Origin of the sequence: Thermanaeromonas sp. C210, assembly GCF_013167955.1 — a bacterium.
Classification (GTDB): Bacteria; Bacillota; DSM-521; order Neomoorellales; family Neomoorellaceae; genus UBA12545.
Map to the genome: position 1 here is coordinate 57024 of NZ_BLWF01000001.1, position 57671 is coordinate 114694.

Sequence of the window (57671 nt, forward strand, 5' to 3'; positions counted from 1 at the left end):
CCGGCCCCGGGATATTCCCTGGCCCTCCTGGGGCCCTCACCCAGGGGAGACCTGGGAAGAGAGCCCCTACCTCGTGGCCCTGGCCGGGAGCCTGGACAAGAAATGAGGGGGCAAAGTAGAATAGAGGTAGGAACGGGCTGAGTTATCTCCACTTCTTGGGGTAGAGGCCTGCCTTGGCTTGAAAGCGAGCGAACAAGCCTTCGCGGCTGCCAAACTTCACGAAGTCTAAAGCGGAGGCGGACCCGAGGCCTAAAGAGGCCTGCGGCCGGCAACTGAGCCGTGTGTCGAATTTGCCGGGCAGTCCGCCTTAAGCTCTGAGACTGAGTGATAGTTTGTTCCGCGAGGGAGGCCTTTGCGAGCGCAAGCCAAGCAGACCTAGGTTCGAAAGTGGGGATGCGCCAGAGAAGCGGGCGGTTAACGGGACCGCCGCCCTTCCGGCTGCTGGCCGAGGGGGCCTGCCGGTGGCCGGGTGAACCGGCCCGACGGGAGCGCGGTTCCTTCGCCCTGCCCGGACAGGGAAAAGGCAGGGAGAAGAAAATGACGGCCAAAATTCTGGTAGTGGACGACGAACCGGCCATCCTGGAGCTGGTAACCTACAATCTGGAGCAGGCCGGGTTTACCACCATCACCGCGGCCGACGGGGAGACGGCCCTAAAACTGGTAGAAACGGAAAAGCCCGACCTCGTCATCCTGGACGTCATGCTGCCCCGGATCGACGGCTTCGATGTTTGCCGGATCTTGCGGGCCCGTACGGCCGTTCCCATCCTCATGCTCACCGCCCGGCGGGAAGAGGTGGACCGGGTGCTGGGACTGGAGCTAGGGGCCGATGATTACCTCACCAAGCCCTTCAGCCCCCGGGAGCTGGTGGCCAGGGTGCGGGCCATCCTGCGGCGGGTGGCGGAGAGGACCAGGCAGCCCGGGGGCAGGGTGGTGGTCGGCGACCTGGTCATAAACCCCGACAGCCATGAGGTTAAGGTGAGGGGCAAGCCGGTGGATCTCACCTTGAAGGAATACCAGCTGCTGAAATTCCTCGCGGAAAACCCCGGGCGGGTCTTCACCCGGGAGGCACTGCTGGACCGGCTGTGGGAGGGCGACTACTACGGAGATACCCGCACCATCGATGTGCATATCAGACACCTGCGGGAGAAAATCGAGGAGGACCCCGGTAATCCCCGCTATATTTTGACGGTGCGGGGCGTGGGCTACAAGTTTCGCGAGGCCTAAAGGAAGGAGCCCCAGGGAAGGGCCTGTCGCCTCGCCGCGCAAAGGGTGGAAGGGAGCGCTTTTGATGCCGTCCACGGCCCCCGCCCACCTTCGGGGCTGCGGTTAAAGCCGGCTAAGGGCCTGGTGCTGGTTGCCGGCGCCCGCGGTCGTGCCTTGTAGTTCGGACTGCCCTGTGGAACGATCTACAGATGGCATACGCAGGTGCCCGGCCAAGTAAGCAGCGGGTAAGAAGCAAACCCGCACCCTCTGTCTAGTGGCGCGGGTTTGCCTTTACCTGCATTAAGGCCTCGGTGAGGGCGGCATAAATATCCGCGCGGTACTGGGCCTCCAGCATGCAAAGCTTGGTGTAGACCGCGCCCTCGTCCCTCACCACGTAGCGGGGCGGGAGCCGGTTAAGGGCCAGGGCCGCAATATCGTGGCGGCAGATTTCGCATCTGCAGGCGTCGGGGTCCTTAGCCAGCACCTCGTCCAGGAGTTCCCATACACAATTTTCCATATAGTTTTTGAGGACTATTTGTCGGGCCATGGTTTTCCCCCATTTCTACTGGAGATGATTCGCCTTCGGCGGGTACCTTTCCTGCCGGAAGGCAAAAATAGTAGGGGAGGAAACTCCATGGCCCTTTATATCATCGGCGGCAATGAGGACAAAGAGGGGAGCTGCACGGTCCTGCGCCGCTTTGTCGAAGCGGCGGGTGGCGAGGAGGCCGTCCTGGCCGTCATCCCGGCGGCCTCCGGGGACCCGGCCGGGGCCGGGGAAGAATACCGGCGGGTCTTCACCCGCCTGGGCGCCGCCAGGGTGGAGGTTGTGACCTTCACTTCCCGCCGGGAGGCGGCCGGCGCCGACCTAGTAAATATCCTGGAAAGCAGCACCGGCATCTTTCTAACCGGCGGCGACCAGCTGCGGCTTACGGCCCTCTTAGGGGGGACGGAGCTGGACCGGGCCCTCCACCGGGCCTATCGCCGGGGCGCCGTGGTCGGGGGTACCAGTGCGGGTGCCGCGGCCATGGGCACCACCATGATAGTGGAGGGGCCCGGGGAGGAGGCTCCCCGGGCCGAGGTGGTGCGCATGGCTCCGGGGCTGGGGCTCATCCGGGAAGTCATGGTGGACCAGCATTTTGCCCAGCGGGGCCGCCTGGGACGGCTGCTGGCAGCCGTAGCCCACAACCCCTACATCCTCGGCCTGGGTATAGACGAGGACACGGCGGTGCTGGTGGACGACCGGCAGCGCTTCATGGTCTATGGGTCGGGGGCCGTGACGGTGGTGGACGGCCGCGAGATTGAACACAGCAGCATCTCCGACGCCGGGACCCGCCCCGTTGCCCTGACGGGTTGCCGGCTCCACGTCCTGGCGGCCAGCTACGGTTTCGACCTGGCCCTGCGCCGTCCCCTTCTGCCGGAAGTATAATTTGGTTCCCCATGGTTAAACTAGCAATTGGCAGAAGGGGGAATAAATGGATAGATGGAGATTAAGGGCCTGCGGGCCCTCGAAGGGCCCAATATTTTTTGCCTCCGGCCGGTCCTGGTGGCCAGGGTGGACTTAAAGGACGTGGCAGGAGTGAAGACCAGCAGCCTGCCGGGCTTCGCCGAACGCCTGCTGGCCGCCCTCCCCGGCCTGGGGGAACACTACTGCTCCCGGGGTTATCCCGGCGGCTTCCGCGAACGCCTCTACGAGGGGACGTACCTGGGCCATGTGGTGGAACACGTGGCCTTAGAATTGTTGTGGCTGGCGGGGGAGGATGTTTCCTACGGCAAAACCCGTACCACCTCCCATCCCCGGGAAGTGGAAATTGTTATAGAGTACGAATGCCGGCCGGCGGCCGAAGCAGCCCTGCACCTGGCGGTGGAGCTGGTCTCCGCCTTCCTGGAGGGACGGGACTACGACCTGGACCTCGCCCGAGAAAAACTGGCCGGTATCCTGGACCAATACCGGCTGGGACCCAGCACTGCGGCCATTGTGGCCGCCTGCCGGCGCCGCGGCATTCCGGTCCGGCGCCTCGGAGACGGAAGTCTCCTTCAGCTGGGCTACGGCTGCAAGAGCCGGCGGGTCCAGGCCACCGTAACGGAAAACACCGGCTGCCTGGCGGCCGATATTGCCGGCGATAAAGCCCTGACTAAAGAGCTCCTACAGGAATTCGGGCTGCCGGTGCCCCGGGGCGGCGTGGCGAAAAATGCCCATGAGGCCGCGGCCCTGGCCGAAAAGCTAGGCTTTCCGGTGGTGGTCAAGCCGGTGGCCGGCAACCAGGGGAAGGGGGTCGTCGCCAACCTCCAGAATGGGGAAGAAGTGAGGCGAGCCTATAGAGTGGCCGCTCCCGGCGGGGGGCCGGTCCTGGTGGAGAAGCACCTGGCCGGCCGGCAGTACCGCCTCCTGGTGGTCAACGGCCGCGTGGTGGCGGCGGCCGAGCGTTTGCCTGCCCGGGTGATAGGCGACGGCCGCCATACCGTTGAAGAGCTCGTCCGCCTGGCCAATCAAGACCCCCTGCGGGGCGAGGGACACGGTCGGCCCCTGACCAAACTCCCCTTGGACCCCATCGCCCTCTTCACCATGGAGCGCCAGGGATGGAGTTTAACGGATATTCCCCCTGCCGGGACGGTAGTGCTCCTGCGCGAGAGCGCCAACCTGAGCACCGGCGGGACGGCCGCCGATGTGACCGATCGCGTTCACCCCTACAACGCCTACCTAGCCGTGGAAGCCGCCCGGGTGGTGGGTCTGGACGTAGCCGGGGTGGACGTGATCTGCCCGGACATCGCCCGGCCTATACACCGGGGTCAGGGGGGCATTCTGGAGGTCAACGCGGCACCCGGTATTCGCATGCACCATTTCCCCGCCGCCGGGCGGCCGCGGGACGTGGCGGGGGCCATTGTAGCGGGGTTGTTCCCGCCCGGGGATGACGGCCGCATACCCCTGGTGGCCGTCACGGGAACCAACGGTAAGACAACCACCGCCCGCCTCATAGCTTATATGCTAGGGCTAACCGGCCGCAGGGTTGGCCTCACCACTACGGACGGCATTTACATAGGCGGATGTCTGGTCCAGCCCGGGGATGCCGCGGGTCCGGCCAGCGCGCGGCGGGTATTGGCGGACAAGAGGGTAGAGGCTGCCGTCCTGGAGACGGCCCGGGGTGGTATCCTCCGCTCCGGCCTGGGGTACGACCGGGCCGATGTGGGAGTAGTGCTCAACATAGCCGAAGACCACCTGGGCCAGTACGGCGTGGAAACCCTGGCCGACCTGGCCCATGTGAAGTCCCTGGTAGTGGAGGCCCTTAAGGAAGAAGGCCATGCCGTCCTCAACGCCGACGATCCCCTAACCGTCCGGATGCGGGAGCGGGCTCGGGGGCGCATCATCTTTTTCAGCCTCAAGGCCCGCAACAAAGTGGTGCAAGAGCACCTGGCCGGCGGGGGACAGGCGGTCTTCGTCAAGAAGGGGAACATCTTTATTGCCTCGGGGAGGGATGAGAGGCGCCTCCTGGCGGTCCGGTCCGTGGCCTGTGCCTGGAAGGGCCTGGCCCGGCACAATCTCCAGAATTCCCTGGCTGCCGTGGCGGCGGCTGTGGCCCTGGGCCTGCCGGATGACGTCATCGCCAGAGGTCTCCGGGAATTCGGCCGGGAACCGGCCCACAACCCCGGCCGCCTCATGTACCGGGAGGTGGGCGGAGTTAAAGTCATCATCGACTACGGCCATAATCCCGCCGGCTATGAGAGCGTCCTCAAGCTGGCCTCGCGCCTTTCACCGGAGGTCATAGGGGTCATCGGGGTGCCGGGGGACCGGCCGGATGCCTCCATCTGCAAAAGCGGCCGGGTGGCGGGCCGTTTTTGCCGGAAAGTAATTATCAAGGAGGATGCCGACCGGCGCGGAAGGCAGCCCGGAGAAGTGGCCGGCCTTCTGCGGCAGGGAGTCCTGGAGGCCGGTCTTAAGCCGGACGATGTTTACCTGGAGCTGGACGAGGGCCGGGCGGTGGCTAAGGCCCTAGCTTTGGCCGTCCCCGGGCAGGTAGTGGTGATCTTCTACGAAAACCTGCCGGCGGTCTTAGAAGTGGTGGATAAATCCCTACAGGTCACCGCAGGAGCCGGCTAGCGGCTTTTTTGCTGCGGAAAGAGGATTTCGGTCGAATATGATGTATAATTAAAGGGCGGGAAGAATACCTTCATCCCCGACCCGGGAGCGATTTTCTTTGCAGGGGATCAAGATACGGGCCTATGCCAAGGTCAATTTGACTTTGGAGGTTAAAGGTCGCCGCGCCGACGGTTACCACGAGATAAGCACCATTTTTCAAAGCATTGACCTTCACGATACGGTTTTTTTGACTCCCGGCCGGGGGATAGAGCTGGAGGTTCGGGGCCGGGCGGCGCCGCGGGGTGCGGATAACCTGGCCTACCGGGCGGCTTCTTTGCTTCAAGGGAGGTATCCTTTTCCGGGCGTGAAAATAACCCTGGAAAAGAGGATACCCCTGGCCGCCGGGTTGGCGGGGGGAAGCGCAGACGCGGCGGCGGTCCTGGTGGGTCTCAACTACCTGTGGGATCTGGGCCTGACGGCCGGGGCCTTGGCCGGCATAGGGGCCGAACTGGGGAGTGATGTGCCCTTTTGCGTTTTAGGGGGGACGGCCCTGGGGAGGGGGCGGGGTGAACGGCTGGCCCTTTTACCTCCCCCGCCCCGTCTCTGGCTGGTGCTGGTGAAGCCGCCCTTCGGGGTCAGCACCGCCGCCGTCTACCGGGGATGGGATGCCGGCCTGGCGTCGGGATGGGAGGGCGACCGTCCCCGGGAGGAGGAAGCCGTGGCGGCCCTCTTGGGCGGTAACCGGGAAGGTCTGGTGAGGTCCCTGGGAAACGTCCTGGAGGGAGTAACCTTGCGCCTGTACCCGGAAGTAGCAACTATCAAAGGCAGGCTCATGTCCCTGGGTGCGGAGAAGGCCGTTCTGTGCGGCAGTGGGCCCACCGTTTTTGGGGTGGCTCCCACCAGGGAAGAAGCCGAGAGGATAGCCGCGGCCCTCCGGCGGGAATATCCGGAGACCGTGGTCGCCTGCACCCTCTCCCCTTAAGGCCGGCCCGGCCGCCGGCCTTTTGGCTCCCAGGGGCCCCCTGGCAGGAGGTGATTAGGATGAAAAATCTGCTGGCAGGTAAGCTGGAAAATTATAAGCCATTGCGGGAGATAGTCTTTGAGACTCTGCGGGAGGCAATTTTGAGCGGGCAGCTTAAGGCCGGAGAGCGCCTGATGGAGGTCCAGCTAGCCGAGGAAATGGGCGTGAGCCGCACACCGGTGAGGGAGGCCATTCGCAAGCTGGAACTGGAAGGCCTGGTAGTCATGGTACCCCGCAAGGGTGCTTATGTGGCGGGCATCTCTACCAAGGACATCACCGAAGTCTTTGAAATCCGCTCCGCCCTGGAATCCCTGGCTGCGGCCCTGGCCTGCGAAAGGATCACCGAAGAAGAACTGGAAGAGCTGGAGCGGCTGCTGGTGCAGGTGGCCGAATGCGCCGAAAAGAACGATCTGGAAACCCTCATCCAGGTAGATACCCGCTTCCACAATGTATTGTACCGGGCCAGCCGCAACGAGCGTTTAGCCCAGATCATCAACAACCTGGGCGACCAGATCCAGCGTTTCCGCACCACCTCCCTGGCCACACCGGGGCGCATGAAGGAAGCCCTGGAAGAGCATAAGGCCCTGGTGGAGGCCATTACGGCGCGGGATGTCGAACTGGCCCAGCGCCTGGCCCAGGAGCATATTGAAAATGCCGAAAACCGCTTGATGGAGGCCATGCGGAAGGGAATGAACTCATCCCGGGAAGAGGAAGCCTCCTAAAGTGCGGCAGGAGGGGGCGGACGTCGTGCTGGTAGACGGAGTAGTGCTGGCCGGGGGGAGCGCAGGCAAGGGGGACCGGCTGGGAGCCGGTAACGAGGCCCTGGTGCCCGTCGCCGGACGGCCCATGGTGGCCTGGGTGCTGGAGGCCCTGCGCCGTTCCGGCCGCCTGCGGCGCCTGGTCCTAGTGGGCCCCGAGGAACTGGCCGGGCTGGCCGGGGAAGAGAAGATAACTCTGGTGCCGCCCGGCCGGACGGCGGTGGAGAGCGCCCTTAACGGAGCCGGGGCCCTGCCGGGAGCGGAATGGCTCCTCCTGGTGACCGCCGACATTCCCCTGCTCACGCCGGAAGCGGTCCGGGATTTCCTCGATCGCTGCCGGGAAATTTCGGCCGACCTTTATTACCCCATCGTCACCCGCCGGGAAAGCGAGACGGCTTACCCGGGCGTAAAGAGAACCTACGTATCTCTGAAGGAGGGGACCTTTACGGGGGGGAATATGGCCCTTCTGCGGGCCGACGCCCTTTCGACCTGCGCCCGGCGGGGGCAGAAGCTGGTGGCCCTGCGCAAAAGCCCCCTGGCCCTGGGCTGGCAGATAGGCCCCTTCTTCATCGTGAGATTCCTCCTGCGCCGGCTTTCCCTGGCCGAGGTGGAAAGGCGGTTTTCGGAGCTCTTAGGGGTGCGGGGGAAGGCCGTGATAACACCCTACCCCGAAATCGGGGTGGATGTGGATAAACCCGACGACCTGGAACTAGCCTGCCGGGTATTATCCGCCCAGGCCGCCTCCGATCCCTGGCCGGGCCCCACGGGCTCTCCTTGACGGCTCCGGTAGGGCCCGAATTTTTGGGGGGAGGGTTTCTCCAGTGTCGAAAGTGGTGGCCGTCGTTCTGGCGGCCGGTGAAGGGAAAAGAATGCGTTCCGGCCGGCCCAAGGTACTGCACCGGGTAGCCGGCCGGAGCCTGGTGGAGCACGTTCTGGCCGCGGTGGAGGCGGCCGGGATCACTGAGAGCATTGTGGTAGTAGGCCACGGGGGAGAGGAGGTCCGGAACGAGCTGGGGCCTGGATTCCGGTACGCCTGGCAGGAAAAGCAGCTGGGTACCGGTCATGCCCTGGCCCAGGCGCGGGACCTGGCCCGGGAAGCGGAAACTGTCCTGGTCCTCTGCGGGGACACCCCCCTCCTGCGCGGGGAAACCCTGGCGCGCCTGGTGGCCGAGCACCGGGAGCAAGGAGCGGCCGCTACCCTGCTGGTAGCTGCCGTGGAAGATCCCACCGGCTACGGCCGGGTCATCCGGGATAAAGAAGGCCGGGTGCAAAGGATTGTGGAGGAAGGCGATGCCGATGCCGCCACCCGGGCCGTTAAGGAGATCAACAGCGGCACCTACTGTTTTACGGCTTCGCTCCTGTGGCCGGCCCTGGAAGAACTCCGGCCGGAAAACGCCCAGGGCGAATACTACTTGACCGACGTCATCGAGCTCTTCTGCCGCCGGGGGTACTTGGTCCACGCCCTCCTCTGCCCGGATCCCGAGGAGGTGCTGGGGGTAAACGACCGGGTGCAGCTCGCCAGGGCGGGACGGATCCTGCAGCGCCGCATAAACGAAGAGCTCATGCTGAAAGGAGTAACCCTGGTGGATCCGGACAACACTTATATCCACGCAGGGGTGGAGATAGGCAGGGACACCGTCGTATGGCCCTTTACTTTTCTGGAGGGGAAGACCTGGATAGGCTCGGGCTGCGTCATAGGTCCCCAGGCCAGCATCCGGGACAGCCGGATAGGCGACGAGACCGTTATCAGCTATTCCGTGGTCCGGGAGAGCACCATTGGCAACCGCTGCCAGATCGGGCCCTTTGCCTACCTGCGACCGGGGACCGTGCTGGACGACCGGGTTAAGGTGGGAGATTTCGTGGAGATCAAGGCCTCCCGCGTGGGCGAGGGCAGCAAAGTGCCCCACCTGACCTACCTGGGCGATGCCACGGTAGGCAAGGAGGTCAACATAGGTGCCGGCACCATTACCTGCAATTACGACGGCCTCCACAAGTGGCCGACGGTGGTGGGCGACGGCGCCTTTATCGGCAGCAATACCAACCTGGTGGCTCCGGTGGAGGTTGGTGAACGATCGGTCATCGGTGCCGGTTCCACCATTACGGAAGATGTTCCTCCGGGGGCCCTGGCCATAGGAAGGGCCCGCCAGGTGAACTTGGCCGGGAAAGGGCTGGAGAAATTAAACGCGAAGGGTCGGGTGAGGGATGAGCAACGATAACGGCATGTTAAAAATCTTTACGGGCAACGCCAACCCCAAACTGGCCGAAGAAATCTGCTCTTACCTGAAGGTGCCCCTGGGTGCGGCCAAGGTGGGGCGCTTCAGCGACGGGGAAATCAGCCTGGTCATCGACGAGAGCGTGCGCGGGGCGGATGTCTTCGTCATCCAGCCCACCTGCAACCCCGTCAACGATAATTTAATGGAGCTTCTGATCCTCATCGACGCCCTGCGCCGCGCTTCGGCCCGGCGTATAACGGCGGTGGTGCCTTACTACGGCTATGCCCGGCAGGAGCGCAAGACGCGCGCCCGCGATCCCATTTCCGCCAAGCTGGTGGCCAACTTGATTACCGCCGCCGGGGCCGACCGGCTGCTGGCCATGGACCTCCACGCCGGGGCCATCCAGGGCTTCTTCGATATTCCGGTGGACCACCTTACGGCGGTGCCCATTCTGGCCGACTATTTCCATTCCCTGGGGCTCAAGGACGTGGTCGTCGTTTCGCCGGACGTGGGTGGGGTGACCCGGGCCCGCAATTTTGCCGAGAGGCTGGGGGCCGAGATCGCCATCATCGATAAGCGGCGGCCGGAACCCAATGTGGCGGAAATAATGGACATTATCGGTGACGTGGAAGGCAAAACGGTCATCATGATCGACGACCTCATCGACACGGCCGGCACCATTTGCCTTGGCGCCCAGGCTTTGATGGAGCATGGAGCCAGGACCATTTATGCCTGCTGCACCCACCCGGTGCTGTCAGGGCCGGCGTTGGAAAGGCTGGGGGAAGCTTCCCTCGAGGAAATAGTAATCTGCAACACCATTCCGGTGCCACCGGGCAAAGAGATACCGAGGATGCGGTGCCTTTCGGTGGCGCCCCTCCTGGGAGAAGCCATTATGCGCATCCACCGCGACGAGTCCGTAAGTACCCTTTTTGACTGACTAGCCGTCGTTCCTGTTCTTCCAGGGCAGGCGCTGGAGGTAGCTGCCCAGGCGGTGGCTTATTTTCTCCCCGGCGGCCGCCGCCCTTTCCCGGTAAGCTGCGGAGAAGAGGCTTTTGGGGCGCTGGAGGGAGTTCTCCGCTCCTGCCCTGGCTATCAAGGCGTCGCGGCCGCAAGTGCGGATGAACTCGGCCGGTAGCTGGCTCTTACCTTGCAGCAGGTGGCCCTTTAACTCTAGATAGCATATCTTGCCGTCCTGGGGTTCGAACCAGAAATCTTCGACTACTCCCAGCACGGCTCCTTCCTCGGTGATGACCTTGGTCCCGAGAAGGGGTACCGGGTTTTTTGAGAGGTTCTCGAGTTCCGGCATCGAGCTTAACTTCACCACCGCCGAGGCCTGGTCTACAGTTACGGCATGGCTGCCGACGTTGTTTACGTGGTCGTAGGGGATCACCGCCTGTTCCTTAAACCACCCTTTGCGGTCCAGGATCAGGCCGGCCACGGCCATATTCCGGTGATCTATTAACAGGCGTTTTATGCGGCCCAGGGCCTGCCCGTCGGCCAGGCTGATGACCGGCATGCCGGCCAGCTTTTTGCTCCTCTGGTACAAGCTACTCACCTCCCGCATAGAACATGGGTATGCGGGTGCTACCGATTTTATGCCTGCTCTTTTAGCCGATCAAGGCCAACACTTAAGGGAAAGGGAGTGAATATCCATGGCAAGATCGTCCTTGACTCTGCGGGTAAGGGAAGAAGTGGGGAAGGGACCGGCAGGTCGCCTGCGCCGCCGGGGTCTGCTCCCGGGAATCCTTTACGGCCGGGAGGTGGGCAACCTGCCGGTAGAAGTCGACCTTAAGGAAATGAAAAGAGTCCTGGGGCGGGAAGGAGAGAGCGCCCTGGTCCAGGTGAAGCTGGAACAAGGAGGCCAGGTTCGGGAATATACTGCCCTGGTGCGGGAGGTGCAGCGTCACCCCATCCGGGGCGAATTAGTACACATCGATTTCTACCAGGTACCGGCCGGGGAAAAGATCACCGCCAATGTGCCGGTGGTGCTGGAAGGGGAGCCCCGGGGCGTTAAGATCGGCGGTATTCTGCAGCACGGCCTCCACGAGGTGGAAGTGGAGTGCCTGCCCGAAGACCTGCCGGAGGCCATTACGGTGGATGTGAGCGGCCTGGATATCGGCGACCACCTGACGGTGGCCGATCTTACCCCGCCGCGTGGAGTAACCATTCTTTCGGAACCCACCAGTCTCATCGCCACCGTCGTCAGTGTCAGGGGCACCGAGGCCGAAGAGACCGCTGAAGAAGGGCAAGAAGGGTCCGAGGAAGGTGCTTCCTAAGGCAGCAGCCGCATAAAACTTCGAGGGGGCGGAGAGGATAACCGGTGAAAATGGTGGTAGGCCTGGGCAATCCCGGGCCCCGCTATGAGACAACGCGCCATAATGCTGGCTTCATGGCCCTGGACCTGTTGGCCGACGACCTGGCCGTCGAGCTCGGCCGCAGGCAAAGGGACGCCCTGGTAGGGACCGGCCGCGTGGGGGAAGAGCGGGTGCTCCTGGTCAAGCCCCTAACCTTCATGAACCTGAGCGGTCAGGCCGTCGGCCCCCTGGCCCGGTGGTATGGTATCCGGCCGGCAGATATCCTAGTCTTGATGGACGACCTGGACCTGGAACCCGGCCGGCTGCGGGTGAGGGCCAAAGGGAGCTCGGGGGGCCACCGGGGCCTGGGTTCGGTGTTGGCGGCCCTGGGCACCGACATGGTTCCCCGAATAAGGATCGGGATCGGCCGGCCCCCGGCGGGCCAGGACCCCGCGGATTACGTCCTGGAACCCTTTACCGAGGACGAGTGGTCCCTGGTTAGTCCCGTACTCCTCAAAGCCGCCAGGGCCGCCCGCCTCTGGCTGGAGGGCCTCGATCTGGAGGAGGTTATGAATCGCTTTAATTGTTAGAAGGAGCATATCTGCTGGCGGGCCTCCTGGCGGCCGCCCTGGCGTGGACGGGCAACCGGTTTTTATTTTCCTTTCTCAAATTCGACGGCCTCCTTTGGGGCCCTCTGCTGGAGGAAGCCCTGAAGACGGGATTAGCCCTGGCCTGGGGGGCTCCCGTGCTCTTGGTGCACGCGGCCTTCGGCCTGGTGGAGGCCGGGTGGGAGCTTACAAGGGCCCGGCGGGGAGCCGCCCTGGCGGCCGTAGGGGGCCATACCCTCTTCGGCGCAGCGGCTGCCGGCCTTTGGGAAGGGAGCGGCCAGGCCGTCCTGGCCTGGGGCGGCGGGTTCCTCCTCCACTTCCTCTGGAACGCGGCCCTTTTTCGGCTGCACCGCCGGGGAAGATAGGCCCGGCGGCCGGAGCGGCGCCCGGGGGAAGGGCGCGGGGCAGAGCGGCTTCTGACGTATCCCTGGTTTGGAGAGGGTGATTTAGCTCGTAAGCGAGCGACTTGAGCTGAGCGGACGACAATCTTTTGCGAAATCGAGGCCGGAGGCGGGGCCGAGGCCGAAAGAGGCCTGCGACCGGCTCCTGAGGCATGGAAGCCGAATGAGCCGGGGACCCCGCCGGAGGCCGAAAATTGAGCTTAAGTATTGGTCCGCGAAGCTCACGGAGCGAGCGGGGAGCTAAATCACGTCAGCTAAAAAGCGGGGATGGCTCAGGGCCGGCTTGCCTTGACGCCGGGAGTCCGCGTGGCTTATAATGAAAACGAGGGCCCTTATCAGCAGCGGCCCTTTTTGTGGTGTATGGGAAGCGGGGGACTATGGACAACTACGGATTATTACAAATTATTAGAGATAGTGCACAATTTCACATGTTGGCGGAAGGCCTGCGCCAGGGGCTACCCGAGCAGCAGCTCTACGGTCTGCCCGAGGGCCTGAAGGGCCTGTGGGTGAGGGCCATGGCCGATGAATTCGGGCCCCTTCTGGTGGTCACCTCCGGCCCGGAGGAAGCCCAGCGCCTGGCCGCTGATGTGGAAGCCTTCGGGCCGGGCGGGGGCGTGGATTATTTGCCGGCGGCGGAGCTCCTGCCTCTGGGATTTTATGCCCACAGCCTCGAAGTACCCGCCCAGCGCATCCGGGTGCTTGAAGACCTGGTGTGCGGCCGGGTGCGGGTGCTGGTAACCAGCATCGGGGCCCTGGCGGCTAAGCTCCCGCCCCGGGAGGCCTTCTCCCGGGCCCTGGTTACTCTGCGGGTGGGCCAGAACGTGGAGCGGGAGGAACTCCTCGAACGCCTGGTGCGGCTCGGCTACCGCCGCGAGGAGATGGTGGAAGCGCCCGGCCACCTGGCGGTCCGGGGCGGCATCATCGATATCTATCCCCTGGGGGCCGAAAACCCGGTCAGGGTGGAGTTTTACGGCGACGAAATCGATTCCCTGCGGCCCTTCGACCCGACAACCCAGCGGTCGGTGGGTGAGACGGGGGAAGTAGTAATTACCCCGGCGGTGGAGACGGTGGCGCCCGAGGACCTGCGGCCGGGCCTCGAGCTTCTCCGGCAGGAATTCCAGCAGACCCTGGCCAAATTGAGGAAGACGAGGCCCGAGGCCGCCCGCGAACTGGAAGAGCGCCTCGGTTCTCTGCTGGCCAGGTTGGAAGCCGGAGACTGGCCGGAAGGGATAATCCCCCTACAGCCTTTCTTTTATCCCCAGCAGGCCACCCTGCTGGAGTATTTTAAGCGGCCGCCCCTTATAATTCTCGACGAACCGGCCAGACTTAAGGATGGGGCCAAGCGCCTGGAAAAGCAGCGCCTGGAGATCTTCACCCAGATGCTGGAGGGAGGCCTCGCCCTGCCTTCCCAGGGTCTGGCCTATGCCGGGGCTGAGGAAATGGAGAACCTCCTGGCCAAATACCAGCGCCTCTATTTCACCCTGTTGCCACGGCGGGCCGGCCTCCAGGTACGCCAGGCCGTCGGCGTGGGGGCCCAAAGCCTCCCCGCCTTCCAGGGTAAGGTGGGCCTCCTGGCCCAGGAGCTGGGCCGCTGGCGCCGCCAAGGCTATCGCATTGTCCTTGTGGTGGCGGACGCCGCCCGCATGGAGGCCCTGCGCCAGAACCTTGCGGCCGAGGGGCTGGAGACCGTTGCCCTGCAGGATACTTCCGACCTCCCCCGGCCCGGCCAGGTGGCCGTGGTGCCGGGCAACCTGCGCCAGGGCTTTATCTGGCCCCAGGTAAAACTGGTCATCCTGGGGGATACCGAACTCTACGGTCCGGTGCGCCGGCCCCGGCGCCACAAGATATCCCGGGCAGGAGGCAAGATAACCTCCTTTACCGATCTCAAGGAGGGGGACTACGTAGTCCACGTCAACCACGGCATCGGCCGCTACCTGGGCATCCAGCAGCTGGAGGTGGGGGGTGTAAAGAAAGACTACCTCCTCATCCAGTATGCAGGCAACGACCGCCTCTACGTCCCCATCGACCAGATCTCCCTGGTGCAAAAATACATCGGGGCCGAAGGCCATGTACCCCGTCTCTACCGTTTAGGCGGCAACGAATGGGCTAAGGTTAAGGGACGGGTGCAGGAGGCGGTACGGGCCATGGCCGAGGAACTCCTCAACCTCTACGCCACCCGGGAGACGGTGCGCGGGCACGCCTTTTCCCCGGATACCCCCTGGCAGCGGGAATTCGAAGAAGCCTTCCCGTACACCGAGACGCCGGACCAGCTCAAAGCCATTGCCGAAGTCAAGGCCGACATGGAGCGGCCCAAGCCCATGGACCGCCTCCTGTGCGGCGACGTGGGTTACGGCAAGACGGAGGTGGCCCTGCGGGCGGCCTTTAAGGCGGTTATGGATGGCAAACAGGTGGCCGTCCTGGTGCCCACCACTATCCTGGCCCAGCAGCATTACAACACCTTCAAGGAGCGCTTCAGCCCCTATCCGGTGAAGGTGGCCGTTTTGAGCCGTTTTTCTTCCCCCCGGGAGCAGCGCGAAACGGTAGAGGCCCTGGCCCGGGGCGATATAGATATAATCATCGGCACCCACCGTCTCCTCTCCGAGGATGTTGCCTTTAAGGATCTGGGGCTGGTCATAATCGACGAGGAACAGCGCTTCGGCGTGGCTCATAAAGAGAAGCTCAAGCAGTTGCGCTACACCGTGGACGTCCTCACCATGACGGCTACCCCCATACCCCGTACCCTCCACATGGCCCTGGCCGGCGTGCGGGACATGAGCCTCATCGAAACGCCGCCCGAGGACCGCTACCCCGTCCAGACCTACGTAGTGGAGTACAGCCCGGAGTTGGTGCGCGAGGTCATCAGGCGGGAGCTGGACCGCGGCGGCCAGGTCTATTACGTCCACAACCGGGTGGCCGACATCGACCACGTGGCCTTCACCGTACAACAGCTGGTGCCGGAGGCCAGGATAGCCGTGGCCCACGGCCAGATGGCCGAAGAAGACCTCGAGGCCATAATGCTGGACTTCATAGAAGGGCACTTTGACGTCCTGGTCTGCACCACCATCATCGAAAACGGCCTGGATATCCAAAACGTAAACACCCTCATTGTAGACGAAGCCGATACCCTGGGTCTGGCCCAGCTCTACCAGCTGAGGGGGAGGGTCGGCCGCACGAACCGCCTGGCTTACGCCTACTTTACTTACCGGCCCGACAAGGTTTTAGGGGAAGTGGCGGAGAAGCGCCTGGCCGCCATCCGGGAGTTTACCGCCTTGGGCTCGGGTTACAAGATAGCCCTGAGGGACCTGCAGCTCAGGGGCGCCGGCAATCTCCTGGGGCCGGAGCAGCACGGGCACATGCTGGCGGTGGGCTTCGACCTTTACTGCCAGCTATTGGAAGAGGCGGTGCGCAAGCTGCGGGGACAGGGGTTGCCCGCCCAGGAACAGCCCCGGGGAGCCAGTGTAGAACTAAATGTGGACACCTATTTGAGCGACGACTATATCCCCGATGCCGCCCTCAAAATGGAATTCTACCAGCGCCTCATGGCCGCCAAAGAGTTGGCCGAGGTGGATGAAATTACGGCGGAAATGATCGATCGCTTCGGCACCCCTCCCCTGGCCGTGGAAAACCTCCTCCTCATGACCCGCGTCCGGCTGCTGGCCGGAGAGCTGGGCATCCTCCACGTGCAGCAGCGCTCGGGAGAAGTGGAGCTGAAGTTCGGCGGCGGCAATCATCTGAAAGGGGAAAAACTGCTGCAGTTATCCCAAATATTCCCAAGGAGGCTATCATTTTCCTCGGCAGGGGGCCTGAGCATCCGGGTGAGGATCCGGGATTTAGACCAGCACGCCATTTTAAAGCTCCTGGAACAGCTTTTAAGTTCCATCAGGAAAATGAGCCGGGCGGAGGCCGGTTAAAGAAAACATGAATAAAGGCCTGGGAGGGGTTATATACTAACAGTAAAAGTTAACATTACAAGGCCATCCAGGGGAGGAAAAGGGGGGATACACAGCAGTGAAAGCCACAGGTATTGTCCGACGCATCGACGACCTAGGACGCGTAGTAATACCCAAGGAAATACGCCGCACCCTGCGCATCCGCGAGGGCGATCCGCTGGAGATTTTCGTGGACCGGGAAGGGGAAGTAATCCTAAAAAAATATTCACCCATCGGTGAACTGGGAGACTTCGCCAAGGAATATGCCGACTCCCTGCACGAGGCCATCGGCCACATAGCCTGCATCGCCGACCGGGATAACATCATTGCCGTGGCGGGTGCCCCCAAGAAGGAGTTCTTGGATAAGCCCATTGGCCCGGCAGTGGAGAAGGTTATGGAGGAACGCAAGCCGGTACTCATTAACAACCCTGGCGAGCACCTTCTGTGTAAGGATTGCCCCATAGATACCGAAGGCGAGGGTTGCAAGTTTTCGGCCGAAGTCATCGCCCCCATCATAGCCGAAGGGGATCCTATCGGAGCTGTTATCCTCTGCTCTAAGGACCCCAATGTAAAGATGGGAGAGATGGAGCTCAAGCTGGCGGAGACGGCCGCGAGCTTTCTGGCCAAGCAAATGGAACAGTGATCGCTCAACTGCCAACGGGATCTTACTGTGCCCCTGAAAAAGGGGCTTGTTTTTTTCTCGCCCGGCCGGGTAAGATAAAGGTGACGTGAAAAAGTTAGGAGAAGATGCCCATGGAGCCGCGATGTTATCTTGCCGGGCTGGGCCCCGGCAACCCGGACGACATTCCCCCTACCTTGTGGAAGCTGCTTGAAGGACCCTCCCGAACCCTTTACCTGCGCACCGCCCGCCACCCGGCTGTCCGTGAGCTGGAACGCCGCGGGGTAACCTTCACCGCCTTCGATTCGTTCTATGAAGAAGCCCGTTCCTTTGCAGAGGTGTATGCCCGCATAGCCCGGACGGTCCTCGAGGCGGCCGGGAAGGGAGAGGTTATCTACGCCGTGCCGGGACATCCCCTGGTGGCCGAAACCTCGGTGCAAATGATTCTGGAGGAAGCCGGGCCCAGGGGTGTGAAGACTACCGTCATCCCCGCCCTGAGCTTCCTGGACGCCCTTTTTGCCGCCCTTCACCTGGACCCCGCCCGGGGAGTGGTGGTGCTGGACGCCCTTAACCTGGACCTGGGGCCCTGGGACGGGAGGAGGGGGCTCATCCTGACCCAGGTATACAGCCGCTACGTGGCCGGGCAGGTTAAACTGGCCCTCATGGAATTCCTGCCCGACGAGCATCCGGTGACGGTGGTCCGGGCCGCCGGGGTTCCAGGGGAAGAAAGAATAGAAGGGGTGCCCCTGTACGAACTGGACAGGCTTCCCTGGATCGATCATTTAACTAGCGTCTATGTAGCTCCCTACCCCGATGCCGATAAATATACACTGGAGGGGCTGGCCGACATTATGGCCCGCCTGCGAGGGCCGGACGGCTGTCCCTGGGACAAGCAGCAGAACCACCATTCCCTGAAACGTTACCTGCTGGAGGAAACCTATGAGGTCCTCGAAGCCCTGGAAGAGGGCGATATGCATAAACTTTGCGAGGAATTGGGAGACTTACTGCTACAAATAGTTTTCCATGCCCGGCTGGCCGAGGAAGAGGGCCACTTTAAGCTGGCCGACGTAGTCCGGGGAATCGCCCGGAAAATGATCCGGCGGCACCCCCATGTGTTCGGAACCGGGGAAGCCAGGACCGCCGAACAGGTGCTGGAAAACTGGGCCAAGATCAAGGCCGCCGAGAGGAAAGAGGAAGGCCGGGAAGTTTCCCTCCTGAACGCGCCGAAGGGGCTGCCGGCCTTGCTGAAGGCCTTAAAGATACAGGAACAGGCTGCCCGGTTGGGTTTTGACTGGCCTGAAGTAAAGGAGGTGTGGATCAAGGTCGAAGAAGAGTTGGACGAGCTCAAAAGGGCGGTACAAAAGGGTACCACGGAAAAAATAGGGGAAGAGGTAGGTGATGCCCTGTTCGCCCTCGTTAACCTGGCCCGGCGGCTGCAGGTAGAGCCGGAAGGCGCCCTGAACCGCGCCATCGACAAATTTTGCCATCGTTTTCGCTATATGGAGGAAGCCGCCCGCCGTGAAGGACGCGATCTGGCAACCATGGAACTGGAAGAGATGGACGAGCTGTGGGAAGAAGCAAAAAAGTTGAGAGAGACTAGATGGCAATGAAGGAGAATGTTGGATTTTGACGAATATGCTTTGTAGATCGAAATTCCTTTTACATGGAGGGATGGGACTTGAATAAAGCCGAACTGGTGGCCAGTGTTGCCGAAAAGGCCGACATCACCAAGAAAGATGCCGAAAAGGCCGTCAACGCTCTCTTTGCCAGCATTGAAGAAGCCCTGGCCAAAGGGGATAAGGTCCAGCTGGTGGGCTTCGGCACCTTTGAAGTTAAGGAGCGGGCGGCCCGCGTAGGCCGCAACCCGCGCACCGGCGAAGAGATCGCCATTGCGGCCACCAAAGTGCCCGTGTTCAAAGCCGGTAAAGCCCTGAAGGACGCCGTAGCCAAGTAGATACCGGGCGCAGGAGTTAGAGCCGAAATTGCGGCTGGACAAGTTCTTAAAAGTTTCCCGCCTCATAAAGAGGAGGACTCTGGCGAAGGAAGTCTGCGACGGAGGTGCGGTGGAGGTCAACCGCCGCCCGGCCAAGGCGAGCACCGAGATCAAGCCTGGCGATGTGATAACCCTCAACCTGGGCAACCGCTGGATGACGGTAGAGGTGCTGGCCACCCCGGAGCATGCGCCCGCCGAAAGGGCGCGGGAGCTGTACCGGGTGCTGGCTGAGGGCAAGAAGGCCGGCGAAGACCACCTCTAATTTCCAGGCATAGCCTCTTCCACCGGCGCAAATACTAAGGGGCAAAAGGATAAAGGTGGAAGATGCTATGGAGAGAACGCGCCTGCGGTGGCCGGTAGCCCTGGCGGTGGTCCTGACGGCCTTAATCCTCGGCATCCTGTTCCGGCCCGGCGGGCTGGCGAGGCGTCCCTATACCACTGAGCGGGAGCCCACCATTTCCCTCTACGTCAACGAAACAGGCCAGACCAAAAGCATCAAAATGGAAGACTACATCCAGGGCGTGGTGGCGGCCGAAATGGATCCCAACTGGCCCGTCAACGCCCTCGGGGCGCAGGCCATTCTGGCCCGGACCTTTACCATGAAAAAGATCCAGGAAGGCGGCGTAAAGTCCCGGGGCACGGATGCTTCTACCAGCGTGGAGGAATTCCAGGCCTACGCGCCCCAGAAGATCAATGATAACGTTCGCCGGGCGGTGGAGATGACTCGGGGAATCGTGGTCAAGGCGGGAGGCCAGCTCATCAATGCCTGGTTCCACGCCTCCGCCGGACCGCAGACGGCCGCGTCGGCGGCCGAGGGGCTTGACTACCACCGGGAGTCAGCCCCCTATATTAAGAGCGTAAAGGACCCCGGGTTTGCCATAACCGTACCGGAAAACAAGGCCTGGACGGCGTCCTTTAGCGTAGATGAAATAAGGGCGGCGGTGCGGAAGATAAGCGGCCAGGACCCGGGCCCCATTACCGGCATCCGCGTGGCGGAAAAAGGTCCCTCGGGGCGGGCTACCAGGATCCAGGTAGGCGGCCTCACGGTGAGCGCGCCGGCCCTGCGCCTGGCCCTGGGGAACGACCGGCTGCGCTCAACCTTGTTGACCGGCATCGAGGTACAGGGGGACAGGGTAGTATTCCGGGGCCAGGGCTACGGCCACGGGGTAGGAATGAGCCAGTGGGGGGCCCGGGCCCTGGCCGAACAGGGGAAATCGCCGGAAGAAATCATAAAGTACTTTTTTGAGGGTGTGACTTTAGAAAAAGCCTGGTGAGACCGGGCTTTTTTCATTTTTTCCCTCCCTTCCTCATAGGATTTAAGGAGGAGGGGAAAAGAATGGCCGAGGGCAAGCACCAGCTGACCGTTACCGACCGCCAATCCCTTCACATTACCGGCGTGGTCCAGGTGCTGGGCTACGACGAAGACGAGATAGCCCTGGAAACCACCCGGGGCATCCTTACCCTTAAGGGGAAAAATTTTAACATCACCAGCCTGAGTCTGGAAAGCGGCAGCCTCGAGGCTAGCGGGCAGCTTCAGGCCCTGGACTACCGGGAGGAGAAAGGCAGCCGGGGGCAAGGATTCCTGCGGCGGATCCTCAAGTGAACTCCTTTTACCTCCACTGGCGAACCTTTCTGGCCCTGGCAGGCTGGGGCGTGGTGCTGGGCCTCTTTTTCGACCTCTACCGGGCCGCCCGCTATTACCGGCGCCCGTCCCGCCGGGAGACCCACCTGGGTGACCTCTTCTTTTGTCTCTTTTCCCTCGCCGGCACCTTTGCCCTCCTCATGCTCAGCAACTACGGCGAAGTGCGGGGCTATGTTTTCCTGGCCCTTGTTTTGGGAGCCGCAGTATACGGTTTTTCTGCGGCGCCCGCTTTACGGCCATACCTCTACGCAGGCGTACGGCTGGCCCGGGCCACGGCCCGCGCTGGGGGCCGGGTGCTGCGCCTCCCCCTACTCATTTTCCTCCCCTTCCGCCGCCTCTTAAAGGGGCGTCCCAAAGGTGGTCCCTAAAAAAATTGGGCCGGTCCCCAATAAAAAATCTATGGACGGCCAGGCAGGAATTACCGGGAAGGGGAGCGAATAAAGTTTTGTACAAAAGATGTACACAATATGTGGATAAATCTGTGGATAATAAAGGGGAAGGGTCGGGACCTAACCTCCGGCGTATTCCCGACCGGCCCGGGGCCGGCCCGGCTTCCCCTTGCTTACCGTTTCCCCGAAACCCGGCCAAACCCTCGGCTTTACGTTACGGGGGTCTTCCCGGCAGGCTTGAAGGGCCTGGCCTCGCCTGCCGGTCGCAGGTTTCCATGGCTGCGGGCCGGCCTTCACCTTTGGCCGGGATCAAGTTTGGTTGCCGCGAAGGTTTGTTCCCTCCCTTCCCGGCCCGAACAGGCCTCCCCTGGTAAATAGGGGGAGGTGAGGCAGCGGGCCGGGCAGACCCGCCTTTAAATACGAGGATAGATGAGGATAAATTTTACTTCGAGGAAGGCATATCCCGGTGCAGATCGAGATCCGCGGCGTGGAGAAGCTCAGTTTCCGGGAGAGGCAGGTCGTAGCCTTAAAAGAGATGGGATTAAGCAACGAAGAAGTAGCCCGGCGGCTGGGCTTAAGCGCCAGCAGCGTGGCTACCCTGTACCACCGCGCCCGGACCAAGGGCTACCAGGTGGTCATCGTCCTGCCGGGAGAAATTTTAGGCCCCGCAGCCCAGGAGCCTGAAGGAGAGGATTGACCTTGCAGGTCGTTCCCATCCGTAGAACTTCCCGCGCCCTGCGCCGCCGACTGCAGGTCCCGGCCGTCGCCGACCTGGGGGTCGGAGGGAAAAGCAATGCCACCCGGCGGCGTCGCTCCCGGCGATCCCGCCTGCCCCTTCTCCTGCTCCTCCTGGGACTCCTCTACCTAGCCGGGGCCTTCATCCATTTGGAATGGAAGATCTACCAGGTGAACAAGGAGCTGGAGGCCTACCGGCAGCAGAAGGAGGCCCTCCTGGAGGAGCAAGCCCGCCTGCAGGAAGAGATCCGCCGGCTTAATACCGATGAGTATATCGAGCGGGTGGCCAGGGAAGAACTGGGACTGATTAAAGAGGGAGAGAAGGTCCTCCTGCCGGCCCAGCCGGGGGAGGATGTACCCTCCTACGTACCTCCTCCCCCGGGGCACCAGTTTAGGGACTAGCCCGCCCTATTGCTGCCTGGCCAGGCCTTCCTGATAGTCATACATCATCTTGGCGACGGTAGCTATATTGGCAAAGCCCCGGTCGGGATCGTCAACCCCCTGGGACAAGACGGTGACGATGAAGGGGCGGGAGCCGAAAACTACCCCCACGTCCCCGGGGCTACCCCAGATAAAGCCCTCCTTGTGGGCCACGGTAATCCCAGCGGGGATCTGCGCCGGTATACCCTCGTTGTAAATGCCGTTGGCCATATCATCCAGCAAGCGCCGGCCATCGGGGCTGGCCTGGGAGAAGTCCAGGGCGGCCTGGACGTAGGTGGCCATGTCCCGGGCGGTGGACAAATTCTGCCCGTTGGGGAACACCGTCTGCCCGCCCAGCTGGCGCATGAACTGGGCCAGGGTTTCCTTACCCACAAAGTGGCGGAGCATGTTGTAGGCGATGTTGTCGCTCACGGTGATGGACAAGGTGGTCAAAGTTCTCAGGGTGTACCTGTCCCCGTCCTTGACACCGAATTGGAGGATGCCGCTGCCCCCCTGATAGTGAAGGTCGCTCTGATAGGTGAGCTTGTCCTGCCAGTCCAGCCTACCCTGATCTACCAGGTAGTTGATAAAAAGGACCGCCGGGAGCTTCACGGTGCTGGCCGCCGGCAGGGGCAGGTCGGCGTTGATGCCGAAGGACTGGCCGGAAATCAAATCCTTGAAATAGACCCCGTAGGTTCCCGGCTGGCCCGCCAGGTAATTCTCAATCTGCTCCTTAAGGGGTCCGTAATCGGGGGCCGTGGAAGGGGCTCCATCCGGGACGGCCAGGGTCTGGCCGGGGTAAATGAGGTCCCCGGTGAGATTATTGGCGGCCATGATTTCGGACACGGTGGTGCCAAAGCGCCGGGCGATGTGCCACAGGGAATCCCCCGGCACTACGTGGTAGTAAGTGACGGCCCACGCCGCCACCGGTAGGACCAGCAAAAAGAAGAGGAGAAAGGACGTAAGAAAGAGGCGGAATTTACCCTTCTTGCGCATAAACGCACCCCCTGGACAAGTTGTAAAACACAAGTTACAAAACCCCCGGCCGGCACCGCTGCGGCCCGGCGATGGGGGCCCCAGCTAAATCACCCTCATCAAAACCAGACAATACGTCAGCCGCTAAACTTATTTAAACACGAAATCCGCAGAAGAATTTTTAGAAAAAAGCATATTTCCGCCGGTAATTTGTGGCCCACTAGGCAGATTTTTGCGAGTTTACCGCCTTTAGCAGCCGGGGTTCTCCTGCCGCCCCGGCCTGCGTATATATGGACTAGGACAAACCCTGCCCTTCAACCGGCAGGACCGGAGGGAAGGGGCGAAAGGGCGGAGGCCCCAAAAGCTCCGGAGACAGGGAAGGAGCCCGGAGAAAGGTGGAGAACAACGGGTGAGGGGGTTTTAAAGGGGTGAAGGTCCCTTGCGCAGGTATTTAGGCCTTTTGCTCATGGCCCTTTTGGTGGCGGTCATCCTTCTACCCGCTTTGATTATCAAAGGGGCGAGTATTTGGCGCTCCCCGGTGGAAGTAAAAACCGAGGAGCGGATGGTTCGCCTTTACGACCACGTCCGGGGGGAGATACGCGCCCTTCCCCTGGAGGAATATGTGGCCGGCGTAGTGGCCGGGGAAATGCCGGCGGACTTCGAACCGGAGGCCCTCAAAGCCCAGGCCGTAGCCGCCCGGACCTATACCTTAAAGAAGATGGAGGAGGCGCGGGAAAAACCCAATGAAAAACACCCCAATGCCGATCTCTGCAGCGATCCCACCCACTGCCAGGCCTGGGTGCCCGAGGAGGCCCTGCGGCAGAGGTACGGGTGGTGGCGCGCTTCGAAATATCAAAAGAAAATCAGGCAGGCTGTGGAGGCAACCCGGGACCTGGTCCTTACTTACCAGGGCCAGCTCATAGTTCCCGTTTACCACTCCAACAGCGGGGGCCGCACCGAGAGCGCTGAGGCCGTCTGGGGCTACGACATTCCCTACCTCCAGAGCGTGCCTTCCCCGTGGGACCGGGAGGCTCCCCGCTTCCGCAACACCGTCACCTGGAGCCTGGCGGAAATAGACCAAAAGTTGGGAGTTAACCTGTCGGCCGTCCCCACCGCGGCCCTTACCCCGCCCAAGGGACAGGCCATAAAGGTGGAGGAGTACACCCCCACGGGACGCATTAAAACTATAAGGATAGGCAATAAAACCTTCAAGGCCACCGACCTGCGGCGGCTCCTGAATCTCACCTCCACCGACTTCACCTGGCAGGTGGATGGGGATCGCCTCACCTTCATCAGCGTGGGCAACGGCCACGGCGTGGGTATGAGCCAGTACGGGGCCAACGGCATGGCCAAGGAAGGGCGGAACTTTATGGACATCCTGTACCATTACTACCCGGGAGTGAAGCTGGAAAAAAGATAACATGGTATAAAATGCCGGGGAATGGGGCAGAATCTGGCCGAGGTGATACATGTGGCGCAGAAGCTCTGGGAAATACTGCGGAGGAGCACCGCCCACCTCGGCCGGGTGGGGCGCATCTTGAAGCGCAGAGGACTTTATCTCCTTTTCCTCACCGCCCTCCTGGCGGGCGCCTATTATCTGGTCACCAACGACGCCGTTTTCCGGGGAGGGCAGAAGCCCCCCTCCCTCCCCGTGGAAGGGCCGGCGGGGCCGGTGGCCAAACCCCTTCCCCGGGAGCCCCTGAGCGGCGCGGAGAGCGTGCCGGAGGAGCTCCAAGGGAAGAGTGGTGCTCACCCTGCCGCGGCAACGGAAGAAGATGAGAGCGCTCCCGCGGCCCGGCAGGAGGAGTTCACCCTCGTGCGGCCGGTGGAGGGGAAGACCCTGACGGCCTTCGGCTTTGCCTGGGCTCCGGCCCTCGGGGACTACCGCTTCCACCGGGGCCTGGACCTGGAAGGGAAAGCCGGGCAGGAAGTGCGGGCCGCCGCGGGCGGTACGGTTTCCCTGGTGGAATACAGCGAAGACTGGCGTTACCGCGTGGTGGTGGATGCGAGCAACGGCTACCAGGTGGCCTATGCCAACCTGGATTCTATCAAAGTAGCCAAAGGGGCCCGGATTGAGGCCGGCGACGTCCTGGGCACCCTGGGCCATCCCGGGCGGCAGGAGGCGAGCACACCGGTGCACCTCCACCTGGAAGTGCTAAAAGATGGCAGGGCTGTAGACCCGGCGCCTTACCTGCAATAACCTGGTCTTTTTTGGGCCGCCTCCCAATAAAATTATAGCGGAGTTGGGATAAGGGAGGCTGTCCCATGCAGGACCACATCCGCGAGCGGGTGCTGAAAATAGCCGCCTACCTCGTGCAGCACAATTGTACTGTACGGCAGGCGGCTAATGTTTTTGCGGTGAGCAAGAGCACCGTACATAAAGACGTAACCGAGCGCCTGCCGCGGCTGAACAAACAACTGGCCGGGGAAGTCCGCCGGGTGCTGGACCAGAACAAGGCCGAGCGGCACCTCCGGGGGGGAGAGGCCACGCGAAAAAAGTACAAAGAAAAGAGGATTTCTCCTGTGCTTGCAGAATAATACACTTGAGGACTTACGACCATAATTTGCCTTCGGAGGGAAAAAAGCGGAGGGGGAGTAGATACTAGCCATGCTCGGCCTGAGCCAGGACTTGGGAATCGACCTGGGTACGGCCACCGTCCAGGTGTACGTGAAGGGACGGGGCATAGTTTTGAGCGAACCCTCCGTGGTGGCCTTGGAGCGGGAGAGCGGCCGCATTATCGCCGTGGGAGAAGAGGCGCGGCGCATGCTGGGGCGCACCCCGGGCAACATCATTGCCCTGCGGCCGTTAAAGGACGGGGTCATCGCGGATTACGACTATACGGAGCGCATGCTCCGCTATTTTATTGCCAAGGCCTGCGGCGGCCAGAAGAGCTGGATCAAGCCGCGGGTCATGGTCTGCATTCCCTCGGGCGTCACCGGGGTGGAGGAGAGGGCGGTGCGCCAGGCTGCCATGCAGTCCGGGGCCAAGGAGGCCCACCTCATAGAGGAGCCCGTGGCGGCGGCCCTGGGAGCCGGGCTGGAAATTGCGGAGCCCAGCGGCTCCATGGTGGTGGACATCGGCGGGGGCACCACGGACGTAGCGGTACTATCCCTGGGGGGAATTGTTTGCAGCCAGTCCCTCAGGGTGGCCGGGGATAAGTTCGATGAAGCCATCGTACGCTACCTCCGGCGGGAAAAGAACCTCATGATAGGCGAAAGGAGCGCCGAAGAGCTTAAAATACATATAGGCACGGCCTACCTCCCCGCCAAGACCGAGGGCCGGGAAATGGACATCCGCGGCCGCGACCTCGTCACCGGCCTGCCCAGGACGGTCACCGTCACCTGCGAAGAAGTTTTCGAGGCCATCCAGGAGCCCTTGTGGCAGGTGGTGGGCGCCGTAAAGGAAGTTCTGGAGCGCACGCCGCCCGAGCTGGCCGCCGACCTGCTGGACAAGGGCATCGTCCTGACCGGAGGGGGCAGCCTCCTCCACGGTTTGGACAGGCTCCTGAGCGAAGAGACGGGGTTGCCCGTCTATGTGGCCGAGGACCCCGTTTTCTGCGTGGCCCGGGGCACGGGCAAGGCCCTCACTATGCTGGACGCCCTCAAGGGCAACGCTTCTCGCCATGCCTTCCCTTCGACCCGGTAGGCCTCGCCCCTCCAGCCCGTCGGCCGGGGGTAGAGCTTGTCGGGGGGATTTTTTCGGGAAGGCCCGGCGGGCCGGGCTTTCGCGGCCCGCGTCGCACATCCCGCCGTTCCCGGCCGGGACGCTTGTGGGTGGTCCGGGCCGTCGTGTTTCCCGGCTCCGGGTCGGCCTCCCCCTTCCGCTGCGCGAAGTTTTGGCCGCCCTCACGTCCGGCGGTTCCCCTGGCGGCCGGGGCAGGCCTGGCCCCGGGCAGGGGACACATCGCGGGCGCCTGCACTGAGGTATCCCGGCGCGGGATACTCGGGGCGACTGCCCTGAGTTATCCCCACTTTTTGGGGTAGAGGCCTGCCTTGGCTGGAAAGCGGGCGAACAAGCCTTCGCGGCTGCCAAACTTCACGAAGTCGAAAGCGGAGGCGGATCCGAGGCCATGGACGGCCGAGGCCGGGAATTGAGACAGGATGTCGAATTTGCTGGGAAGTCCGCCTTAAGCTTTTAGGCTGAGTGCTAGTTTGGCCCGCGAGGGAGGCCTTTGCGAGCGAAAGCCAAGCAGACCTAGGCTCAAAAGTGGGGATGCGCCAGGCGGCTGCCTCATTGACAGGCCTTATCCCGTGGAGGATAATATTTTTGTGCCCCTACCGACCGACCGGTCGGTCGGTCGGTAGGGGCCTTCAGCCGAGAGACGGGGGAAGCACGAGGGGGAAAGGGAAATGACATGGGGACGCAACACCCTCCGGCACATCGCCTACATAAATCTCCTGGTGTTCCTGGCGGCCTTTCTTCTCGCGGGTTGCGGCCGGGGGTCCGTGCCCGAAGCCCAGGAGGCCAGGGTGGCCGTGGCTTTGGGGCGGGCCGAGCGAGGGGAGGTCGTCAAAGAAGCCAGCACCACCGGAACCATCCAGGGAGCGGAAGAGATAAACGTGGTGGCCCTGGCGACGGGCCGCATAGCGGACGTCTACGTCCAGGTGGGGGACAGGGTCCGCAAGGGCGACCTCATCGCCGAGCTGGAGAACGACGACATAAGGGCCAGGTTGGACCAGGCCCGGGCCGGTCTGGAGCAGGTTCGGGCGGCCCGGGAGCAGCTCCAAGCGGCCCGGGAGCAGGCCCAGGCCGGTCTGCGGCAGGCGGAGGCCAACGCGGCCACCGCCGAGGCTAATCTGGAGAGGATGAAGTCCCTCTTCGAGGCCGGGGCCGTATCCCAGCAGCAGCTGGAGCAGGCCCAGACGGCCTGGGAGGTCAGCCAGGCCCAGGTAGAAGCCGCCCGGGCCAGCCTCAAATCCGTCGAAGCCCAGCTGGCGGGGACTGAGGCCCAGGCGGCCAGCGCCGAGGCCGGGGTTCGCCAGGCGGAAGTGGCCCTGGAGAACACTTACGTAAGGGCTCCCCGGGACGGCGTAATATCCGCCCGCCTCCTGGAGCCGGGGGAAATAGCCCAGGGCCCCATTGTGGTCCTGGTGGCCGACGAGCGGCTGGAAGTCGCCTTCCAGGTGACCGAGCAGGACATCGTATATCTGAAGCAGGGGCAAGAGATCAGAGTTGAGGTCCCGGCCGCCGGGGCGGAGGTCAAGGGGACCATAACCAGCGTAAGCCCCGCCGCCGACCAGCGTACGAGGACTTATGCGGTTAAGGCCGCCCTGCAGACCGAAAAGGAGGGGATTAAGCCCGGCATGACGGCCACCGTGTATTATCCCACCCTCCGGGCCGAAAACGTTGTGGTGGTGCCCAAGAATGCCGTCATCAACCGGGACGGCCAGGACATAGTTTACACCGTGGAAGACGGGCGGGCGGTGGGGCGCCCCGTTAAAACAGGGGTGGCCGACGGCAGCCGGGTGGAGATAAAAGAGGGTCTTTCCGAGGGCGAGGCCATTGTAGTCAAGGGTCAGGATTTCTTAAGTGAAGGGCAACCGGTAGAAGTGGTAGACGAGGGGGCCCAGGGATGAACTGGATCCGCTTTGCCGTTAAACGCCCCGTAGCCGTAGCCATGGCCGTTCTGGTGGCCTTGCTCTTGGGCGTGGTCGCCTTGACTCGCCTGCCCATTGATCTTTTGCCCGAAATGAACCTGCCCTACGCCGCGGTGATAACGAGCTATGCTGGCGCCGGCCCCGAGGAAGTAGAAAAGACCATCTCTAAACCCCTCGAGGACGTCCTGGGCACGGTGCAGGGCGTAAAGAATATCCGGTCCATGAGCATGCTGGGGACCTCCATCCTGGTGCTGGAGTTCGAGTGGGGGACCAACATGGACATGGCCACCCTGGACATGAGGGAAAAGATCGACCTGATCCAGGGCTTGCTGCCCGACGGGGCGGATAAGCCCACGGTCTTTAAAATGGATCCCAATATGATGCCGGTCATGACCCTGGCCGTCCGGGGCGAAACCGATGAACAAAGCCTCAAGGATCTGGCCGAAAACGTAATCAAGAGGCGCCTGGAACGGCTGGAGGGAGTGGCGGCCGTGGACATAACCGGGGGGCTGACCCGGGAGATCCAGGTCCTGGTTTTCCCCGAACGCCTCCAGGCCTTCGGGCTGTCCCTCACCCAGATCCTTCAGGCCCTCCAGATGGAAAATACCACCTTTGCGGCCGGCAAAGTGGAAGATGCGGGCAAGGAAGTGCTGGTCCGGGTAACGGGAGAATTTGAGGACCTGGACCAGATCCGCCAGGTAACCCTCACCACCCCCACCGGTGCCACGGTGCGCCTCGGGGATGTGGCCGAAGTACGGGACGGTCAGGCCGAGCGCAGCGGCGTGGCCCTGCTGGACGGCCGGCCCTCGGTGGGCATTTCCATCCAAAAACAGACCTCCGGCAACACCGTGGCCATTTCCCGGGCGGTTAAAAAGGCCCTCCAGGAGATGTCCTCCGAGCTGCCCCGGGGCGTGGTCGTGGAGCCGGTAATAGATACCGCCAAATACATCGAGTCCGCCATCAACGCCATTTACCGGGATATGTTCGTGGGAAGCCTCCTGGCCATGGCGTTGATCCTGCTTTTCCTGCGCAATATCCGGTCCACCCTAGTGATAGGCTTGACCATACCCGTGTCGGTAATCACCACCTTCGTGCTCCTTTACTTCGACCGCTTAACCCTCAACATCATCACCCTGGGCGGCCTGTCCCTGGGCATCGGCCGGATAGTAGACGACGCCATAGTAGTCTTTGACAACATCTACCGCCACCGCCAGCTGGGCGAGGACCCCGAAACCGCGGCCATAAACGGCAGCCTCGAGGTCGCCAACGCCGTAGTGGCCGCCACCCTGACCACGGTGGCCGTTTTCCTGCCGGTGGCCTTCATCGAGGGGCTGGCGTCCCAGCTCTTCACCCCCATGGCCCTAGTGGTGGCCTTTTCCCTCCTGGCCTCCCTGGTGGTGGCCCTGACGGTGACTCCCATGCTGGCCGCCCGCATTTTGGCCGGCCCCCTGCCCCGGGAAGAGGAGACGGCCCGGGACTGGCGCCACGCCATCCTTTCCGGCGCCTGGCTGGTGCGCCTGAGCAACTTCTACCGCCGCGTCCTGGTCTGGAGCCTGGGCCACCGCAAGGCCGTCCTCCTGTTGACGGCCGCCATCTTCCTGGCCGGCGTGGCCCTCATCCCCGCGGTGGGGGTTGAGTTCCTTCCCCCGGCGGATGAAGGCTCCATCAGCATAACCGTAGAACTTCCCAAAGGGACCCTCTTATCGGAAACCCAGAAAGTGGCGGACCGGGTGGTGGCCCTGGTCAGGGAAGAGCCGGAAGTAAAGAGCATCTACCAGGTGGTGGGCGGTTCCGGGGGCCAGGTGCAATTGCTTGCCGGCGAGACGCCGGAGATGGCCAGCATAAACGTGACCCTGGTGGACCTCGAAGAGCGCCGCCGGAGTTCCGAAGAGGTGGCCGCCGCCATCCGGGAGAAGGTCCAGAAAATTCCCGGCGCCAAGATTACGGTGACCGCCGTCTCCGCCCTAATGAGCGCCGGCGGTATGAGCCAGGCGCCCGTGCAGGTGGACATCCACGGCGAGGACCTCGACACCTTGAAAGCCCTGTCGGAGGAGGTCCGCCGGGCGGTGGCCGCAGTGCCCGGTACTACCGCCGTGGAAAGCTCCTTCACCCGCGGGCGTCCACAAGTGGAAGTAGTGGTGGATCGCGAGAAGGCCGCCTTGTTTAACCTGAACGCCGCCCAAGTCGGCAACACCGTGGCCACGGCCGTGGGCGGCAAGGTGGCCACCCGTTACCGGGTGGGCGGAGACGAGTACGACGTCCGGGTCCAGCTCCCGGCCGCGTCCCGGCAGGACCTGGCGGATCTCGAGAACCTCTTAATCCCCACCCCCTCGGGGGCCCAGGTGCCCTTAAAAGAGGTGGCCGAGTTCCGCATGAGCACCACTCCCACCACCATAAACCGGTACAACCAGGACCGGGTGGCCAGCGTAACGGCCAATATAACCGGCCGTCCCCTGGGGGACGTCATGAGGGACGTGGCGGCCCGGATGGAGCAGATCAACCTGCCGCCGGGCTACGAGATAGAGTATACGGGCCAGAACCAGATGCTCCTGGAAACCTTCGGCCAGCTGGGCGTGGCCCTGCTCATGGCCGTGATCCTGGTGTACATGATCATGGCCGCCCAGTTCGAGTCCCTCTTTGACCCCTTTATAATTATGTTCTCCATCCCCGTCTCCCTGACGGGGGTGGTCCTGGCCCTGTTGCTTACCGGCCGCACCTTCAGCGTCACCGCTTTCCTCGGCGTGATCATGTTGGCCGGCATAGTCCTGTCCAACGCCATAGTGCTGGTGGACTACATCAAACTCCTGCGCAGGCAGGGAATGCCCAGGGAGGAAGCCGTTCTCACCGCCGGGGCCACGCGCCTGCGGCCCATTCTTCTCACCGCCTTCACCACCATCCTGGCCATGCTGCCCCTGGCCATAGGGCGGGGCGAGGGTTCCGAAATGGAGGCTCCCCTGGCCACGGCCGTAAGCGGAGGGCTGCTGGCTTCGACGGTACTGACCCTGGTGCTGGTGCCCGTGCTCTACACCGTTCTCGAAGACCTGATACAGAAGCTGCCCCGGCTGCGCCGCCGGGCCGGGCTCGGGGCCTGAGGTCCCGGCCCCTTTAGGGAGGCCCGGATGGAGTTCGGAATGCGGTCCGCCCGGGCAGCCTGGGGAGAAATGAGGCGAAGGGGTATGCTGTTCGGCGAAGTAGGCAGAGAAGAGGATAAGCGCCACCGCATCCTGGGGGCCGCAGCCCGGGTCTTCGCGGCGCGGGGATATCAACAGGCCAAGATGGAAGAAATCGCCCTGGAAGCCGGGGTGGGGAAGGGCACCCTCTACGAATACTTCCCCAGCAAGAAGGAGCTCTTCCGCCAGATGGTGGCCTACCTTTTTACCACCCATTCCCGCTACCTTCGGACCCTGTGCCGGTCGGACCTCCCTCTGGCCGCCTTCCTGGAACGGCTCTTCCGGGACGCCGTGGAGTTCATGAGGGAGCACCGCCTCCTGGCCCAGATCCTCCTCGCCGACCATCCCTTCCTGGGGGAGGAAGGCGCCCGGTTTTTCTGGGACATAAAGGAGCAGATCGTGGCCCATTTGAGCGCGTACGCCCGACGGAAGATAGAAGGCGGGGAAATGCGCCCCCTGGAGCCCCAGCTGGTGGCCGCCGTCATCCTCCACACCCTGGGGGCCCTCGGCTACTACCTGCTGGTGAAGGGCGAGTTGGACCGGGAGGAGAGCAGGGAGGGGGTGGAAGGCCTGGTACGGGGGGTGCGGGACGTCCTCCTGTACGGCCTGGGACGCTCCTGAAGCAGGGGCTCCGGGATGGCCCGGAGCGGGGGGAGCATCCAGCCCGAGGCGCGGGCTGCGGGTTGGTTCGGGGCGGAGCATCCGGCCGGAGGTGGGGCCTGCGGGCCGGTCCGGCCGCAGGGGAGAATTACCATAGTTGCCCGGACACCGGCTGACCCGTCCGCGGGGGAAAACCGCCCGGGCGCCCGGCCGCGAAAGGCCCCGGCCGGCCAATACCTAACCCGGCGGCCCCTGTGCTCAGGAGCCGCCATAAGGAACGGTTCCCCGGGCGGGCCTGTAGCCCGATTGCCGGAAAATCCGACGCTTTATGTAAACTCACCCGCCGCCCTCCCCTACCGGCCCTGCCGGCTGAAGGAGGGCCGGGGAAGACGACCCGCGCGATAAAAAATAGGGCAGCCGCCGTGGAAACATCCGGCGCCGCCCTTACTCCCCGGCCTAGACGACCTTGCGCTTCGGCAGGCGGGGATGCTTGGTCTTGCCTACTTCGATCTGCTCGTCGATGTCCATGATCCGCACCAGGATCTCGGCGCGGTCCCGGGGTGAAGCATGTACCCACTGCTCCAGGAGCGCCCTTCTCTCACGGAGGAGACTGCGCTGGATGTCCTTCACAGAAGTACCCTCCCTTCAAGAAGAGGTTCGATATTAAGTATCTCTAATTTCTCTCCTAATTATTATAGCATAAAGGACGAGACTTTGTGAATTATTTCTTGAAAAAAAAGTATGAAAAATATGCTTTACCGGTCTGTTCTTTTTAACGGTGGAAAGTCCCCGCCTTTCCGGAGCCCTCCGGCCGGAGGCGGAAGGAATATGGGCTTTTGTGTCGAAGAGAGATTCAGTTCCGGTAGAAGGGAGGCAGCAGCGTCCCCGGCCGAGGCCGGGAAGAAACGGCGCTGCACCCTTAGTGGGTGGGAGAAGAGTGCAGAGCAAGCGCAGGATTCTGTGGTTTGCGGCCGCCCTCATCCTGGCCCTGGGCTGGTACCTGGCGGACGGTTACTGGGGTGGCCGGGAAGTACACGCCGGGGGTCCCCTTCCTGGCAGCAGCGAGGATCCCCTGGTGACCAAGTCTTATGTAGACGACAAAATACAGCAGCTCCAGAAAGCCCTGGAGCAGGCCCAAACGCGCCTCAACACCCTGGAGGGGGAGCTGGCAGCCCTTAAGAAGAAGCTCTCAGAAGCGCCGGCCGCCGGCGCCACGCAGGTTATCCTGACCATCGGGAGCCGGACCGCCTTTGTCAACGGCACGCCGGTCGAGCTCCCGGTGGCCCCCTTCCAGGACGCGGCCAGCGGTACCGCCATGGTACCCTTCCGTTTTGTGGGAGAATCCCTGGGGGCTGCGGTCAGCTACGACGGCCGGTCCCAGGAGGTTAATTATGCCCTGGGATCCCGCAAGGTTGTCCTCAAGCCAGGTTCCCTCCAGGCCGATATTAACGGGGTGATGGAGACGCTGCCGTCAGCGCCCCGCCTGGTGAACGGGATTACCATGGTCCCCCTGCGGGTGGTGAGCCAGGGCTTGGGGGCTGAGGTTAGCTGGCACGCTGCCGCGCGGGCCATTACCATTACCCTCATCAACTGAGGTTTCCGGCCGACCGCAGAGGCCCGGTTAGCTCCCTGCCACCTCTGACCGGGGCTGCCGTAGGAGGCTTAACACATGAAAAACGGATATACCGATAGAGAATTTTGGGGAGAGGCTCAGGACCAGGCCCGTCCGGCCAGGAGGGGAAGCCTCTTTTTTAGGGTTTTGATCCTGGCTTTCCTCAGCCTCATAACCTTTGCCGGGTTCGGCTTGGCCGGCTACCGGCTGGCGGCCCACTGGCTGGGGGCGCCCACGGCCCTGGGGGGAACCACCGATCCTGTTCCTCCGGAAGAACCCCGGATCCTTCCCCGCGCCGTGCTCCTCATAGGGGTGGACGCCAGGCAGGAAAAGGAGCCCTCCCGTTCCGATACCATAATGGTGGCCTTTTTGGATGAGGCCGGCCGCCGGATAGATATCCTCTCCATCCCCCGGGACAGCTACGTGCGAATTCCCGGTCACGGTTCGGATAAGATCAATGCCGCCCACGCCTTCGGGGGGCCCGAGCTCCTCATGGAAACCGTAAACAGCCTCCTGGGTACGAGGGTTGCCAAGTATGTGGAGGTGGATTTCCAGGGCTTTGAAAAAATAGTGGACACCCTGGGCGGGGTGGATATCGAAGTAGATAAGCGCATGTACTACCCGGAGGAGGGAATTGACCTCCAGGCCGGCTTCCAGCATTTAAACGGCCGGGATGCCTTGAGCTACGTCCGCTTTCGCAACGACCCGGAAGGCGACATAACCCGCATAGGCCGCCAGCAGAAATTCCTCAAGGCCATGCTGGAACAGGCCTTTAAACTCAGCACCATCCCCAAAATACCCCGCCTGGTGAGCGACCTCAACAAATATGTGCAGACCAACCTCAGCACGGCGGAGATGGTCAGCCTGGCCTTGTTCCTCAAAGACCTGGACAGCAGCACCGTGGTGACCCACACGGTCCCGGGCGAGGGCAAGTACATCAATGGGATCAGCTACTGGGTCATCGACGAAGAGAAGCTAGAAGAGGTCCTCAACTCCATTCCCGGCCTGAAGGGGAGGTAGAGCGCCCATGTCCTGCACCGGGCCGGTCCGCCGGATACTGGGCTGCCGCCTGGACGGGCCCACCCTGGCCGGGGCCCTGGACTTAATTCGCGACTTCATAGCTTCGGGCCGGCCTCACCAGATCGTCACCCTCAACGCCGAGATGGCCTACCGTGCCTCGGAGGACGCGCTGCTCAGGGACATCATCAACCGGGCCGCCCTGGTAACTCCTGATGGCGCCGGCGTCGTCTGGGCCTCGCGCCTCCTGGGTTCGCCGGTGCCCGAGAGGGTGGCCGGCGTGGACCTGGTGGAAGGGCTGGCCGCTCGGGCCGCCCGGGAGGGATGGCGGCTCTTTTTGTACGGCGCCGCTCCCGGCGTGGCCGAAAAAGCCCGGGAGAGGCTCCTCGCCCGGTACCCCTCCCTGGCCATCACCGGTACCGCCCACGGCTACCTTTCCCCGGCGGAAGAGAGGGAACTCCTGGCCCGGCTGCGGCAGGCGCGGCCGGACGTTCTCCTGGTGGCCTTGGGATCGCCGCGCCAGGAATACTGGATCGACCGGCACCTTAAGGAGCTGGGCATTCCGGTGGCCATGGGGGTGGGCGGTACCCTGGACGTCCTGGCGGGGGAGGTGTCCCGGGCCCCCCGGTGGATGCAGCGCCTGGGCCTGGAGTGGCTTTACCGCGTGGCCCAGGATCCCCGGAGGGTCAAAAGGGTGCTGGCCCTTCCGAAGTTTATATTGAAGGTAGGGGGACAGGCCCTTAAGGCCCGTATCAAGGATGCCAGGCCTGCACCTTAAGGCAGGCCTCCCCTGCTTTACCAGGCAAAGAAGGCTCCCGACTACCCCCACCATGCAAGGAGGTCCCCATGCGGCGAAAAACCGGCGGCCCTCCAAGGGTCAAAGCGGCCCTGGCCCTGCTGGGCCTTTTCCTTTTGACCTGGACTTTGCGCGTACATATTCGGACGAATACATCTTTCTTGAGCGACCGGGCGGCCCACCTCACCGGTGTCGGAGCGGTCGCGGCACCGGGGGTGGTTCTGCCCGAAGGCCTGACCGGCCGCGGCCAGATCATCGGCCTGGCCGATAGCGGCCTGGACGCCGGTCGCCCCGACGACATTCATCCCGACCTGCAGTCCTCCCCGGGCGCCTTCCCCAAGGTGGTCATGCTCAAGAGCTGGGCCGGCCGGAGCGTGCCCGACGACCCTACGGGCCACGGCACCCACCTGGCAGGCCTCATAGCGGGCACCGGGGCCGCCTCGGGGGGCAAGTACCGGGGCATCGCTCCGGATGCCGGCCTCTACTTTCAGGCCCTGCTGGACGAGGAGGGTAAAATCTCCGTTCCCCCGGATCTGGAGGACCTCTTCCGGCCCGCCTACGCTGCCGGAGTCCGGGTCCACGTGAACGGCTGGGGTGGAGGTTCTAACCGGTACTCCTCCTCCAGCCGCCAGGTGGACGCCTTTGTCCGCTCCCACCTCGACTTTCTCCCCATTTTCAGCGCCGGCAACGGGGGCCCCGTGGCGGGGACGCTAACCGCCGAGGCCAACAGCAAGAACGCCCTGGTGGTGGGGGCGGCCCAGTCCGTCCGCCCGGCCTTAAGCCCCGACGCCCAGGACGCCTCCTCTCCCGCGTTCTTTTCCAGCCGGGGCCCGGCCGGGGACGGCCGCTTAAAGCCCGACCTCCTGGCCCCGGGGGCCGGCCTGGTAGGCCCGCGCTCGCGCCTGGTGGAGGGTAACTTCCCCGCCCACTCCGGCTACAGCCTGCAGAGCGGCACCAGCCAGGCCGCGGCCGTGGCCGGGGGAGCGGCCGCCCTCCTGCGCCAGTACCTCCAGGAGAAGGGAATACAGGAACCCTCGGCCGCCCTTCTTAAGGCGGCCCTCATCAACGGCGCCCGGCCCGCGGCTTCCGGGTCCGACCCGCCCGGCAGCGCCTGGGGCCTCCTAGACCTGGCCGGCACCGTCCTGGCCCTGGAAGAGGGCGCCATGCAGCTTGCGGACGAGGTTCGCGGCCTGCAAGAGGGCGAAACGGCCGAGTTTGAACTAGAGATAACCAATCCCCAGGCGCCCCTCAAGGTGACCCTGGTCTGGACCGACCCTCCTGCGCCGGCCGGGGCGGACAGGGCTCTGGTCAACGACCTGGACCTGGTGGTGATCGGTCCCGACGGCCGGGAATACCTGGGCAATGACGCCGACGGGGAGGGCCGGCCCGACCGCCTTAACAACGTAGAACAAATTTACATAACACAACCCCCCGCCGGACACTACACCATCAAAGTCATCGCCTCGGCTGTCGCCCAGGGCGCGGTGGCGGGCTCGGGCTCGCCCCGCCAGGATTTCGCCCTGGCCTACGGCCAGCTCCTGCCCCGGGGTGTGCTGGCCGGTTTTTCTCCGGCCGGGAAGCTCCGGCTGAGCGACGGCCGGGAAATAGAATGGCCGGCCGGGAACATCATAAATGTGGTGGACGGGCAGAGGGTGCCCGCCGATAAGGACCACCTCCTGCCCGGGGCCGACGTATACCTGGGCAGCCGCACCGTCTACGTTGTGGGCGCCACCTGGCAGGGAGCCGGCCTCCAGCCCCTGGCCACCTCCCGGGGGGACATGCTGGTGGAGATCGGCCGGGAGCTGCGGGAAGGCGGGTTCTACCTTAATCCCGCGGCCGGGAGCAACGTCTTCCTGGACGGCCGGCCTGCCGACCTGGAAAGCCTCCCTCCCGGCGTGGACGTTTCCGCCACCCTCAATCCTTCCACGGGCACCCTCTGGACGGTGGAGGCCCGGGCCGTATTGAAAGAGGGGCTGGTGGCCGAAGTGAACCCGGAGGAGAACACCTTGCGGCTCCTCCACGACGATCAGATCTACCGCCTTTCCTCCCGGGTAGCCGTCTCTTTCGCCGACCGCCTGCACGGCTCGGCCCTGGCCGACCTGCCCTTCGGGGCGGCGGACAAGGGTGAGGTGGAGCAGATATGGCCCGGGATGGCCGTAGAGCTGGCCCTATCCTCCCGGAGCGGGGAGGTGGTGTACCTGGCGGTAAAGCGGGACCTCGTGGTGGGCCGCATCGCCTCCGTAGATGCCTCCGCCGGCCGGCTGGTGCTGGAAACCGGAGCCTCCCTCAAAGTTTTCCCCGGAGCCCCCCTGGAGCGGGACGGCCGCGAGGCGGGGCTTGAAGAGTTAAAGCCGGGCGACTGGGTCCGGGCCGTCACCCTGCCGGAGGCGGACACCGCGGTGGCCCTCCGGGCCTACAGCCGGGTCCTCTACGGCCGGGTGATTTACGTCAGCCGGGACCGGGACCTTCTATACCTAATCGACAGCCGTAACGACTTCCACCTCCTGCGCCTAGGGTCCGCGGCCCATATTTACCGCTGGGGCCTCTGGGCGGGCCGGGAGGCCGTCAGCCCCGGCGACTGGGTCCGGGTAATCCTGGATCCCCAAGAAGATGAGATATGGCGGATTGACGTGGCCCCGGTGGCCGGGGAGAAGAAGGGCGTCCTGGCGGGCTGGGACCGCGACGACGGCCTCCTCCGCCTGGCCGACGGCACCTCCTACCCCGCCTCCCGGGCCACCCTGGTGACCCTGGGGGGCTACCCGGTCCCGGTGGAGGACCTCCCGGCGGGCCTCACGGCCCAGGTGGTGTACCTCCAAGCCCCCGGCACCCCGGTGCTCGCCCAGGTGGCGGCCGAAGTCCCTGCGTCGTCCCCGCCCCCGGAGCTCAAGTTTTCGGTGATCGGCCGGGGCGAGGGGGTGTACCTGGGCGGCACCACTACCGCCGACCGCCTTTACCTCTACCGTGAAGACGGACGACGGGAGGACGTGATCCCCGGCGCCGGAGGCTACTTCGCCCATGAAATAGAGCCGGGCCCCGCGGGAGAAACCTGCCTCCTGGTGGCCCTGGACCGGCGCACTGGAGCCGTAACCGGCGCCAGGGTGGAGCTGGGCCCCGGCGGCCCTTCCTTCTGGGACATTGCCGGCCACTGGGCGGAGGAGGACATCCGGCTCCTGGCCCGGCAGGGCCTCCTGGCGGGCTTTGAGGACGGCAGCTTCCGGCCGGACCTGCCTGTTACCAGGGCGGAGTTCGTAGCCCTGCTGGTCCGTCTGGCCGGCTGGCCGGTGGCGCCTTCCCCCGAGCTGCCCTTTACCGATGCGGCCGAGATTCCCTCCTGGGCCCGGGGGGTGGTGGCCGCCGCCCGTGAGCGGGGCCTTGTGGTGGGCTTTGAAGACGGCACCTTCCGGGCCGGCCTCCCCGTTACCCGGGCCGAAGCCGCCGCCCTCCTGGTGCGCTATCTGGGCGACCGGGCACCTTCCCCGGCCCTTGACCTCCCCTTCAGGGATTGGCACCAGGCGCCTTCCTGGAGCCGGGAGGTTCTGGCCCGGGCCTTTGCCGCCGGGTTGCTCCGGGGGACGGCCCCGGATGTATTGTCCCCCCTGTCTTCCCTTACCCGGGCCCAGACCGCCGCGGTCTTAAGGCGCCTTGCGGGATTGTAGGGGCTGCTGCCCGGTGGTATAATGTAGAAAAATCGGCAGGGTATGCCGGGTGCACACACTGAGTTTTCGCCACTTTTAGAGGGGGGAAGCCTGCCTTGGCTTGAAAGCGAGCGACTAAACCCGAGCGGTTGCCAAACTTCACGAAGACGAAAAGCGGAGGCGGACCCGAGGCCAGGGATGGCCGAGGCCGGCAACTGAGACAGGATGTCGAATTTGCCGGGAAGTCCGCCGGAGCTTGAGGCTGAGTGATAGTTTGGCCCGCGAGGGTTTCTGGAGCGAGCGAAAGCCAAGGTAGGCCTAGGCTCGAAAGTGGGGATGCGCGAGGTGTACGCACGCTTTGCCCGGAGGGGGCCCGCCCGCGAACGCCCCTTCACCCGGCTCCGGGGCGGGGTGCTGCCCGGGCTTAACGTCTAATTTTTGCGCCCTGACGGGGAGATAAAGGTGAACAAAATGTTAGAACTCATCCTGGCCAGAGTCCGCGAGGCCGCCGACCCGGACAAAGTCATTCTCTTCGGCTCCCGCAGCCGGGGAGACGACAGCCCCGAAAGCGACTACGACCTCCTGGTCATCAAACAAGGGGTTAAGAACCGGCGGGCCCTGGCCCGGGAGATATACAGGAAACTGGCCGGGCTCCCGGTATCGGTAGACATAATAGTGGAGACGCCGGAAGGGGTGGAGAAGTACCGTCACACCGCGGGCTTCGTCTACCGGGAAGCTCTGAAGGGGATCGTCGTCTATGAAAAGAAACCGGAAGGATAAATCCTGGCAGGTATGGCTGGAGCGGGCCCGCAGTAACCTGGCCCGGGCCCGGATGGGGCGCCAGTCCCCGGACATCCTCTACGAGGACCTTTGTTTCGACGCCCAGCAGGCCGCCGAGAAGGCCCTTAAAGGCTTGCTCCTCTACCTTAACCTCGACTACCCCCGCACCCACTCCATCGGCCACCTTTTGAGCCTCCTCGAGCGCCGGGGCAAGATTGCCGTGCCACCCCTTATCAGGGAAGCCGTCACCCTTACCGACTACGCCGTCACCACCCGCTATCCCGGCGACTGGGATCCCGTGGACGAACAGGAATACCTGGAGGCCGTGCGCCTGGCGGAGGCCACTTATAACTGGGTTTTGCAGGAGATCGAAAAAAGGGGCTAAATCATCTTTTACCCCGACAGGTTAGGGGCATCCTGCAGGCAGAAACTCCATTGATACCGGCTGTCGGTTCCGGTTAAAATGGGGTGAGAGGGGTTGAGGGCCGTGCCGGAGGAAATATTGAGGGAGACTGCTGCTGCCGGCGAACCACCCAAAGGTTTAACATCTTCGGAGTTTTTCTTCTTGCTCCAGCGGGCCGACAGGCTGGACGAGAAGTTTACCGGGGAAATCAGAGAGATAAACCGGTCCGTGAAGGAGCTGGACGATAGGCTTACCGGACAGATAAAGGCCCTGGACGAGAAGTTCACCCGCGAGATCAAAGAAGTGAACCGGTCCATAAAGGCCCTGGACGAGAAGTTCACCGGGGAAATAAAAAGGCTCGATACTAGAATCGACGGCCTGGAACAAAAGTTGATGCAAAAGCTCGGTGCCTTGCAATTGTGGTTTATAGGCACTATTATAACCCTATTAGTCGGGTTTGGAGGAATTATAGCCTCCCTGCTGCGGCATTGAGGCCCTCAGGCATACTAAAAGCCCCGCACCCCTTACCACAGGAATGCAGGGCTTTATTTTTCCCTCTACCTCTTCTCCAGCCACAGGACCACGACGTGCTGGCCTGCCTCCTTATCCCAGGCGGCAAGCTGCTTCTCCAGGAACTCGGCCTGGGACAGGAGCCGCTGCCGCTCCTCCTCGTCCCGGGCTGCGTTGGCCCTCTCCACCGTCTCCCGGTACTGCTCCAGGATCGCGGCGAAGCGGGCCGTTACGTCCTCCGTCTCCTGCCGCTCCTCCAGCACCGTGCCTAGCCGGGACAGCCCGGCCACCAGGGCAGGGGCCTTACCGGGCGCCACGGTGAACCTCACCGCCGCCCGCTGTTCTCCCCCCGTGTTCTGCACCGCTATGATCTGGGAGGAGACATTGAACTCCGTTCCGGTGGCCGCAGCCTCCTTCAACGCACGGTCCAGGTTCCCGGCGGCCACCTTGAGGAAGGTGCTCTGGATCTGCCGCTCCTTATTCATGAAGGCCACGGGGCGCAGAGGCTCCCTGGAGGCCGCCTTAATGGGGGCCGGCGTAGACCGGGAGGGGGAAGAAGCGCTACTTTCACTCTCCCCCGGGGGAGGGGTTTCTCCCCGGACCCCGTTCGCAGGGGCCTGGACGCCGCTCCCTGCACTGGGGCCGGGCGGGGCACCTTCCCCGTTCCCCCCGCCCCCGGCGACGGGCTCAACGGGTGAGGCTTGCCCTTCCCCGGTATAGCTTTCACCTTCCGGAACGCCGCTAAAGGCCTGCCGGTCCTCGCCTGAACCCGGCGGCGCGGGGAGCACCTGCTCCGGCGCAGGATCGAGCTCCAGGGCGGTCAGCCGCCCGCCGGGCCCCGCATCTCGGGCCGCGTAGGCCAGGGACCCTGCCGCCAGGAGGACGGCGGCAGCCGCGGACGCCGCCCAGCGCTTCCAGGCGCTAAGCCTTGCCCTGCGCCCCTCTAGGGCCTCCACCCGGGCCATTACCTCCCGCGCTAGCCCCTGGGGCGCGGCCGGGCTCATCCCGGGCAGGGTTCGCAGGCCCTTCAGGGCCACCTCCAGGGCCGCCAGCTCTTTCCGGCATCGGGGGCAGACCTCAAGGTGGCCCGCCAGCTCCCCTTCTTCCGGAGGGCCCAGAAGCTTATCGAGATGTAGGGAGAAGGCCTCCCTTGCTTCTGCGCAGTTCATCTTCGCCACCTGCATCCTCGGCCGCCGGCCGCGCTGCGGGGGGTACTATGCCACCCTCCCGGCCTGCCGGCGCCTTATGTAACGCCGCGGTCCCGGCACCCGTTTACGGGCGGGTGCAACCCTCCCGGGGCTTCCCCACAGGCACACTCCGGGCGGCGCCCTGGGGTGCCGGAATCGGCCCCTTCCTTTCCAGGGACGCCACCTTTTCCTTCAGGGCCAGCCTGGCGCGGTTGAGCCGCGACTTCACCGTACCCAGGGAGCAGCCCAGGGCATGGGCTATCTCCTCGTAGCTCAACCCCTGGAACTCCCGGAGGACCAGGACGGCGCGGTATTCAGGGGAGAGCTCCTCCAGGGCCTGCCGCAGACAGCGCCGGCGCTCCTTCTCGTCCAGGAGCTCCTGGGGGTCCCCGCCTGCCGCCGCCAGCTCCCGGGTCACTTCCCCTTCCTCGGTCTCCAGGGGTTCGTCCAGGGAATAGGCGATGTTGTCCTTCTTGCTCCTGCGCCGGGAATTGAGGTACACGTTCACCGTGATCCGGTGGAGCCACGTACCGGGGTCCGCCTCATAGCGGAACTTCTCCAGGTTGAGGTAGGCTCTCACGAAGACCTCCTGGGCCAGGTCCTGGGCGTCGGCATGATTTCCCGTCAACTGGTAGCTCAGGGCGTACACCCTGTCCTGATAGGCTATAACCAGCTTCTCAAACTCCCTCTTTTTGTCACCAAGGTTCAAGACCAACACCCCTGGAGGCCCGGTACCTTCCCGGACATTTATTAGACAAAAAATGACGCCCGAAAGTTCCCGCCGTCTTATAACTAAGGATAAAAATTTTTCACCCGCCGCAACCCGCGAGGGTTATCACCCCCACCCTCCCTGGCCCCGGCGGGATGGGGCAAGGGCACGGGCACCCGGCGGCGGGCCTGCTGTCCTGACGCTTCCTGTTTATGATACCACATACTGTAAGACGCCACAACGGGGAAGACAGCCCGGCCCGTTCCGGTTTTTCTCCCGCAGCTCGTGGCAGCCAAAAAAATTTTTCCGGGTGCCGGGAACTTTAGGCCGGAGTCCGGTGTCTAATAAAGTGGATCGCAGGGAAAAGCCCGCCAGGGGAGGCGGACCGCTGGGTGGATAACCAGCGGGTGGTTGAGATGGCCGCCCCTTCCGCGGCAGGGCTTTCCAGGGCAACGGAGCAGATACCGCAGCACCAAGACGCAGTAGCGGACGGGAAACCTGAGGAGAGGAGGGATGAGGGGCAAGAAAGGCGTACCCGGGCCGGAAGAGAACTCTAAGGCCAGCGCCCGACACGAGGGCGCGGCGGTCGCACGACAGTGATAACTCATTAAGAGCAAGCGCTCAAGGAGGGAAAAAATTTGAGGAAAGTACGCAGGAAATGGCTTTCCATCCTGCTGACGCTGGCCATGCTGGTGGGCCTGGTGGTGCCCCTGGCCGCACCGGCGGCGGCGGCGGTAGATTACGCGGACGTTGTGGGGACCTACAAGTATGTGGACAACGATGCTGAAGATCAGCCCGCCGGTTCGGTGACGATCAAGGCGACTAGTGATTTTACCCGACCGGAGGACAGCGCCAGCCAGTATGTATACAATAATACTGACACGGTATACGCAACACTCACCCTTCCCGCCGGCGTAACGTTCTCGCTAGTTGATGAAGTGTATGTGAACGGCACGGAAGTTGGAAGTGCGGAAGAAGTATTGTATGCCTCCGATGATGAAATAACTCTTGAGCTGAGCAAAGAGCAGTTTATCGTCGGCGTAACTATTTCTAACATCATCCTCGATGTGGATGCCGACGTTACCGGTAGTATTAATGTAGACGTGACAGTTTGGGGGACCAACACCGAGGACAGTGAAACCACCTTTGATTACTCCGAAAGCGTGACCATTGCGAAGGTCCGCAGCGGGGCAGTTTCGGTGACGGTCGACGACCCCGAGCTCATAACGGTAGGCAGCAGTAGAGCCGGTGCGAAGGTCACCATTAAGGAGCTCAGCCCGGGCGCCCTCGACGAGGGGAAGGCCATTAAACTTACGATAAAGAAGTCCGGCGTGAAGTGGGACAATAGTAAGATGGACTCGAATGCGGTGAAGGTGACGGGGGTCCTCGCTGACAGTCCCGTCGTTGATGACAAAGGCAAGAACCTGATCATATCCATTAGCAAGGCTTCCACCACCGTAGCGGGCAGGATTGAGATCACGCCATACTTTAAGGTTGATCCCACTGCCACGGAGGGTGACGTGGTGGTGGAACTGAGCGGCAACGTCCTCGACACCCAAAGCCTTGTGCTTGCCACCATCGGAGAGGGCGAAGTAGTGATCGACGTTGAGGACAACGATGGGACCATCTATCAGGGCCTGTCCGCTAGCCTTGACACGGAGATAACGCTCGATGTCAAAGGGTCCTTCGAATTCGGCGAGGATGACTACATCACAATGACGCTGCCCGAAGGATTCAAATGGGTGAAAGATGAACCCATGACGGTTGAAGATAAGGATGGCAGTCCCGACGTAGACGTCGACTACTACAACAGCGACCGCACCGCTTGGTTTATGTTCCCGAGGGGCGGGGCTAGCGGCGACGTTACCATCAGCGGCCTTAAGATTATCGCGAAGGGCAACGCCCCCGTGGGCGACGTCTATGTCACTTTTGGTGGCGACGTTGAGGGCAAGGTCAAGATCGCCGAGTGCAAGGCACCCATTACTGTGAGCGCCGAGAAGGCAACCCTTGTGCCCGGGGTGGCCGACCAGGAAGCTGGCGACATCTACATCAAGGAAGTAGCGGATGGAGCACTAGACCCGCAGGAGTACAACGATGGCAATGCTATTGCGATCACGCTGAAGGCGCCGCTCGGCATTGACTTCAGCGCGGCCAAAGTCGAGGTAGACGACGGCGACATAACTGTGCCCGAGAACGTGTACCGCGAAGATAACACCTTGACGTTCTATGTCACCCGCGAGAGCTCCGTTGCGAGCACCATTAAGATCTCGGACATCAAGTACGATGTGAGCGCGACGGCCGCGACGGGAGACGTTGAGGTCAAGGTATACGTGAACGACCTCGACAACTATGTCACCAAAGTGGCAAATGCCACTGTGGTCTCCCCGAGCGCCCGGACTGCCGTCTTCACCTTGGGCAGCAACGTCTACACGGTGAACGGCGTGGAGTACACCATGGACGTGGCCGCATACGTGAAGAACGGCCGGACCTACCTGCCCGTCCGCTACGTGGCCTACGCCCTGGGTGTTGACCCCAACAACGTGCTATGGAACGAAGCCACCAAGACTGTGACCCTGCTCAAGGGCATGAACGCCGTCCAGTTCACCATCGGCAGCAAGGAGCTGAAGCTTAACGGCATCAGCGTCAGCATGGACGCGGCTCCTGAAGTCCAGAGCGGCCGGACCATGCTGCCCTTCCGGTTCATCGCCCAGGCCTTCGGTGCCAGCGTCAGCTATGACGAGGCCACCAAGACCGTAACGATGAACCTCGAATAGGGCCGGTCTGCAAGGCCCGGGTTCCCTCGCGGACCCGGGCCTTGCCTTTTGAAGGCGCTTTTGAGGAGTAGAGAGGGGGGAGATTGCTCATGGTGAGGACGGGTCGTGCGGCCCCGCCGGCGGGGCTGACTGTTGTGGTCTCAACCTTGATCGTCGCGGTGATCCTTCTGACCCTTGGCCTTGCGGGGACGGCCTACGCTTCCCAGGAAGGCCCCGGCGTGGTGACCCTGGAGGACGCGGTTAGCATGGCCCTTGCGACCAGCGATGACCTGCAGATGGCGAAGGATAATCTGGAGCTAAAGAAGAAGGCCATGGATGAAACGTGGGACCAATATAACGCTTTCCTTAGGGCGACGCATATACCCGGTACCGATATGTATGCTGCCGTCGCGGCCGGCCAGGACCCGACGGGGGCCGTGTACAAGAGCCTTTACGACTACCGGGCGGCCCAGAAGGACTACGAGGTTGAGGTGGCTTCGGTTGTGGCCGTGGTCTACCAGAAATACTCGGCCGTGGTGACCGCCCGGGGGCAGGTGGAGGCTGCCGCTTTGAACGTGGCGGCCAAAGAGAGGGAGCTGGCCGAGGCCGAGGCCAAGTTCAAATACGGGATCGAGAGCCGCATCAACCTCATGAACAGGCGGAACAGCCTCGCGGCGGCCCGGTCGGAGCTCGCCCAGGCGCAGGATAAGCTGGATAAGGCTTATGCGGACCTGGCGGAGCTGCTGGGCCTGCCGAAGGGATCGAGGCCGGAGCTGGTCAGCACCGTGGACTTTGTGCCCCTGGAAGTACAGGACGTGGACCGGGAGATCGAGGCCGTCATCGAGGCCAGCCCCCAGGTGTGGAAGGCCGAGGAGACGGTGAAGCTGCAGAAAAACATCTACGGCATGTACAACTCCTACGACGTGGATATGATTAACCTGAGGATGGCGGAGAGGGCCGTCGATATGACCAGGGAACAGCTATACCTTGCCCTCCTGCAGGCCTACAACAATGTGAAGGCCCTGGAGGAGAACTACCGGGCTCTGGAGGAATCCCTGGCCGCGGCCCGGGAGGGTCTGCGGGTGGCCAGGCTTAAGTACGACCTGGGCATGACCACCCAGGCCGAGGTGCTGTCCATGGAGAGCACCGTGGCTTCCCTGGAGGCCCAGCTTGAGGGCCTTAGGTGGCAGCACGCCATGGCCGTGAAGGCCTTCTACGAGCCCTGGGCCTGGAGCGGGAGCAGCGGTGCGCTTTAGGCGGGACCGTCCCCGGCCGGGGAACGGGCAGGCAGCCGGATAACCCGGAAAGAGGCGGTGCAAGACGGTATAGCATAAGAGCGGGATAAAGGGGCCTCGCGCTGGCACCTTATACGGCGGGGCCTTCTTTTTTGTATCACGCACCGGTCTCAGGTCCCGGTGCCCGGTGGCAAGGCTTCCGGACTTACATGGGTTAAAATATGAACCTGATCGGATTCGCTCCAAAGGGCAGATAATCCTGCCCCTTTCGGTGCGCCAAGCCGTACAGGCCGATGAAGGCGACTATCTTGCTTATGAGGTGCGGGGAGACAGTGTAATTCTGCGCAAAGCACCTCTCTATCCTCGAACCAGCTTTGATGACGGTATCTGGCGCTTGGTGGGGTCGGCGGAAGATAGGGAAGGGAGAGAAGGACGTATCTACTAATAAACATAAGTACCTGGGGGATGGGCAATGAAAGTGCTGGTGCACGGATGCCACCAGTTTTGCCGTTATGGTTCGCCTTTCCTTTGATCTGGCCTTCACCTACGACCGGCATTTTATTCAGTACGGGTGGAGAACCCCAAAGGACGTAGTGGTACCTGAAGGATAGTAACCTTGTCTGCTAGGGAACCGGATGAAGAGACAATCGGCGTGGTTATGTTTAAAATTATTGCACATCAGAGGGCCCCGCAAGCAGGAAATACCATGGAGGCGGCGAATATAATTTAATGTAACTGAGTTACGTGCTCCGTCTTAAAAAGGTGGAAGTGAGTTACGCAAAGGTGGGGCAGTATACTCGCCGCGGACAGACGCTGGCAGAAAGAACCAAAGTGCGCCGCGGCGGGACCGGGCACTCCTGGCAGGCTGAAAGGGGCCGGTAGAAAAGGGCCGGCAGGCCGGGATGAGGGGCGGCCGGGAGACGGGTAGGAGAGGCAGTAGACTCCCGCCCGAGGGCGCCGCAGGTGAGCTCACCCGGAGCGCTGCCCGGACGCCGTAGGGGTAGACGGGTGGTCTTTCAGATGAACCGAACTGTTGCGCGAAGGCTGGCCCTCCTCCTGGAGGAGCTGCCGCCGGCGGAGAGGGCCGTGGCAGAGGTCATCCTCCGGGAGGCAGGGGACAGCGCCCGCCTCTCCATTTCCGAGGTGGCTCTGCACGCCGGTACAAGTAAGACGACCGTCCTTAGACTGTGTCGTCGGCTGGGCTTCGAGAGCTTCAAGGATTTTCGCCTGGCCCTGGCGCGCGAGGCCGGGAGCCAGCGGGAGAGCCTGGACCTGTCCCTCATCACCCCGGAGGACGACGGGCCTACCCTGGTGGCTAAGGTGCGGAAGCTCCACACCGAGGCCATCCACACCGCCCTGGCCAACGTGGACCCCGCGGAGCTGGAGCGGGTGGCTGAGGTGCTGCTGGAGGCCAGGAGCATCAGGCTGTTCGCCTGCGGGGGCGCGGCGGTGACGGCCATGGATGCCCACCACAAGCTCCTCCGCCTGGGACTTAACACCTACCTGTCCCTGGACCAGCGGGAGCAGAAAATGCTGGCCGGGGTGTCCCGGCCGGGGGATGTGGTGTGGGCCTTCTCCTTCTCCGGGGCCACCTCCAGCCTGGTGGAAGCCCTGCGGATAGCCCGGGCCGCCGGTGCCACGGTGGTGTCCCTCACCAACAACCGGGATTCTCCCATAGCCGGGCTGAGCGACTTCAAGCTCTTCGGGGTGACCAATTACCTGTCCCACCTCACGGGAACCCTGGAGTTCCGCCTCTCGCAGCTTAGCATCCTGGATAGCCTGTTCCTGGTGATGATTAAGCTCGGCCTGCCGGAGGTTTCCCGGCACCTCCAGCGGACCCAGGAGATCATAGAGGCCGACCTGTGGAAGAAAAATAAACGTTCCGTACTCAAAGAAAATCCCGAAGAGGAGGAACAAAGGCATGGGGCAAACTGTTGAGGTTACCGTAGTTTCTGTGGAAGGCGAGTGCAGCGCGGGCTTGAAGCCCGGGTACTCTTTCAAGGTCCAGGCGACGAGCTGCCTTAAGCTTGAGGGGGCCGAGGGGGTCTGCCTGGAACTCCTGCACAACGCCTTCCCCGCCATCATGGCCATGGCCTTCGGCAACCTCCCCTTTGAGAAGGAGGGGCAGGCCCTGGTGGCCTGTCCCGATCCCGTGAGCAGGGTGGTAGTTCGCCTGACACGGAAGGGGGGGATGTGCCGGGAGTAATTTCTGGGAACTTAAATCCATCGCCGAGGTGCCGAGGATAAGGGGCTAAAAGACACCGTAAAGGGGGCTTTCGGAAAGGATGAAGACCGCGCTCAAGCTGTTTGCCGTCGCCGTCCTGGGCCTTTTCCTCCTGGGCTGCGGCGGGGGGTCAAAGGAGCAGCCCTCCCAGGGGAACCAAGGCCAGCAGCAGGAGGAAAAGCTCCGGGTGGCCATGGTTCTTACGGGACCCATCAACGACGCCGGGTGGAACGAGTCCGCCTATAAGGGGCTGAAAGAGGCCGAGCAGAAACTGGACATAGAGACGGCCTATACGGAAAACGTCCCGCAGCCTGACTATGAAACCGTGATCAGGGACTATGCCGACAAGGGCTACGACCTGATCATCGCCCACGGCTTTGAGTTCACCGATGCCGTTAAGGCCGTGGCGCCGTCCTTCCCCGACACCATTTTCGCGGTGGTTAACGGCCAGGACTTCCAGGAGCCCAATATGGCCTCCTACCGTTTCAACACGCCGGAAACGGGCTTCCTGGCCGGGGCGGTGGCCGGCCTGATAACTAAGACCAACGTGGTGGGCATGATCGGCGGTATGAAGTTCCCCCATATAGTGGACTCCCTAAAGGGATTTGAGGCAGGGGCCAAATATGTAAACCCCAACGTAAAGGTCCTGACGGGCTATACCGAGTCCTGGACGGACATCCCCAAGGGTAAAGAGATGGCCCTGGCCATGATAGAGCAGGGCGCCGATGTGGTGACCTGCAACGCCAACCAGGTGGGCCTGGGTGTCATCGACGCGGCCAAACAGAAGAACATCAAAGCCATAGGTTATGTCGACGACCAGTACAATGTTGCGCCGGAAACCGTGGTGGTGTCGGCCATCCAGAGCGTCCAGGACATGATGCTCTATATTATCGACCAGGTAATGAAAGGTGACTTCAAACCCGGCCTCTACCTTCTGGGGAGCAAGGAAGGGGCCATAAGGCTCTCCTCCTTCCACGGGCACGAGAAGGATCTGCCCGAGGGCGCCATGAAGAAAATCGAAGAAGTGGTGGCCGCCATTAAGGACGGCTCCCTGAAGGCCCAGGGCATCCTGCCCAAGTCCAGCTTCGAGCAATAGCAGTTGACGGCGGTGTAGCCCCGTCTCCGGGGTTGCACCCCTTGAAGGAGTGTCGGCCGTGAACGGGGAAGTAGTGCTGGCCATGCGCGGTATTACCAAGCGCTTTCCGGGCGTCGTGGCCAATAAGAACGTGGATTTCGAGCTCCGCCGGGGGGAAGTTCACGCCCTCCTGGGGGAAAACGGGGCGGGGAAAACCACCCTGATGAACATCCTGTACGGGCTGTACACCCCCGATGCCGGGGAAATTTACGTAAAGGGGCAAAAGGTGACCATTTCCTCGCCCAGGGACGCCATCGAGCTGGGGATCGGTATGGTCCACCAGCATTTCATGCTGGTGCCCACCCTAACCGTGGTAGAGAATGTAATCCTGGGCATGCCCAGCAGCCCCCTGGCCCTGGATCTGAAAAAGGCCCGGCAGGACATCCGGGAACTCTGCCAAAAATACAACTTCCAGCTGGATGTGGACAGCAAGGTGCAGGATCTTTCCGTGGGAATCCAGCAGAGGATTGAACTCATCAAGGCCCTCTACCGCGGGGCGGACATTCTGATCATGGACGAGCCCACGGCGGTGCTGACTCCCCAGGAAGTGGAGGAATTGTTTAATAACCTGCGCCGATTCATCCAGTCGGGCAAGTCGGTAATTTTTATATCCCACAAGCTGTGGGAAGTGATGCGCATCGCCGACCGGGTTACGGTGTTGAGGGCCGGCGAGGTGGTGGCCACCGTTAACACCCGGGACACCACCAGGGAAGAGCTGGCCGCCCTCATGGTCGGGCGGCCGGTAATGATGGAGTACGCCAAGGTTGAGGGCCGTCGGGGCAGGCCCCTCCTGACCCTGGAAAAGGTGAGGGTTCGCGGGGAGCAGAAGGCCTCGGAACTGAAGGGGGTCACCTTCACCGTCCACGAGGGGGAAATCGTGGGCCTGGCCGGGGTGGACGGTAACGGCCAGAAGGAGCTGGCAGAGGCTATTATGGGGCTTAGGCCCGTGGAAAGCGGCAGGGTCCTCTTTGACGGCCGGGATATCACCAACTGGACCACCAAGGCCCGCATTGAAGCGGGGCTGGCCCACGTGCCCGAAGACCGGCACAAAGAGGGGCTCGTACTGGATTTTACGGTGGCGGAAAACTTGGTGCTGGATACCTACGACAAGCCGCCCTTCACCCACAGGAAGGTGTTTTACCCCCAGGAGGTGAGAACCCTCGCCCAGAAACTGGTAAGGGAGTTCGACATCCGTCCCCCGGACCCGGAAACGGTGGTCCGCAACCTGTCGGGCGGCAACCAGCAAAAGGTGGTCCTGGCGAGGCAGATCAACCGCAAACCCCGCTTCCTCCTTGCGGTTCAGCCCACGCGGGGCCTGGATGTGGGGGCTACCGAGTTCGTCCACCAGCGCCTCCTGGAAGAGAAGCGGAGGGGAGTGGCCATCCTTCTCATTTCCGCCGACCTGGATGAAATCCTTCTGGTTTCGGACCGGGTGCTGGTGATATACGAAGGTCAAATCATGGGAGAAGTCATTCCGGGACGGACCACCTATGCGGAAATAGGGTTGCTCATGGGTGGCGGCTCTAGGCAGGGAGAGGAGTGCGCAGCGTGCAGTTGAAATTGGGCAAGTGGGAGATAAGCATAGAGCGCAAACCGAAGGTATCGGGCCTCCTGGCGGGAATCCTCGGTCCGGCGGCCGCCCTGGTGCTGGCCTTTATAGTGGCATCCTTTATCATTGCCCTTTCCGGGGCCAATCCCCTCCTGGCCTACAAGTACATGCTCTCCGGGGCCTTCGGCAGCCTGCGGAGCTTTACCGAGACCCTGGTCAAGGCCACGCCCCTGCTGCTCAGCGGGCTGGGCCTTACGGTCGCCTACCGCACCGGCCTCATCTCCATAGGCGCCGAGGGGCAGATGATCATGGGCGGCCTGTTTGCCACCCTGGCGGGGATTTACATGGGGTGGATCCCGGGCCCGGCCCTGATCCTGGTGGTGATGCTGGCCGGCATGGTAGGCGGCGGCCTGTGGGGGGCTATACCCGGATACCTCAAAGCCAGGCTGGGCGTTTCGGAAGTCATCAACACCATTATGTTGAACTACATCGCCATTTTCCTGGTGTCCTACCTGCTGGACGTACCCCTTCGCGAGCCTCCGGGCTACTTTCCCCAGACCGCCCAGATAGCCCGGCACGCGTGGCTTCCCTATGTACTTCCCGGCACGCGCCTGCACCTGGGGGTCCTCATCGCCTTTGCCTCGGCCTTCGTAGTTTATTTTCTGCTGTGGCGTTCGCCCCTGGGCTACCAGATGCGGGCCGTGGGCTACAACCGCGAGGCGGCCAGGCACAGCGGCATGAACGTCGGCAAGAACATGGTCCTGGCCCTCAGCCTCTCGGGGGCCTTTGCGGGCCTAGCGGGGATGGTGGAGATAGCGGGGCTGCATCACCGGCTGCTCAACGGCTTCAGCTCGGAGTACGGGTTTGATGCCATGGCCGTGGCCCTCCTGGGCAAGCTGCACCCGGGGGGGGTAACCATCGCCTCCATTTTCTTCGGAGCCCTCAGGGTGGGGGCCAATATGATGCAGCGCAGCGTCCAGGTCCCGGCCTCTCTGGTCTTCGTCATCCAGGGGCTGGTGATCCTTTTCGTCCTCATGGACGAACTCCTGCGCAATTATGTTATACGCATTTTTGCCAAGCCGGTTCTGGAGGAAAAGAGTTATGGACTTAAATAACCTTGCAGGATTCCTCGCGGCTACCTTCCGCATGGCCACTCCCATCCTCCTGGCCAGCCTGGGAGGGGTTTTTACCGCCAGGGTGGGCATCATAAACTTCGCCCTGGAGGGCATCATGCTGGTGGGCGCCTTTATGGGGGTATACGGCTCCTATGTTACGGGTAATCCCTGGATAGGTGCCCTCATGGGCAGCCTGGGCGGACTAGCGGTGGCCCTCATACTGGGGTACATGAGCATTACAGTAAAGGCGGACCAGGTGGTGGCCGGGACGGGTATCAATATTTTGTCCATCGGCCTTACCAGCTACCTGCTCAACGTGGTCTTCGGCATAGGGGCCAAGCCTTCTGCAGTGGCGGCCTTCCAGGAATGGGCGGTGCCCGGGCTCAGCAACCTGCCCTTCGTGGGACCGGTGTTGTTCCGGCAGATACCCCTGGTGTACGTCGCCCTCCTGTTGGTGCCGCTCACCTGGTACATTATCTATAAGACCCCCTTCGGCCTCAGCATGCGGGCTATCGGCGAGCACCCCCGCGCGGCGGACAGCCTGGGCATCAATGTGTACCGGGTGCGTTACCTGGCGGTGATCATTTCCGGCATTCTTGGGGGGTTGGGAGGAGCCTTCCTCTCTATCGGGCAGCTCTCGGTCTTTATGGAGAAGCTCACGTCGGGACGGGGCTACGTGGCCTGGTCCACGGTGACAGTGGGCAAGTGGAACCCCCTGGGGATTATGGGGGCCTCCTTCCTGTTCGGGGCGGCGGACGCCCTGCAGCTTCGCCTGCAGACTTTGGGCTTTAAGATTCCCTACCAGTTCTTCCTCATGCTGCCTTACATCCTGACCATCCTGGTCCTGGCAGGTGTGGTGGGCAGGACCGTTCCCCCGGCCTCCATGGGTAAGCCCTACGGTAAGGAAGGCCGGTAACCCCGGGGCAGCCCATCCCCGAGAGCCCGCAGGCTGCCAGGAGTGGAGGACCACGGAAATTCGCAGAAATAAATTCGCAGAAATATATGAGCATCAGGAGGATGGCTATGGATTTGAGGCAATATCTAGACCTGCTCCGTGAAAAGGGGCACCTGGTGGAAATTAGCCGGAAGGTGAGCCCCCGGTTCGAGCTGGCCAACGTAATCAACACCATGCTCCAGGAGGGCGGGCCCATCGGTCTCTTCACCAACGTGGACCATCCTTCGGGCATGATGGTCACCGGGGGCCTGCTGGCCCACCCGGAAAGGGTGGCCCTGGCCCTGGGCTGCCGGGTGGAGGAGGTCAACTCCCGGGTGGAGGCTGCGACCGAAAATCTAGTCGAGCCGGTGACGGTGGAGCGGCCTTTGTTCCTGGAGAACGTGTTCCAAGGGGAGGAGGTGGACCTCACCCGCCAGCTCCCCATCCCCCACCACAACCCGGGGGACGGCGGGCCGTACATCACGGCGGGCATCGTTATCTCCCGGGACCCGGTGACCGGCCGCCAGAACTACTCCTACAACCGGCTGCACCTTAAAGGACCCCGGAGGCTGGCCGTGATGATGAACGAGTGGCGGCATATAGCCTGGTTCTACCGGGAGGCGGAAAAGCGCGGGGAGCCCCTGCCCATAGCCGTGGCCATCGGCATGGACCCGGTGGTGGAGATAGCGGCGGGCTTCCGCATAGAAGACGACGAGATTAAACTGGCGGGCGCCCTGCGGGGCCGGCCCATGGAGCTGGGCAAGTGCGCCACAGTGGATATCTATGCCCCCCAGGAGGCGGAGATCGTCATCGAGGGGCGCATCCTGCCCCATCACCGCGAGGAGGAAGGCCCCCTGGCCGAGTTCACCGGCCACTTCGGGGAGGTTTATCAGCACCCGGTGGTGGAAGTCACGGCCCTCTGCCACCGCCACCGGCCCGTCTACCGCACCATCGTGCCGGGCTCCTTTGAGCATGTTTATATAGGCAACGTGCTGCCCAGGGAGCCCATGCTCCTGCGCTTTGCCCGGCATGTATCCCCCAATGTGAAGGGGGTGCACCTCCTGCCCTGCACCGGCGGGTTTATGGCGGTTATCTCCCTGGACAAGCAGAACCAGGGGGAACCCAAGAATGTGGCCCTGGCCGCCCTCATGACCCACGTGAACATCAAGATGGCCCTGGTGGTGGACACCGACGTCAACATCTACGACACCGGCGACCTCCTCTGGGCCCTGGCCACCAGGGTGGACGCGGCCCGGGACATCTTCACCGTTCCCTACGCCCAGGGCATGGAGAACGACCCGACCACCGGGGCCGACGGCACCCACACCAAGGTGGGCATCGATGCAACCCTGGACCTGGCCCTACGGAAGGACTACAGGCGGGTGGTTTACCCGCGGGTGAACCTGAAGGAATACCTGCCCTTAGGGGCTACCGGCCCCATTTCCTCAGCATGCTAAGCTGCACGATCCGCGGGTGGAATACGATGGTGTTGTAGCAGAGCCGCCGGTCGTAGAGATCGAAGAAGAGTTCCTCCCAGGAAATAAGAGGATGATCCTCCGGCAGCTCAAAAATCTCCGCCAGCGGGGCATCGGCCGAGAGGGGCTGGAAGGTGAGAATGGAGTGGGAGGGCTCCGCATTGCAGCAGGCCTTGAGGACGTCCACGATGGTGGGACCGGCCGGTAAATTCCTTATGTCGTTGACCACATGGATCCTGGGTATCCGGATGGTGATGAATACCGCCGGCCGCCCGTCGGCCAGGTAAAGGCGGTCGAAGATGTAGAGGGGGGTTTCGCCCGGGGCCAGCCGCAACTTCTCCGCGATGGCCGGTGCCAGCTCCCCCTCCCGGAAGTTCCGGTGCTCTACCGCTACCTCGTAGCCGCTGGCCTTGAGTAGGCGGGCGATGTCGGAGATGAGGTCGATGCGCATGCGGTTTTCCAGGGCGCTGGGGTGGGCGAAGTTGCCCACGCCGTGTTTCTTGGACACCACGCCCTCCCGGGCCAGGATCATGAGAGCCTCGCGGATGGTGGCCCGGCTTATGCCCAGTTTTTCGGCCAGTTCCTCTTCCGGCGGGAGCCGGTTTTCTGGGAACCTGCCCTTTTGGATCATGTCGATGATGGCTTCTTTGGCCTTCATGTAGAGGGGTGTAAGATGAAGCTTCTGCATGGTCCATCTCGGCTCCTCGATGTTATGAAATTATACAAAATAATTATCTCATTTCGAGCAAGGGGCCGCAACTCCTCCTTCCCCTGAACCATCCCCACTTTTTAGCCAGGCGTGATTTAGCTCCCGCTCGCTCGGTGAGCCTCGCGGACCAAACTAGCGCTCAATTTTCGGACTCCGGCGGGGTTCCCGGCTCATTCGGCTTCCCTGCCTCAGGAGCCGGCCTCGGCCGTCCATGGCCTCGGCCCCGCCTCCGTCCTCAATTTCGCTAAGTTTGGTCTTCCGCTCGGCTCAAGTCGCTCGCTTACGAGCTAAATTACCCTCTCAAATCGGGGATACGTCAGCTCCTTCCCGGAAAAATAAAACCGGGCCCCTTGGGATAAAAAATCTCCGGGAAGAGGTAGGAGTTCCGTACCTCTTGGCGAATTATAATATCAAGCCAGCCTGAAATTATCGCTTGATGGAGGGAGTCACATTGCAGACCAATCTCAAGGGTAAGCACCTTATCACCCTGCAGGAGTGGACCAAGGAGGAAATCGAGACCCTGCTGGACCTGTCCTTTGAGCTGAAGCGCCGGAAGATGCTGCGGGAAAAGCATCACCTGCTGGAAGACCGTACCTTCTACATGCTCTTTTTTGAGGAATCCACCCGCACCCGCAATGCCTTCGAAACCGGCATGACCCAGCTCGGGGGACACGCCATTTACCTGACCCCCAAGATGACCCAGATCGACCACGGCGAAACGGCCAAGGACACGGTCGAGGTGCTGGGCCGCTTCGGGGACGGAATAGGGGTGCGCAACTGCGCTTACAAGAAGGGCAACGCCTACATGCGGGAACTGGCCAAGTGGGCCAAGATCCCGGTAATCAACATGCAGTGCGACCTGTACCATCCCACCCAGGCCCTTGCGGACCTCATGACCATCCGCGAAAAGTTCGGCCATAACCTCCGGGGCCTCAAGTTCGTCATTTCCTGGACCTACGCGCCCAAGTACATCCGGCCCTTGTCCATGCCCCAGTCCTTAATCCTCCTCATGCCCCGCTTCGGCATGGACGTTACCCTGGCCCACCCGCCCGAGTTCCACCTCCTGCCGGAGATCGTGGAACAGGCCAAGAAGAACGCGGAGGAAGCCGGGGTCAAGTTCGAGATCGTCCACGATATGGACGAGGCGTGCAAGGACGCCCATGTGGTGTACGCCAAGAGCTGGGGTCCCATCGCCTACACCGGCAGCGACACCGAGGGAGCGGAGCTCATCGAGAAATATAAGGACTGGGTGT

Annotated in this window: 54 protein-coding genes (2 of these 54 cut by a window edge); 47 read left to right on the forward strand and 7 right to left on the reverse strand. The window is 62.8% G+C overall.

All coding sequences use genetic code 11. The features are described from left to right. Both TAMC210_RS00320 and TAMC210_RS00325 read left to right on the forward strand, forming a co-directional pair. Positions 1–106: the 3' end of an ABC transporter ATP-binding protein gene (locus TAMC210_RS00320; RefSeq protein ID WP_173296833.1), read on the forward strand. Its footprint begins 659 nt before the window's first position; 106 of the gene's 765 nt are visible here — the last part of the coding sequence; the start codon falls outside the window, past its left edge; the stop codon is at positions 104–106. A 431-nt stretch (positions 107–537) separates the two neighbouring features. Next, positions 538–1224, forward strand: coding sequence for a response regulator (locus TAMC210_RS00325; RefSeq protein WP_173297494.1), 687 nt, complete (start codon positions 538–540; stop codon positions 1222–1224). Between the two features lie 250 nt (positions 1225–1474). Here the strand turns inward: TAMC210_RS00325 and TAMC210_RS00330 are convergent, their stop codons facing one another. Next, entirely contained in the window at positions 1475–1750 is a 276-nt protein-coding gene (locus TAMC210_RS00330) for a late competence development ComFB family protein (RefSeq protein WP_173296834.1), read from the reverse strand. Between the two features lie 87 nt (positions 1751–1837). Here TAMC210_RS00330 and TAMC210_RS00335 point away from each other — a divergent pair, with 87 nt between their 5' ends. The 7 genes from TAMC210_RS00335 (at position 1838) to TAMC210_RS00365 (ending at position 10204) form a co-directional block, all read left to right on the forward strand. Further along, on the forward strand, positions 1838–2629 hold the full coding sequence (locus TAMC210_RS00335) for a cyanophycinase (RefSeq protein ID WP_173296835.1): 792 nt from the start codon (positions 1838–1840) through the stop codon (positions 2627–2629). Between the two features lie 54 nt (positions 2630–2683). Next, the gene (gene cphA, locus TAMC210_RS00340; RefSeq protein ID WP_173296836.1) at positions 2684–5296 is read left to right on the forward strand and encodes a cyanophycin synthetase; all 2613 of its coding nucleotides are present in this window, start codon (positions 2684–2686) and stop codon (positions 5294–5296) included. Between the two features lie 97 nt (positions 5297–5393). Then, the gene (gene ispE, locus TAMC210_RS00345) at positions 5394–6257 is read left to right on the forward strand and encodes a 4-(cytidine 5'-diphospho)-2-C-methyl-D-erythritol kinase (RefSeq protein ID WP_173296837.1); all 864 of its coding nucleotides are present in this window, start codon (positions 5394–5396) and stop codon (positions 6255–6257) included. A 59-nt stretch (positions 6258–6316) separates the two neighbouring features. After that, positions 6317–7018 (forward strand): GntR family transcriptional regulator, encoded by a 702-nt coding sequence (locus tag TAMC210_RS00350; protein ID WP_173296838.1) that lies wholly within the window; start codon positions 6317–6319, stop codon positions 7016–7018. 1 nt (position 7019) lies between these two features. Beyond that, on the forward strand, positions 7020–7832 hold the full coding sequence (locus TAMC210_RS00355) for a nucleotidyltransferase family protein (RefSeq protein WP_173296839.1): 813 nt from the start codon (positions 7020–7022) through the stop codon (positions 7830–7832). 43 nt (positions 7833–7875) lie between these two features. Next, entirely contained in the window at positions 7876–9270 is a 1395-nt protein-coding gene (glmU, locus tag TAMC210_RS00360; protein ID WP_173296840.1) for a bifunctional UDP-N-acetylglucosamine diphosphorylase/glucosamine-1-phosphate N-acetyltransferase GlmU, read from the forward strand. Beyond that, the gene (locus TAMC210_RS00365; protein WP_173296841.1) at positions 9257–10204 is read left to right on the forward strand and encodes a ribose-phosphate diphosphokinase; all 948 of its coding nucleotides are present in this window, start codon (positions 9257–9259) and stop codon (positions 10202–10204) included. Before glmU ends, TAMC210_RS00365 begins: the two co-directional genes overlap by 14 nt. Here TAMC210_RS00365 and TAMC210_RS00370 read toward each other — a convergent pair whose 3' ends face one another. Next, entirely contained in the window at positions 10205–10813 is a 609-nt protein-coding gene (locus TAMC210_RS00370; RefSeq protein WP_173296842.1) for a PRC-barrel domain-containing protein, read from the reverse strand. A gap of 106 nt (positions 10814–10919) precedes the next feature. On the opposite strand from TAMC210_RS00370, the gene TAMC210_RS00375 reads away from it, so the two are divergent. The 13 genes from TAMC210_RS00375 to ftsL all read left to right on the forward strand — a co-directional run bounded on the left by TAMC210_RS00375 (position 10920) and on the right by ftsL (position 22279). Continuing rightward, positions 10920–11543 (forward strand): 50S ribosomal protein L25/general stress protein Ctc, encoded by a 624-nt coding sequence (locus tag TAMC210_RS00375; RefSeq protein ID WP_173296843.1) that lies wholly within the window; start codon positions 10920–10922, stop codon positions 11541–11543. 44 nt (positions 11544–11587) lie between these two features. Next, complete coding sequence (gene pth, locus TAMC210_RS00380; RefSeq protein ID WP_173296844.1) at positions 11588–12151, forward strand: aminoacyl-tRNA hydrolase; 564 nt, start codon at positions 11588–11590, stop codon at positions 12149–12151. Next, positions 12145–12534, forward strand: a complete 390-nt coding sequence (locus TAMC210_RS00385; protein WP_173296845.1) for a hypothetical protein — start codon at positions 12145–12147, stop codon at positions 12532–12534. Before pth ends, TAMC210_RS00385 begins: the two co-directional genes overlap by 7 nt. Before the next feature lie 413 nt (positions 12535–12947). Beyond that, positions 12948–16481: a transcription-repair coupling factor gene (gene mfd, locus TAMC210_RS00390; RefSeq protein ID WP_173296846.1), complete on the forward strand. Its 3534-nt coding sequence runs from the start codon at positions 12948–12950 to the stop codon at positions 16479–16481. Between the two features lie 97 nt (positions 16482–16578). Continuing rightward, positions 16579–17142, forward strand: coding sequence for a stage V sporulation protein T (gene spoVT / locus TAMC210_RS00395; RefSeq protein WP_173296847.1), 564 nt, complete (start codon positions 16579–16581; stop codon positions 17140–17142). Between the two features lie 110 nt (positions 17143–17252). Next, entirely contained in the window at positions 17253–18728 is a 1476-nt protein-coding gene (mazG, locus tag TAMC210_RS13395; protein WP_173296848.1) for a nucleoside triphosphate pyrophosphohydrolase, read from the forward strand. 68 nt (positions 18729–18796) lie between these two features. Next, positions 18797–19072: an HU family DNA-binding protein gene (locus TAMC210_RS00405; protein ID WP_173296849.1), complete on the forward strand. Its 276-nt coding sequence runs from the start codon at positions 18797–18799 to the stop codon at positions 19070–19072. Between the two features lie 28 nt (positions 19073–19100). After that, on the forward strand, positions 19101–19373 hold the full coding sequence (locus TAMC210_RS00410; RefSeq protein WP_173296850.1) for an RNA-binding S4 domain-containing protein: 273 nt from the start codon (positions 19101–19103) through the stop codon (positions 19371–19373). 67 nt (positions 19374–19440) lie between these two features. Beyond that, positions 19441–20385, forward strand: a complete 945-nt coding sequence (locus TAMC210_RS00415; protein WP_173296851.1) for a SpoIID/LytB domain-containing protein — start codon at positions 19441–19443, stop codon at positions 20383–20385. Positions 20386–20447: 62 nt separating this feature from the next. Beyond that, the gene (gene yabP, locus TAMC210_RS00420) at positions 20448–20714 is read left to right on the forward strand and encodes a sporulation protein YabP (RefSeq protein WP_173296852.1); all 267 of its coding nucleotides are present in this window, start codon (positions 20448–20450) and stop codon (positions 20712–20714) included. Further along, complete coding sequence (gene yabQ / locus TAMC210_RS00425; protein WP_173296853.1) at positions 20711–21121, forward strand: spore cortex biosynthesis protein YabQ; 411 nt, start codon at positions 20711–20713, stop codon at positions 21119–21121. The genes yabP and yabQ overlap by 4 nt, the downstream gene beginning before the upstream one ends. Positions 21122–21608: 487 nt before the next feature. Continuing rightward, positions 21609–21839 carry an RNA polymerase sigma factor gene (locus TAMC210_RS00430; protein ID WP_173296854.1) on the forward strand — a complete coding sequence of 77 codons (231 nt, stop codon included), beginning with the start codon at positions 21609–21611 and terminating at the stop codon, positions 21837–21839. Between the two features lie 2 nt (positions 21840–21841). After that, entirely contained in the window at positions 21842–22279 is a 438-nt protein-coding gene (gene ftsL, locus TAMC210_RS00435; RefSeq protein WP_173296855.1) for a cell division protein FtsL, read from the forward strand. Between the two features lie 6 nt (positions 22280–22285). Here the strand turns inward: ftsL and TAMC210_RS00440 are convergent, their stop codons facing one another. Continuing rightward, positions 22286–23293, reverse strand: coding sequence for a serine hydrolase (locus tag TAMC210_RS00440; protein WP_173296856.1), 1008 nt, complete (start codon positions 23291–23293; stop codon positions 22286–22288). A 418-nt stretch (positions 23294–23711) separates the two neighbouring features. Between TAMC210_RS00440 and spoIID the strand changes: the two genes are divergently transcribed. The 7 genes from spoIID (at position 23712) to TAMC210_RS00475 (ending at position 32661) form a co-directional block, all read left to right on the forward strand. Then, positions 23712–24692, forward strand: coding sequence for a stage II sporulation protein D (spoIID, locus tag TAMC210_RS00445; protein ID WP_173296857.1), 981 nt, complete (start codon positions 23712–23714; stop codon positions 24690–24692). 21 nt (positions 24693–24713) lie between these two features. Further along, complete coding sequence (locus TAMC210_RS00450) at positions 24714–25472, forward strand: M23 family metallopeptidase (protein WP_173296858.1); 759 nt, start codon at positions 24714–24716, stop codon at positions 25470–25472. A gap of 65 nt (positions 25473–25537) precedes the next feature. Continuing rightward, positions 25538–25810 carry a sporulation transcriptional regulator SpoIIID gene (spoIIID, locus tag TAMC210_RS00455; RefSeq protein WP_173296859.1) on the forward strand — a complete coding sequence of 91 codons (273 nt, stop codon included), beginning with the start codon at positions 25538–25540 and terminating at the stop codon, positions 25808–25810. A gap of 70 nt (positions 25811–25880) precedes the next feature. Beyond that, complete coding sequence (locus TAMC210_RS00460; RefSeq protein ID WP_173296860.1) at positions 25881–26918, forward strand: rod shape-determining protein; 1038 nt, start codon at positions 25881–25883, stop codon at positions 26916–26918. A gap of 704 nt (positions 26919–27622) precedes the next feature. Then, positions 27623–28849 carry an efflux RND transporter periplasmic adaptor subunit gene (locus TAMC210_RS00465; RefSeq protein ID WP_173296861.1) on the forward strand — a complete coding sequence of 409 codons (1227 nt, stop codon included), beginning with the start codon at positions 27623–27625 and terminating at the stop codon, positions 28847–28849. Continuing rightward, positions 28846–31962: an efflux RND transporter permease subunit gene (locus TAMC210_RS00470; protein ID WP_173296862.1), complete on the forward strand. Its 3117-nt coding sequence runs from the start codon at positions 28846–28848 to the stop codon at positions 31960–31962. Before TAMC210_RS00465 ends, TAMC210_RS00470 begins: the two co-directional genes overlap by 4 nt. A gap of 27 nt (positions 31963–31989) precedes the next feature. Next, on the forward strand, positions 31990–32661 hold the full coding sequence (locus tag TAMC210_RS00475; protein ID WP_173296863.1) for a TetR/AcrR family transcriptional regulator: 672 nt from the start codon (positions 31990–31992) through the stop codon (positions 32659–32661). A gap of 435 nt (positions 32662–33096) precedes the next feature. On the opposite strand, the gene TAMC210_RS00480 is transcribed toward TAMC210_RS00475, so the two are convergent. After that, a complete protein-coding gene (locus TAMC210_RS00480) occupies positions 33097–33270 on the reverse strand; it encodes a hypothetical protein (protein ID WP_173296864.1) in 174 nt (57 codons plus the stop codon). Positions 33271–33577: 307 nt separating this feature from the next. On the opposite strand from TAMC210_RS00480, the gene TAMC210_RS00485 reads away from it, so the two are divergent. From TAMC210_RS00485 to TAMC210_RS00515, 7 genes are all read left to right on the forward strand, one after another. Further along, positions 33578–34234: a stalk domain-containing protein gene (locus TAMC210_RS00485; protein ID WP_173296865.1), complete on the forward strand. Its 657-nt coding sequence runs from the start codon at positions 33578–33580 to the stop codon at positions 34232–34234. A 75-nt stretch (positions 34235–34309) separates the two neighbouring features. Beyond that, positions 34310–35272: an LCP family protein gene (locus TAMC210_RS00490; RefSeq protein ID WP_173296866.1), complete on the forward strand. Its 963-nt coding sequence runs from the start codon at positions 34310–34312 to the stop codon at positions 35270–35272. Positions 35273–35279: 7 nt separating this feature from the next. Further along, positions 35280–36047 (forward strand): WecB/TagA/CpsF family glycosyltransferase, encoded by a 768-nt coding sequence (locus tag TAMC210_RS00495; protein ID WP_173296867.1) that lies wholly within the window; start codon positions 35280–35282, stop codon positions 36045–36047. Between the two features lie 68 nt (positions 36048–36115). Then, on the forward strand, positions 36116–39721 hold the full coding sequence (locus tag TAMC210_RS00500) for a S8 family serine peptidase (protein WP_173296868.1): 3606 nt from the start codon (positions 36116–36118) through the stop codon (positions 39719–39721). Between the two features lie 450 nt (positions 39722–40171). Next, a complete protein-coding gene (locus tag TAMC210_RS00505) occupies positions 40172–40480 on the forward strand; it encodes a nucleotidyltransferase domain-containing protein (RefSeq protein ID WP_173297495.1) in 309 nt (102 codons plus the stop codon). Continuing rightward, on the forward strand, positions 40458–40865 hold the full coding sequence (locus tag TAMC210_RS00510; protein ID WP_173296869.1) for a HEPN domain-containing protein: 408 nt from the start codon (positions 40458–40460) through the stop codon (positions 40863–40865). Before TAMC210_RS00505 ends, TAMC210_RS00510 begins: the two co-directional genes overlap by 23 nt. A gap of 102 nt (positions 40866–40967) precedes the next feature. Then, complete coding sequence (locus TAMC210_RS00515) at positions 40968–41375, forward strand: hypothetical protein (RefSeq protein ID WP_173296870.1); 408 nt, start codon at positions 40968–40970, stop codon at positions 41373–41375. 65 nt (positions 41376–41440) lie between these two features. On the opposite strand, the gene TAMC210_RS00520 is transcribed toward TAMC210_RS00515, so the two are convergent. Next, positions 41441–42562 carry a zf-HC2 domain-containing protein gene (locus tag TAMC210_RS00520; RefSeq protein ID WP_173296871.1) on the reverse strand — a complete coding sequence of 374 codons (1122 nt, stop codon included), beginning with the start codon at positions 42560–42562 and terminating at the stop codon, positions 41441–41443. A 103-nt stretch (positions 42563–42665) separates the two neighbouring features. Beyond that, positions 42666–43289: a sigma-70 family RNA polymerase sigma factor gene (locus tag TAMC210_RS00525; RefSeq protein ID WP_254388440.1), complete on the reverse strand. Its 624-nt coding sequence runs from the start codon at positions 43287–43289 to the stop codon at positions 42666–42668. Positions 43290–43681: 392 nt separating this feature from the next. Here TAMC210_RS00525 and TAMC210_RS00530 point away from each other — a divergent pair, with 392 nt between their 5' ends. The 10 genes from TAMC210_RS00530 to TAMC210_RS00575 all read left to right on the forward strand — a co-directional run bounded on the left by TAMC210_RS00530 (position 43682) and on the right by TAMC210_RS00575 (position 55691). Beyond that, the gene (locus TAMC210_RS00530) at positions 43682–43846 is read left to right on the forward strand and encodes a hypothetical protein (RefSeq protein ID WP_173296873.1); all 165 of its coding nucleotides are present in this window, start codon (positions 43682–43684) and stop codon (positions 43844–43846) included. Between the two features lie 81 nt (positions 43847–43927). Then, on the forward strand, positions 43928–46063 hold the full coding sequence (locus TAMC210_RS00535; protein ID WP_173296874.1) for a copper amine oxidase N-terminal domain-containing protein: 2136 nt from the start codon (positions 43928–43930) through the stop codon (positions 46061–46063). A gap of 89 nt (positions 46064–46152) precedes the next feature. Further along, positions 46153–47298 (forward strand): TolC family protein, encoded by a 1146-nt coding sequence (locus tag TAMC210_RS00540; protein WP_173296875.1) that lies wholly within the window; start codon positions 46153–46155, stop codon positions 47296–47298. Positions 47299–48297: 999 nt separating this feature from the next. Then, a complete protein-coding gene (locus tag TAMC210_RS00545) occupies positions 48298–49215 on the forward strand; it encodes a MurR/RpiR family transcriptional regulator (protein WP_173296876.1) in 918 nt (305 codons plus the stop codon). Then, entirely contained in the window at positions 49199–49483 is a 285-nt protein-coding gene (locus TAMC210_RS00550) for a TIGR04076 family protein (protein WP_173296877.1), read from the forward strand. The genes TAMC210_RS00545 and TAMC210_RS00550 overlap by 17 nt, the downstream gene beginning before the upstream one ends. 79 nt (positions 49484–49562) lie before the next feature. Continuing rightward, entirely contained in the window at positions 49563–50597 is a 1035-nt protein-coding gene (locus TAMC210_RS00555; RefSeq protein ID WP_173296878.1) for a BMP family protein, read from the forward strand. Positions 50598–50655: 58 nt separating this feature from the next. Continuing rightward, positions 50656–52194, forward strand: a complete 1539-nt coding sequence (locus TAMC210_RS00560; RefSeq protein ID WP_254388441.1) for an ABC transporter ATP-binding protein — start codon at positions 50656–50658, stop codon at positions 52192–52194. Beyond that, on the forward strand, positions 52185–53300 hold the full coding sequence (locus tag TAMC210_RS00565; protein WP_173296879.1) for an ABC transporter permease: 1116 nt from the start codon (positions 52185–52187) through the stop codon (positions 53298–53300). Before TAMC210_RS00560 ends, TAMC210_RS00565 begins: the two co-directional genes overlap by 10 nt. Then, complete coding sequence (locus TAMC210_RS00570; protein WP_173296880.1) at positions 53287–54216, forward strand: ABC transporter permease; 930 nt, start codon at positions 53287–53289, stop codon at positions 54214–54216. The genes TAMC210_RS00565 and TAMC210_RS00570 overlap by 14 nt, the downstream gene beginning before the upstream one ends. 107 nt (positions 54217–54323) lie before the next feature. Further along, complete coding sequence (locus TAMC210_RS00575) at positions 54324–55691, forward strand: UbiD family decarboxylase (RefSeq protein WP_217267206.1); 1368 nt, start codon at positions 54324–54326, stop codon at positions 55689–55691. On the opposite strand, the gene TAMC210_RS00580 is transcribed toward TAMC210_RS00575, so the two are convergent. Next, a complete protein-coding gene (locus tag TAMC210_RS00580) occupies positions 55663–56397 on the reverse strand; it encodes a GntR family transcriptional regulator (protein WP_173296882.1) in 735 nt (244 codons plus the stop codon). The genes TAMC210_RS00575 and TAMC210_RS00580 overlap by 29 nt on opposite strands. A 472-nt stretch (positions 56398–56869) precedes the next feature. Between TAMC210_RS00580 and argF the strand changes: the two genes are divergently transcribed. Beyond that, a protein-coding gene (argF, locus tag TAMC210_RS00585) for an ornithine carbamoyltransferase (RefSeq protein WP_173296883.1) crosses the window boundary here: on the forward strand, positions 56870–57671 show its 5' portion. 179 nt of this gene lie beyond the right edge of the window; 802 of the gene's 981 nt are visible here — the first part of the coding sequence; its start codon is at positions 56870–56872; its stop codon lies beyond the right edge, outside the window.

What these genes read in the sequence shown, in the direction of transcription:
- TAMC210_RS00325 (WP_173297494.1), top strand. Translation starts at nt 538, where the DNA reads ATGACGGCCAAAATTCTGGTAGTGGACGACGAACCGGCCATCCTGGAG.
- TAMC210_RS00330 (WP_173296834.1), bottom strand. Translation starts at nt 1,750, where the DNA reads ATGGCCCGACAAATAGTCCTCAAAAACTATATGGAAAATTGTGTATGG.
- TAMC210_RS00335 (WP_173296835.1), top strand. Translation starts at nt 1,838, where the DNA reads ATGGCCCTTTATATCATCGGCGGCAATGAGGACAAAGAGGGGAGCTGC.
- cphA (WP_173296836.1), top strand. Translation starts at nt 2,684, where the DNA reads ATGGAGATTAAGGGCCTGCGGGCCCTCGAAGGGCCCAATATTTTTTGC.
- TAMC210_RS00350 (WP_173296838.1), top strand. Translation starts at nt 6,317, where the DNA reads ATGAAAAATCTGCTGGCAGGTAAGCTGGAAAATTATAAGCCATTGCGG.
- TAMC210_RS00365 (WP_173296841.1), top strand. Translation starts at nt 9,257, where the DNA reads ATGAGCAACGATAACGGCATGTTAAAAATCTTTACGGGCAACGCCAAC.
- TAMC210_RS00375 (WP_173296843.1), top strand. Translation starts at nt 10,920, where the DNA reads ATGGCAAGATCGTCCTTGACTCTGCGGGTAAGGGAAGAAGTGGGGAAG.
- mfd (WP_173296846.1), top strand. Translation starts at nt 12,948, where the DNA reads ATGGACAACTACGGATTATTACAAATTATTAGAGATAGTGCACAATTT.
- mazG (WP_173296848.1), top strand. Translation starts at nt 17,253, where the DNA reads ATGGAGCCGCGATGTTATCTTGCCGGGCTGGGCCCCGGCAACCCGGAC.
- TAMC210_RS00415 (WP_173296851.1), top strand. Translation starts at nt 19,441, where the DNA reads ATGGAGAGAACGCGCCTGCGGTGGCCGGTAGCCCTGGCGGTGGTCCTG.
- yabP (WP_173296852.1), top strand. Translation starts at nt 20,448, where the DNA reads ATGGCCGAGGGCAAGCACCAGCTGACCGTTACCGACCGCCAATCCCTT.
- TAMC210_RS00440 (WP_173296856.1), bottom strand. Translation starts at nt 23,293, where the DNA reads ATGCGCAAGAAGGGTAAATTCCGCCTCTTTCTTACGTCCTTTCTCCTC.
- TAMC210_RS00450 (WP_173296858.1), top strand. Translation starts at nt 24,714, where the DNA reads ATGGGGCAGAATCTGGCCGAGGTGATACATGTGGCGCAGAAGCTCTGG.
- spoIIID (WP_173296859.1), top strand. Translation starts at nt 25,538, where the DNA reads ATGCAGGACCACATCCGCGAGCGGGTGCTGAAAATAGCCGCCTACCTC.
- TAMC210_RS00460 (WP_173296860.1), top strand. Translation starts at nt 25,881, where the DNA reads ATGCTCGGCCTGAGCCAGGACTTGGGAATCGACCTGGGTACGGCCACC.
- TAMC210_RS00465 (WP_173296861.1), top strand. Translation starts at nt 27,623, where the DNA reads ATGACATGGGGACGCAACACCCTCCGGCACATCGCCTACATAAATCTC.
- TAMC210_RS00470 (WP_173296862.1), top strand. Translation starts at nt 28,846, where the DNA reads ATGAACTGGATCCGCTTTGCCGTTAAACGCCCCGTAGCCGTAGCCATG.
- TAMC210_RS00475 (WP_173296863.1), top strand. Translation starts at nt 31,990, where the DNA reads ATGGAGTTCGGAATGCGGTCCGCCCGGGCAGCCTGGGGAGAAATGAGG.
- TAMC210_RS00490 (WP_173296866.1), top strand. Translation starts at nt 34,310, where the DNA reads ATGAAAAACGGATATACCGATAGAGAATTTTGGGGAGAGGCTCAGGAC.
- TAMC210_RS00495 (WP_173296867.1), top strand. Translation starts at nt 35,280, where the DNA reads ATGTCCTGCACCGGGCCGGTCCGCCGGATACTGGGCTGCCGCCTGGAC.
- TAMC210_RS00500 (WP_173296868.1), top strand. Translation starts at nt 36,116, where the DNA reads ATGCGGCGAAAAACCGGCGGCCCTCCAAGGGTCAAAGCGGCCCTGGCC.
- TAMC210_RS00505 (WP_173297495.1), top strand. Translation starts at nt 40,172, where the DNA reads ATGTTAGAACTCATCCTGGCCAGAGTCCGCGAGGCCGCCGACCCGGAC.
- TAMC210_RS00510 (WP_173296869.1), top strand. Translation starts at nt 40,458, where the DNA reads ATGAAAAGAAACCGGAAGGATAAATCCTGGCAGGTATGGCTGGAGCGG.
- TAMC210_RS00520 (WP_173296871.1), bottom strand. Translation starts at nt 42,562, where the DNA reads ATGAACTGCGCAGAAGCAAGGGAGGCCTTCTCCCTACATCTCGATAAG.
- TAMC210_RS00540 (WP_173296875.1), top strand. Translation starts at nt 46,153, where the DNA reads ATGGTGAGGACGGGTCGTGCGGCCCCGCCGGCGGGGCTGACTGTTGTG.
- TAMC210_RS00545 (WP_173296876.1), top strand. Translation starts at nt 48,298, where the DNA reads ATGAACCGAACTGTTGCGCGAAGGCTGGCCCTCCTCCTGGAGGAGCTG.
- TAMC210_RS00550 (WP_173296877.1), top strand. Translation starts at nt 49,199, where the DNA reads ATGGGGCAAACTGTTGAGGTTACCGTAGTTTCTGTGGAAGGCGAGTGC.
- TAMC210_RS00555 (WP_173296878.1), top strand. Translation starts at nt 49,563, where the DNA reads ATGAAGACCGCGCTCAAGCTGTTTGCCGTCGCCGTCCTGGGCCTTTTC.
- TAMC210_RS00570 (WP_173296880.1), top strand. Translation starts at nt 53,287, where the DNA reads ATGGACTTAAATAACCTTGCAGGATTCCTCGCGGCTACCTTCCGCATG.
- TAMC210_RS00575 (WP_217267206.1), top strand. Translation starts at nt 54,324, where the DNA reads ATGGATTTGAGGCAATATCTAGACCTGCTCCGTGAAAAGGGGCACCTG.
- TAMC210_RS00580 (WP_173296882.1), bottom strand. Translation starts at nt 56,397, where the DNA reads ATGCAGAAGCTTCATCTTACACCCCTCTACATGAAGGCCAAAGAAGCC.